Genomic DNA, 57102 nt, shown 5'->3' with positions numbered 1-57102 from the left:
GAGATAGGCGTCCCGGATCGCGAAGGTCTGCTGGAGCGCCGGGTTGGAGTCGAGGAGCTTCTCGCCGCCGGTGATCCGCAGCACCTCCGCCACGGTGAGCGCGTGCTCGGTCTCGATGCCGGCGAAGACATGCTTCAGCTCGTCCGGCACGAGTGTGTCCACGTAGTGGCGGGCGATCCGCAGATCGGTCTTGGCGAGCGTCATCTCGACGTTCGCGAGGAAGTTCTGGAAGAAGTGCCAGTGCTCGTACATCTCGTCGAGCACGGTGTCGGGTCCGGCCTCGCGCAGTGCCTTCAGTCCGGAGCCGACGCCGTACCAGCCGGGCACGATCTGGCGTGACTGGGTCCAGCCGAAGACCCAGGGGATGGCCCGCAGTCCGTCGAGCCCGGCGCCCGAGTCGGGCCGCCGGGAGGGGCGGGAGCCGAGATGGAGGTCGGCGAGCTGGTCGACGGGGGTGGAGGCGAAGAAGTACGCGGGCAGGTCGGGGTCCTCGACGAGGCCGCGGTACGCGGCGTGCGCGGCGTCGGAGACGGTGTCCATCGCCGCGTCCCAGCGCGCCAGTGCCTCGCCGGACTGACGCGGCGCGGTGTGCAGGGCGGAGGCCTGGAGGGTGGCGGCGACGGTCAGTTCCAGATTCTCCCTGGCCAGGGAGGGGATCAGATACTTGTCGGAGATGACCTCGCCCTGTTCGGTCACCTTGATCTCGCCCTCCAGCGTGCCCCAGGGCTGGGCGAGGATCGCGTCGTGGGAGGGGCCGCCGCCGCGGCCGACGGTGCCGCCGCGGCCGTGGAAGAGCCGCAGCCGTACGCCGTGGCGGTGGGCGACGTCGCGCAGCCGGCGCTGGGCCCGGTGGATCTCCCACTGGGAGGTGGTGATGCCGCCGAACTTGGAGGAGTCGGAGTAGCCGAGCATGACCTCCTGGACGTCGCCGCGCAGCGAGACGAGCCTGCGGTAGGAGGGGTCGGCGAGCATCTCGTCGAGGATGACGTCGGCGGCGCGCAGTTCGTCGGTGGTCTCCAGCAGCGGCACGATGCCGATCTTGGCCCAGCCGCCGTGCAGATCGATCAGCCCGGCCTCGCGGGCCAATACGGCGGCGGCGAAGACGTCGTCGGCGCCCTGGCACATGGAGATGATGTACGACTCGATGACTTCGGGGCCGAAGCGCTCGAAGGCTTCCTTGACGGTGTGGAAGACGCCGAGGGTCTTGTGTCCGGCGGCGTCGAGGGGGGCGGGGCTGGGCGCGAGGGGGCGGCGCGAGCGCAGTTCCTTGGCCAGCAGTTTCTGCCGGTAGTCGCGCGGCATGTCGCTGTAGCGCCAGGACTCCTCGCCGAGCCGGTCGAAGAGCTGTCCGAGCGCGTGGTGGTGGGCGTCGGCGTGTTCCCGTACGTCCATGGTGGCGAGCTGGAGGCCGAAGGCGGCGAGCGTACGGATCGTACGGTCCATGCGGCCGTCGGCGAAGAGGCCGCCGCGGTGTTCGCGCAGGGAGGTCTGGATGAGGGTGAGGTCGTCGAGCAGTTCGGCGGTGCCGAGATAGTCGCGGCCGTCGTCGTGCGGGGTGCCCTTGGCGAGGCGCTCGCGGGTGTTGACGAGCTTCTGGCGGATGCAGGTCGCCTTGAGGCGGTAGGGCTCCTCGGCGTTGAGCCGCTTGTAGCGGGGGCTGATCTCGGGGAGCCGCTCCAGATCGGTCCGCAGGGAGGTGAGCAGTTCCTCGGTGGCGCCGGTGTAGCGGATGGAGTTGGAGAGCTGGCCGCGGAGCTGGTCGATGAGTTCCAGCGCGTCGGTGATGCCGTGCTCGTGCTGGAGGATCAGCACCTCGCGGGTGACCTGGGGGGTGACGTTCGGGTTTCCGTCGCGGTCGCCGCCGATCCAGGTGCCGAAGGTGAGCGGGCGGGTGCCGGGCGGCAGTTCGACGCCGACGCGCTCCAGCTCGCCGACGAGGTCCTCCAGGACGTCGCCGACGGCGCCGGCGTGCAGTTCGTCCAGGTAGTAGATGGCGTTGCGCGCCTCGTCGACGGGCTCGGGCCGTACGACGCGGAGTTCGTCGGTCTGCCAGATGAGGTCGATGGACTCGGCGAGCCTCAGATCGTGGCGGCGCCGGTCGGAGGCGATGACCGGTGCCTCCAGCAGTTCGGCGACGCGGCGGAGCTTGTTCAGTACGGAGCGGCGCGCGGCCTCGGTGGGGTGCGCGGTGAACACGGGCCGTACGTTGAGGTTCTTGACGGTCTCGCGCAGATGCTCCGGGTCGGCGTCCTTGAGCCGGTCGGCGGTACGGGCCAGGAGCCCGCCCTCGGCCGCGCGCCGTTCGCGCATTTCCCGGCCGCGGTGGACCTGTTCGGTGACGTTGGCGAGATGGAAGTAGGTGGAGAAGGCGCGGACCAGTTTGGCCGCGGTCTCCAGGTCGGTGTCGCCGAGGAGTTCGGCCGCTGCCTCGCCGTTCTCGCGTGTCAACGCGCGTACACGCTCGACCAGGTCGAGAAGTTCGGGGCCTTCCTGGCGTACGAGGGTCTCGCCCAGCAGGTCACCTAGACGGCGGATGTCTGAGCGCAGCTCCGCGCTGGCGGATGGGGTCTGGTCGGCACTGCTCACAGGTGCGGCTCCTTGCAGTGTTTGAGCACGTCTGGAGGGTTCTGGAGACTTCGCGGACCGCGCTGTCCGACGTCCACAAGGATAGGTGTCCTTCGCCTGGTGTTATCCACAGGCCTCTTGTCGCGGCGTTCGGCGCTGCCATACTTACGATGCCGTAGGTTACGCACCCGTATCCAGGTTTCTGCCCCATTCCTCACCCCAGGGGACCCCAATGACCACACCCCCCGATGTGATCGAAGATTCCTCCCTTCCTCCCCAGTCCGCAGACGGCGCCCCGCTTCCCTCCGCCACGCTCGGCGGGGACAGCAAGGGGTCCATCGAGCAGATCGCTCTGCTGCTCTTCATCGTCATCCCTTTCCTCGCCCTGCTCGCGGCGGTGCCGCTGGCCTGGACGTGGGGAGGGGTGAGCTGGCTCGATCTGGGCCTGATGGTGGTCATGTACTACATCGGCTGCCATGGCGTCACGATCGGCTATCACCGTTACTTCACCCATGGTTCCTTCAAGGCGAGGCGCCCGCTGCGGATCGCGCTCGCCGTGGCCGGTTCGCTGGCCGTGGAGGGTCCGCTGGTCCGCTGGGTGGCGGACCACCGCAAGCATCACAAGTTCTCGGACGCCGAGGGTGATCCCCACTCGCCCTGGCGGTTCGGCGAGACGCTGCCGGCCCTGATGAAGGGGCTGTGGTGGGCGCATATCGGCTGGCTGTTCGACGAGGAGCAGACTCCGCAGCACAAGTACGCGCCGGATCTGATCAAGGACCCGGCGATCCGCTCGATCTCCCGACAGTTCGCGCTGTGGACGGTCGTCTCGCTGGCGCTTCCGCCGCTGGTCGGCGGTCTGGTGACGATGTCCTGGTGGGGTGCCTTCACGGCGTTCTTCTGGGGTTCGCTGGTCCGGGTGGCGCTGCTGCACCATGTCACGTGGTCGATCAATTCGATCTGTCACGCGGTCGGCAAGCGTCCTTTCAAGTCGCGTGACCGTTCGGGCAATGTGTGGTGGCTCGCGGTGCTCTCCTGCGGTGAGTCGTGGCACAACCTCCATCACGCGGACCCGACCAGCGCGCGGCACGGTGTGCTCAGGGGCCAGGTCGATTCCAGTGCCAGGTTCATCCGCTGGTTCGAGCTGCTGGGCTGGGCGTCGGACGTGCGCTGGCCCAGCGCTTCCCGGGTGGACTCACGGCGCAAGAGCGCACCTGCCAAGGCATGATGGGCACCGTGGCGATCGACGGCAGTACCAGCAAGCAGGGCAGCACCGAGAAGGGCCGGACCACGGGGAGCCGACGCGCCCGCCGGGTCCGGATGACCGGTGCGGAACGCCGTGAGCAGCTGCTGGACATCGGCCGTACCGTCTTCGCGGAGAAGGGCTTCGAGGCCACGTCGGTGGAGGAGATCGCGGCGAAGGCCGGGGTGTCCAAGCCTGTCGTCTACGAGCACTTCGGCGGCAAGGAGGGGCTGTACGCGGTGGTCGTGGACCGCGAGATGCGTCAGCTCCTGGACATGGTGACCGGTGCGCTGACCGCCGGGCACCCCCGTGAGCTGCTGGAACAGGCCGCGTTCGCGCTGCTCGACTATATCGAGACGTATACGGACGGCTTCCGCATCCTGGTCCGTGACTCCCCGGTCGCGCAGTCCACGGGCACCTTCGCGTCGCTGATCAGCGATATCGCCACCCAGGTCGAGGACATTCTCGGTATGGAGTTCAAGGCCCGTGGCTTCGATCCGAAGCTGGCGCCGCTGTACGCGCAGGCGCTGGTGGGCATGGTGGCGCTGACGGGTCAGTGGTGGGTGGACACCCGCCGGCCGAAGAAGGCCGAGGTCGCCGCGCATCTGGTGAATCTGGCGTGGCACGGTCTGGAGGGGCTGGAGCCGAAGCCCCGGCTGATAGGCCACCGCAAGATCTGAGGTGCGGGGACCCTGGCGGCTCCGCCGGGTCCCCGCACCACCGCGAACGCCGTACGGGGATGCCGCCCGTACGGCGTTCGCGGCTTCCGGGATCCCCACCCGTCCCAATCCCCACCCGTCCCACGGCGCGACGTGCCGGTCAGGTGGTCACGCCTCCTTGCGGGCGACGGCGAAGATCCGGCGGAACGGGAAGACCGTGCCGTGCGGTCCCGGCGGGTAGGCCGCGCGGAGCAGTTCGCGGTACTCCCCCACGAACTCCTCCGTCGCCTTCGCGTCCCCGTCGAGCGCGGTGAGGACGGGCCGTAGCGCCGTCCCCTTCACCCAGTCGAGCACCGGATCCTCGCCGGTGAGCCGCTGGAGGTAGGTGGTCTCCCAGACGTCCGCCGCACAGCCGAGGTCCGTCAGCCGTGCGAGATAGGCGGCTGGTTCGAGAACGGCGTTCACGCGCCGGTCGGGACGGGCCAGCCGCTCGCGCCAGCGAGGTGACTCGCACAGCTCGGCGAGCAGGGCGTGGCTCGGGGCGTTGAAGTTGCCGGGGACCTGGAAGGCGAGGAAACCGCCGGGGGTGAGGCCGTCGAGCCATCCGGCGAAGGAGTCGGCGTGGCCGGGGACCCACTGGAGGGCGGCGTTGGAGACGATCAGTCCGTACGCCTGTTCCTCGGGGGTCCAGCGTGTGAGGTCGGCGGCCCGGAATTCCATCGCCCCGCCGCCCTGGGTGCGGCCGGCGTACTCCTTCCTGGCCCGGTCGAGCATCTCCGGCGAGTTGTCGAAGCCGGTGATACGGGCGGCCGGCCAGCGGTCGGCGAGCAGCGCGGTGACATTGCCGGGGCCGCAGCCGAGGTCGGCGATCCTGAGCGTCCGGGGGGAGGCGGCGGACGCGGGCCCGGTGCCTGCGGGAGTCGCGGACCCGGCGGAGGCGGCGGACGCGGGCCCGGCGGAGGCGGCGGAGGTGCCTGGCGGCTCGGGGACGCGGGCGAGCAGGTCCAGGAACGGGCGGCTGCGGAAGCCCGCGTGCCGGAGGTACTGGGCGGGATCCCAGGTCGGTGCGGACGGTGCGGAGTGCATGGTCGAGCCCCCATCGCGGTCACGGGTCGGCCTGCCGGAGCGGCCTGCGGCGGTTCGGTCCCAGCCTGCACCCGGATATATCTTGACGTCAAGAGACTTCATGTCGAGGGACCCTCTACACTGATCGTCATGGAGGACGAGGTCGACCGACTGGTAGCGGCATGGCGCCGAGAGCGCCCCGACCTCGACGTGGAACCACTCGAGGTCCTCAGCCGTGTCAGCAGGCTGGCCCGCCATCTCGACCGCGCGCGCCGGATCGCGTTCTCGGAGCACGCGCTGGAGCCGTGGGAGTTCGACGTACTGACCTCGCTGCGCCGCGCGGGGGATCCGTATCAGCTCTCCCCCGGCCAGCTGCTGACCCAGACCCTGGTCACCTCCGGCACGATGACGAACCGTATCGACCGGCTGGCGCAGAAGGGCCTGGTCGAGCGGCTGCCCGACCCCAGCGACCGGCGCGGGGTGCTGGTCCGGCTGACCGCCGAGGGCCGCGACCGCGCGGACCAGTCGCTCGCCGGACTGCTGGCCCAGGAACGCGCGATCCTCGCGGAGCTGTCCCGCGCCCAGCGAGTCGAACTGGCCGCGCTGCTCCGCCAGTTGACGGCGCCGTTCGACAACGTCCCGAGCTAGTCACTCTCCCGGCAGGCTTTGCCCGTCGGGCGGACATCGCCGGTCGCGGCACCGGGCACACACCGGCCGGCCCTGTTCCGTGCGCGCCGTGTTCCGTGCGCGCCCTGTTCCGTGCGCGCCGTGTCGCGTGGCCGGGTCGGTCACCTGCGTAGCCGGGTCGGCCGCGTACGTGGAACGGCGCACCGGCCACGGCGACGGCGCCGGACGGGTACGGGGACCCCGCCCGTCCGGCGACCGCCGCCGGTCAGCCCGTGGATGTGGCGGGCTGGGCCGCCAGACTCACCGGACCCACACCGGCCCTGCGCGCCAGTGCCACGGCGGCCAGCGTCGAGTGCACGCCCAGCTTCCCCAGCACGTTCTGCATATGCGTGCGGACGGTGTGCGGAGAGAGGAAGAGCCGCTCGGCGACGGCCTTGCGGCCGAGGCCCGCGACCATGCAGCGCAGCACCTCGCGCTCGCGCGGGGTGAGCGACTCGACCAGCCGTTCGCTCTCCGTACGGTGCTTGCGCGCGGCCGTCAGCTCCCGCAGCACGCCCGTGAGCAGGGCGGGCGGCAGATGCGTCTCGTCCCGCAGGACGCCCCGCATCACGGCGAGCAGCCGTTGGAGCGAGCAGTCCTTCGCGACCCAGCCGGACGCGCCCGCCTGGAGCGCGAGCGCGGCGCGGCGCGGGTCGTCCTTCTCGGCGAGCACGACCGTACGGACGGACGGCTGGCCGGAGCGGACCCCGGCGACCAGCGAGATGCCGTCGACCGGCACCGTCTCACCGTCGTCCGGCACGGCGCGCGCGACCGGCACCTGAACCGGTCCCGCCGCCGTGCTTCCGGCCGCTCCCGCGACCGTGCCGAGGTCGGCGTCGACGAGCATCACATCGAATCTGCGCCCCTCGGCCGCTCCCCGGTCCAGACAGCGCAGCGCGGCGGGACCACTGCCCGCCGCCGCGACATCCACATCGGGCTCGGCCGCGAGCGCGGCTGCGAGCGATTCGGCGAAAATACGGTGGTCGTCCACCACCAGAACCCGGATACGTACCAATGGACACCCCCTGAAAGGCGGGGAGCGGACAGCGCGGGCACGGCGCCCGGTGTGCGGTGGTACGTCAGTGGCACGGCCGCCGCCGTGTGATGACCCCTACCCCACCCCGGGCGTCGTACCCGACTTGACTCCACCCCTGATCAGCACCGGCCCCCACCGGTGCTGTGCATCAGCGTACGGCCGTCGGCCCGGAGCGGAAGGTAATTCGCAGAACTCGTCGGCCGGGCTGTGTGGGACGGGCCTCGGGCGCACTCCCGGGACGCCGGACACCCGGTGCGCCTCGGGCGCACTCCTGGGAGACCCCGGTCACGGGAGTACTCCTAGGACACGCGGTGCGCGCCGGGGGACGGGATGGCCGGGAAGACGCGCGGGGGTGTGAAGCCCGCTGCCGCGAAGGCTTCGGTGACCGCCTTGGTGACCGCTTCCGTGTCGGACTCCTCGACCAGGACGATCGCGGATCCGCCGAAGCCGCCGCCCGTCATACGGGCGCCCAGGGCGCCGGACGCAACGGCCGTGGTGACCACCAGGTCGAGTTCCGGGCAGGAGACCCGCAGATCGTCGCGGAGCGAGGCATGCCCCTCGACCAGGACGGGGCCGACGGCGCGGAGATCGCCCGCGTCCAGCAGCGCGATGGTCCGCTCGACGCGGTGGTCGTCGCTCACCACATGGCGGACGCAGCGGCGGACCTCCTCGCTCTGTCCGGCCAGCCGGGCGAGCGCCTCGGGCAGTTCGCCGTACGGGATGTCGCGCAGCGCGCGGACCCCGAGCGCCCGCGCGCCCGTCTCGCACGCCGCGCGCCGTCGCGCGTACGCGCCGTCGCCGAGCGCGTGCTTGACGCGGGTGTCGACGACCAGCAGCCGGAGCCCCTGGGCCGCGAGGTCGAACGGCACCTGGCGCTGGGAGAGATCGCGGGTGTCCAGATACAGCGCGTGCCCCTCCGTGCAGCACGCCGAGGCCATCTGGTCCATGATTCCGCACGGCACGCCCACGAACGCGTTCTCGGCGCGCTGCGCGAGCACCGCCAGTTCGGGCGGGGTCAGGCCGAGTCCGTACAGCTCGTTCAGGGCGAGTGCCGTGACGACCTCCAGCGCGGCGGAGGACGACAGCCCCGCGCCGGTCGGCACGGTCGAGGCGAGATGCACGTCGGCGCCGGTCACCGGGAGGCCCGCCGCGCGCAGCGCCCAGACGACACCGGCCGGGTAGGCGGCCCAGCCGGTGTCGGAGAGCGGTTCGAGAGCGGCGGTGTCGAGCTGGACCACGCCCCCGGCGACATCCGCGGAGTGCAGCCGCAGGACCTGGTCCGTACGGCGGGAGACCGCCGCGACCGCCCGGTGCGGCAGTGCCAGCGGCATCACGAAACCGTCGTTGAAGTCGGTGTACTCACCGATCAGATTCACCCGGCCGGGGGCCGCCCACACGCCCTCGGGCTCGGCTCCGTAGAGCCGCCGGAACTCCTCGGCGACGGTGTCGGCGACGGCGCCGGCGGCGGTACCGCTCTCACTCACTCCTGGGTCTCCCTCACTCGTGGATCTCCTGGGTCTCCTGGGCCGCTTGAGCCTCTTGGACCACCTGGGCCTCTTGGGCCTCCTCGCGGCGCGCGAACGCCCACGCGTCCGCGACGATGCCCGCCAGATCGGCGCGGCTCGGGGTCCAGCCGAGACGCTCGTGCGCCGTCCCGGCCGACGCGACCAGTACGGCCGGGTCGCCGCCCCGCCGCGCCGCCACGACCTCGGGAATCGGGTGCCCGGTGACCTTGCGTACGGTCTCGATGACCTCGCGTACGGAGAACCCGTTGCCGTTGCCGAGGTTGCAGATCAGATGCTCGCCCTCGACGGCCGCGTCCAGCGCGCGCAGATGCGCCTCGGCGAGATCCGCGACATGGATGTAGTCACGCACGCAGGTGCCGTCCGGGGTCGGATAGTCCTCGCCGAAGACGGAGACCGAGTCGCGCCGGCCGAGCGCGACCTGGAGGACGAGCGGGATGAGATGGGACTCGGGATCGTGGCGCTCGCCGTAACTCCCGTACGCGCCCGCGACATTGAAGTAGCGCAGCGAGACGGCCGCGAGGCCGTGCGCCACGCACGCGCCGCCGATCATATGGTCGACGGCGAGCTTCGTCGCGCCGTACGGACTGGTCGGGGCGGTCGGGTCGGACTCCGTGATCGGGGTGGAGACCGGCTCGCCGTAGGTCGCGGCGGTGGACGAGAAGACCAGCTTGCGCACCCCGGCCGAGCGCATCGCGGCGAGCAGCGCCATGGAGCCGCCGACATTGTTGTCCCAGTACTTCTCGGGCCTGGCGACGGACTCGCCGACCTGTGAGGACGCGGCGAAGTGCAGCACCGCGTCGTACGAGGAGTCCAGCCACTCGGCGGAGTCCTGGATCCGGCCCTCGATGAACACGGCGCCCGCCGGTACCGCTTCCCGGAACCCGGTGGAGAGATCGTCCAGCACGGTCACCTCGTGCCCGGCCTTCAGCAGATGGGCCGCGACCACGCTGCCAACATATCCCGCACCGCCCGTGACCAGGTACTTCTTGCTCACTCGCTCGCTACCTCTCGCAGTCGCTCGGCTGCGGCCTCCGGTGGCACGTCATTGATGAACACACTCATGCCGGATTCGGAGCCCGCGAGGAACTTCAGCTTGCCGGAAGTACGGCGCACGGTGAAAAGCTCCAGGTGAAGCGCGAAGTCGTCACGCCCGGCGGCCCGGAACGGCGCCTGGTGCCAGGCGGCGACATAGGGCGTGGGCGGTTCACCTTCGCCGAAGATCCGGTCGAAGCGCCTCAAGAGTTCCAGATAAACCTGTGGGAACTCCGCGCGGGCCGCGTCGTCGAGCGCCCGCAGATCGGGGACCCGGCGGGTGGGGTAGAGATGCACCTCGTACGGCCAGTGCGCGGCGTACGGCACGAACGCCACCCAGTGCTCGCCCGTCAGCACCACCCGGGCGCCCTCGGTCCGCTCGCGGACGACGAGATCGTCGAAGAGATTGCGGCCGGTCGCGGCCCGGTGTTCGCTGGCGGAGCGGAGCATCAGCGTGGAGCGGGGGGTGACGAACGGGTACGCGTAGATCTGCCCGTGCGGATGGCCGAGCGTCACCCCGATCTCCACGCCCCGGTTCTCGAACGCGAAGACCTGCTCGACCTGCGGCAGCGCGGCCAGCTCGGCGGTACGGTCGGTCCAGGCGTCCAGCACCAGAGCGGTCCGCTCCTCGGTGAGGTCCGCGAACGAGGCGTCGTGGTCGGCGGTGAAACAGACGACCTCGCAGCGCCCGGAGTCCCCCGCGAGGGAGGGGAAACGGTTCTCGAAGACGGCGACGTCGTAGTCGGAGTCCGGAATCTCGCTGAGCCGGCCGTCGCGGGAGGGGCAGAGCGGGCACTCGTCGGCGGGCGGGTGGTACGTACGGGCCTGGCGGTGCGAGGCGATGGCGACCGAGTCGCCGAGCAGCGGGTCATGGCGGATCTCGGAGGCGGTGGCGACGGGGCCGAGGGGCCTGCGGTCGACGGCGTCCCGTACGGCGTCGTCGCGGGAGTCGTAGTAGATCAGCTCGCGGCCGTCGGCGAGCCGCGTCACCGTCCTCTTCATCGGTCGCCTCTCACCCACATCGCCTACACCGCTCAACAGAAGCGAACATAACAAATCACAAACCAACAGCAGCGTCAATGCGGGAAGGACGCGTGCGCGCGGGTGCGCGGGTGCGCGGGTGCGCGGGTGCGCGGGTGGGCGGGTGGGCGGGACTCGTCAGCAGGGTGAGTGAGCGCCCGGCACGCGGGGGAGCCGAGTGCGCCGGGTGCGCCGGGTGCGCCAGGTGCGCCGCGTGCGCGGAGGCAGCGCGGAGTGCGCGGAGTGAGCGCGGACGGGGTGCGCAGGTGGGCGAGGTGCGAGCTGGGTGGGGCCGACGGCCCTGCTACGCGCGTGCGCCGCACCGCGTCCCGTGCGCGTCAGTGATCGCGGGGGTCGCCCCGGCGCGGGTCGGCCGGGGCCGCCCGGTCCAGCAGGCCCGTACGCGCCGCCAGCGCCGCCGCCTCCAGCCGGGAGCCCACGCCCAGCTTCATCAGCACCCGCTGGACATGCGTCCTGGCCGTGCTCGGCGCGATCCCCATCCCGGCGGCGATCAGCCGGGTGTCCTCGCCCTCCGCGACCCGCACCAGCACCTCGATCTCGCGCGGGGTGAGCATCCGCAGCAGCCGCTGCCCCTCGTCGTCCGGCTGGGCCGCCGGGTTGAGCAGCTCGGTGAAGGCGCCCTGGAGCAGCTGCGGCGCCACCGCCGCCTCGCCCGCCCGCGCCTTGATCATGGCTCGTTCCACACCCTCGATGCGCTCGTCGTGGCGCACATAACCGGAGGCACCGGCCGCGAAGGCCGCGGCGATCCCGCGCGGGCTCGGCACCGGACCCAGCACCACCACGGCCACCTGCGGCCGGTCCCGCTTGATCCGTACGATCGGGTCGAAGGCACCCGGCTCGGCCGGCGCCGCCGTGCCCAGCAGGCACACCTCCGGCGCCCTGCTCACCACCAGATCGGCGACGCCCGCCGTGGGCGCCGCCGCCGCGAGCACCCGGTGCCCGCGCAGTTTCAGTGCCGAGGCGAGCGCCTCGGCGAGCAGTCGGTGGTCGTCGACCACCATGAGCCGAACGCCCATAGAGAAAGCCCCCATCCCCACAGAAAACTGGCCCCCCGGCCTCCTGACCCGGCAAGCTACACGCTTGTTCGAGATCGCGCGCCCCCTACCGTTCAGAAGCCCCTCGGATTGCCGAATTCCCGGCCATTCAGGACTAGTCGACGACCAGGGCCGCTATGGAACGTCCACAACGGCGCGGAAGGGCCGCGGGGGACGGACCGTGGGAAGACGGCCGTAGGAGCCGGGCCGTACGGAGCCGGGCCCCACGGACCGGGGCCGTACGGAGCGGGCCCCGGTCCATGGCGAGTACTTCCCACGGGCCGGGGCCCACCGCGCGCCGCGACGCCCACCGCGCGGACGCCCGCCGCGCTACTTCGTGCTGAACGAGACCGCGAGATACGACTTGTCGTCCAGCGACGAGTTCGACGGCTCGCTCAGCATGGTCTCGGAGAGGAACATCCGGCCGTCCCCGTAGAGGATCTCGGCGTGGTCCGCGGAGAAGCTGGTCTCCGCGTCCCGGACGGCCTCGTCGGCCGGATTCTCCATCAGCACCGTCTCCTTGAAGGTGGCGCCGTCGATGGAGATGATCTGGCCGCCCTTGTCGTACGGGGGCACCTTGTAGGCGATGACGTTGCCGCCGTCCATGCGCAGCGGGAACATCGTGTAGCGGTCGCCCGCGTCCGCGCGGTCCGATGTGCCCTTGCCGGTGGTGAGGTCGAAGGACACGATCTCGTTCGTGTCGCCGTACTCCCCGCCGCCCTCGTGCCCCTCGGTCGGCAGATAGAGCCTGCCGTTGCCCACCACCAGCTTCTGGCAGGACTCGACCTCGGTGGAGCCGCACCGCGCCGCGTATCTGTCGGCGTCGGCCGGGATCTTCGCCAGCAGCTTGCCGGTCTTCTCGTCGATCGAGAAGAAGTCCGAGATACCGCTGCCGTCGCCCGCCGTGTCACCGACATCGGCGGCCACCACCAGGGGCTTGGTGGAGACGATGCTCGCGTAGGCGACCCCGGCCGGCATCTTGAACGAGGAGAGCGGGGCGCCGGTGACCGGGTTCAGGGTGTCGATGGAGATCTGCGGGTCGTCGTACGAACCGCACTTGCGGGCGGCGACCAGACCGGCCCCGCCGCCGTACCCCATGTCGTAGCAGCCGTCCGCGTCGACCTCGGGCTTCCAGCGGATCGCGCCGTCGGCCAGGTCGAAGGCCGCGCCGCCGTCCGTGCCGCCGGCCGCGACCGTCGTACCGCTGAGCGTGATCTCGTCGAACCGGACCTTCTCGTCACCGGCGCTGGCGCCCGTGACCGACTTGCTCCAGAGCAGTTCACCGCCCATCAGGTCGATCGCGCCGACCTCCGTGCACTTCTGGTACTTCTCGGTGGCGGTGCGCTTGGCCGGCTCGAAGGCGATCGCGGTCTTGTCGTCCTCGGTGACATGCTTCGTCGCCGCGCACACCTGGCCGGGCAGCGGGATCGTCCAGAGCTGGGTGCCGGTGTCGAGGTCGTATCCGACGATCTGGTTGACGCCCGTCTTCACATAGGCGGTCTCGGTGACCCAGGAGCCGTTGACGCCCGTGACATCGGTGACCTTGGGCGGCGGAAGCTGGAATCCGGCCTTGGACCTGGTGTTGTCGGGGGCCTTCTCCTTGCCACCGCCGCCGATGGCCTGGTCGCCGTCCTTGCCGCCCTTGGCGCCGTCGGTGGCACCGGACGACGTGCCCTTGGACTCGTTCTTCCCGCCGTCGCCGCCGGACGAGGCGAACCAGATGCCACCGCCGATGATCAGCACCACGGCGACGGCCGCGGCGACGATGATCTGCGTCTGGGCGGACAGCTTCCTGCCGCCACCGCCGTTGCCTTCGCCGTTGCCGCCGTTGCCTCCGTTGCCGAAAGCGGCGCCGTTGCCGAACCCGCCGCCCTGAGGGGGCAGCTGGTACGGACCCTGCGGCCCCATGGGCCGCGTCGGATAGCCGTACGACGGCTGACCGGAATAGCCGGCCCCGCCCGGCTGGGCGGGATAGCCGTATCCCGGCTGCGCGGGGTAGCCGTACCCGGGCGGCGTGCCGGGACCGGCCGGTGCTCCCGCGGCCCCCTGTGGCGGCTGCGGTTGCTGCTGCGGCGGGTAACCGTACGGAACGTTCTGCGGGGGAACGCTCTGCGCGGGAACGTTCTGCGGGGGAACGTTCTGCGGGGGCTGCGTCGGAGCACCGTACCCGTACCCGCCGGGCGGCGGGTCCTGCGGAGCGCCGAAGCCACCGGCCGGAGGCTCCTGCGGTGCTCCGAACTCTCCCCGCGGGGGCTCGCTGGACGGCTGCGGGGGTTCGCTGGACGACTGCTGAGGCGGCTGGGGCGGCTGCGTCATGGCGTACGTACCTCGTCGGAAGGAAGCTCGGGGGTCGGGAAGTCGGGGGCGTACGGAGGAGCGGGCCGAGCGAGTGCCAGGTCCCGGCGGGAAGGTCTCAGGTCCCGGCGGATCGGTCCCAAGTCCCGGCGGATCGGTCCCAAGTCCCGGCGGGGCCGGCCCCGTTCACTCACCGAACGCCATCATGGTCGACTTCTTCATTTCCTCTTCGTCGTTGCTCGCGCTGACCCGGCCGCTGGTCACGAAGAACCGGCCGTCCACATAGGCCAGCTTCGCCGAGTAGAAGGAGTTCTCGATCTGGGCCGTCGACGCCGGGTGCCGCTGGAGCATCGTGGGGGCGCCGCCGGTGGCCGCGACGGTCGCGACCGCACCGCCCTTGTCGTACGTGGGGTCCAGATACACCAGGACCTTGCCGCCCTCCATCCGCAGCGGTGTCATCTGCCGCCCGGCGGGCGCCTTGGCACGCCACTTGGCCTTGCCCGTGTCGAGACTGAAGGCGATGACCTCGTTGGTGCGCGCGGCGGTGCCGCTCGTGTCGGGCTCGGTCGACATGTAGAAGGTGCCCGCGTCGGCGGCGACTCCGACACAGCCCTCCAGATTGCTGCCGAAGACGACGAATCCGCCGCCGCAGCGCGGTGCGAACTTGTCCTTGCCGCCCGCGATTTCGGAGCGCAGGGTGCCGTTCGCGTTGAGCGCGAAGACGCTCCAGGACTTCTTGTCGTCGTTCTTCGCGGAGATGACCAGGGGGTCGACCGAGTAGACCTTGTCGACCTCCCAGTCCTTGGCGAGCTTGTAGGTCCACCTGGCCGCGCCGCTGGCCGGATCGAGCTCCTGGATCTGGTTCTGCGTGGTCTCGTAGTCACCGGTCGGGCAGCTCTCGGCGGCGATCAGCCTGGCGCCGCCGGCGAACGCGTACGGCTGGCACTCGCCCGGCAGCCTGGCGAACAGGTCCTTGCCGTCGCTCACCCGGTAGGCGTTGGAGTTTCCGGTGCGCGCGGCGGTGACGGTGTCCCCGCTGATCGTCAGCGTGATGTCGGTCAGGATGTCGAACACCCCCGACTCCACGACCTCCTTCTTCCAGCCGCCCTTGCCGGTCGTCAGATCGACCATCTGGAGCTGGTTGCAGAGGCTCTTGTCGGTCGTGCCGTCCTTGACACCGATCACGATCTTGCCGTCGGCCGTGGGCGCGGCGGGCGCGGAGCACACCTCGGCGGGCAGCGGAAGCGTCCACTTCTTCCTGCCGTCGACGGCGGAGTAGCCCACGACCTGCCGGTACATGGCCTTGACGACCGTGTCACCGACGAACCAGGGGCCGTACACGTCCGAGCCGTTACGGGGCAGATCCACATCGTTGGTCTGGAGCCAGAGCACCTTGGACTCGCCGTCCTTGCGCCCGGCGTTGAGATCGTCCTGCTCCTCGCGGCCCCCGCCGGTGCCGTCCCCCTGGTCGACGCTTTCCGACGCGTTCGGATCGGCGCCCTCGCTCCTGCCCGCGGTCGGCTTGGCGTCGCCGTCGCCGTCACCGCTGCCGAGGGCGAACCACGCGCCGCCGCCTATCAGCAGCAGCGCGACGGCGGCCGCGGTGACGATGCCGGGCGTGGACCTGAGGAAGTTCTTGCCGCCGACTCCGCCGCCAGCGCCGCCGCCACCGGGTGGCGGGACGGGCGCTCCGGGGAACTGCTGGGGCGGATAGCCGCCGTAGGGCCCAGGCTGCTGACCGTAGGGGCCGGGCGGGGAGTTGTACGGGCCGGGCTGCTGACCGTAGGGCCCCGGCGGGGAGTTGTACGGTCCCGGCTGCTGACCGTACGGCCCCGGACCGGGGTTGTACGGCCCCGGCCCCTGCGGATAGCCGTAACCGGGCTGCGGGGACGGTGGCGCCTGGGGCGGCTGAGCGGGCGGTCCCTGAACTCCCTGCTCCGGGTCCTGCGGAGCGCCGAAGCCTCCCTGCGGCGGCTGCTGGCCGGGTGGCTGGCTCATCAGCGCTGTTCCCCCTTTTTCACATCCATACGGTCCGCTACCCGGTCGGTCTCCCCCGCCGGTCTCCCCCGCGATTCCGGTGGCCGGCTCCGTCGGGAGGGAGCGGTTCGGGTATGGATTCCGCATCGTCACATCGGTCGAGCGGGGCTTCTTTCTATCACTCGGACACCCGTACGGGACGGGCCGGTCCGTCCCCTGTTCCCAAGGGAGAACCGGCCCGTGATGCGCCTGTTACGCGTTCCGCGCACCGTCTCTACGCGTCCTCCGCCAGCTCCAGCCAGCGCATTTCCAACTCATCACGTTCGCCGCCGAGTTCACGCAACTCGGCGTCCAGTTTCGCCACCTTCTCGAAGTCGGTGGCATTGTCGGCGATCTGCTGATGGAGCGTGGTCTCACGGCCGGCGATCTTGTCGAGCTGACGCTCGATCTTCTGGAGTTCCTTCTTCGCCGCGCGGTTGTCCTTCGCCGACACGGCCACCGCGGGACGCTCCTCGGCGGCCGTGGCGCCCGCAGTGGCGGCGGTCGTGAGGGGCTTCGGCGCCGCGGACTTCGACGGCGCGGACTCGACCAGCCTGCGCCGCCGCTCCAGATACTCGTCGATCCCGCGCGGCAGCATCCGCAGCGCCGCGTCACCGAGCAGCGCCATCACCTTGTCCGTGGTGCGCTCGATGAAGAACCGGTCGTGCGAGATGACGACCATCGACCCCGGCCAGCCGTCGAGCAGGTCCTCCAACTGGTTGAGCGTCTCGATGTCGAGATCGTTGGTGGGCTCGTCGAGGAAGAGGACGTTCGGCTCGTCCATCAGCAGCCGCAGAAGCTGGAGCCGGCGCCGCTCACCGCCGGAGAGATCGCCGACCGGGGTCCACTGCTTCTCCTTGGTGAAGCCGAACTGCTCGCAGAGCTGGCCCGCCGTCATCTCCCGGCCCTTGCCGAGATCGACCCGGTCCCGGATCTGCTGGACCGCTTCGAGGACCCGCAGCGACGGGTTCAGTTCGGTGACCTCCTGGGAGAGATACGCGAGCCTGACGGTCCTGCCGACGACGATCTTCCCGCCGGCGGGCTGGACATCGCCCTGACTGCGGGCGGCCTCGGCGAGCGCGCGCAGCAGCGAGGTCTTGCCCGCGCCGTTCACCCCGACCAGTCCGATCCGGTCGCCGGGGCCGAGCTGCCAGGTGAGACGGTCGAGCAGCACCTTCGGTCCCGCCTGGACCTTCACGTCCTCCAGGTCGAAGACCGTCCTGCCGAGCCGGGCGTTGGCGAACTTCATCAGCTCGGAGGTGTCCCGGGGCGGCGGTACGTCCGCGATCAGCTCGTTGGCCGCCTCGACGCGGAAGCGGGGCTTGGACGTACGGGCGGGGGCGCCGCGGCGCAGCCAGGCCAGCTCCTTGCGGACAAGGTTCTGCCGCTTGGCCTCCTCCGTCGCCGCGATGCGCTCGCGCTCGGCGCGGGCGAAGACATAGTCGGAGTAGCCGCCCTCGTACTCGTGCACCGCGCCGCGCTGCACGTCCCACATCCGCGTACAGACCTGGTCCAGGAACCACCGGTCGTGGGTGACACAGACGAGCGCGGAGCGCCGGGTCCGCAGATGCTGGGCCAGCCAGGCGATGCCCTCGACGTCGAGATGGTTGGTGGGCTCGTCGAGCACGATCAGATCGGGCTCGCCGATGAGCAGCTTGGCGAGCGCGATCCGGCGCCGCTCACCGCCGGAGAGCGGCGCGATGACGGTGTCGAGGCCCTGCGGGAACCCGGGCAGGTCGAGCCCGCCGAAGAGCCCGGTGAGCACGTCCCGGATCTTCGCGTTGCCCGCCCACTCGTGGTCGGCGAGATCACCGATCACCTCGTGCCGGACGGTGGCCTCGGGATCGAGCGAATCATGCTGGGTGAGCACCCCGAGCCGTAGCCCGCCGCTGTGCGTGACCCGGCCGGTGTCCGTCTCCTCCAGCCGGCTCAGCACCCTGATGAGGGTCGTCTTGCCGTCGCCGTTGCGCCCCACGACGCCGATCCGGTCTCCCTCGGAGACGCCGAGAGAGACACCGTCGAGCAGCGCACGGGTGCCGTACACCTTGGTGACTGCCTCGACATTGACCAGATTGACGGCCATTTTTCTCCTGTACAGCGGGGATCGGTCGACGTCCCAGCGTAGTCGCCGCCACGGACACCCCGACGGCCCGTCCGCCGACCGGGCAGGAACGACCCTGCGGCCGAGCCGGGCCGGCCCGACGGACGACCGTCAGCCGAGCACGCCAACGGCCTTGACGATCAGCGCGCGGGCGTCGCCCCCGTACACGGCCAGGCCCCGCAGCTCCTCGAAGGCCTTCAGATAGAGGGCGACCTCGCTGGGCTGGGTGATACGTAGCCGCGCAGACGTCAACTCGACCGACACGAGCATGTCGTCGTACACATGGAACGTCTCGCGCGGCCACGTCCCACGCTCACGCCGTGCCATCGGGATGATTCCCAGCGAAACGGCCGGCAAGGCACCCGCGGTCAGCAGATGACCGAGCTGAGCGGCCATGGCCTGCGCGTCCCCGAGCTGGTAATACAGCACCGCCTCTTCGACGAGGAAGACGAACCGGTGCCCGGGTTCATGGATGACACGGGAGCGCTCGACCCGGGCCGCCGCCGCTTCCGGTCCGTCGTTCACCGGGATCTCCCGGAAATCCGCGATGGCACTCAGCAGTGCCGCCGCGTACCCCTCGGTCTGGAGCAGACCCGGCACCATGGTGGAGGAGTACACCCGGAACAGCTCGGTCTCCTGGAAGAACTGCACCCCCCTCTCCTGCAACCGCTTGAGCCCGCCGCGCACCTGAAGACGCCACTCCCGGTACATCGACTCGGCACTGAGCGACTGCGCGATGAGATCGCCCGCCTGGTCGTCGGCCCCGCACGCCCGACACCACAGACGTATGTCCGTGGCGGAGGGCGCGGTGCGGGCGTTCTCGATACGAGATGTCTTCGCGTGATGCCACCCGCATCGGCCCGCCAGCTCCGTGACGGTCAGGCCCGCCCCCTTCCGCAGGTCACCGAGCCGCCGCGCGACGGTTTCGCGCGCCGCTTGGGCGGACGACGACGGAGAGACGGGCATGTGCGGGTCTACCGGTGCTTCCTGTCAGTGGATCTCGTACTGATCGTGCGGGACACCGCGCGCCCAGACCGCCTCGAACGCCTCGGCGCACAGCTTCGCGGCAGCCGGATCGCCGGTGACCTCCCCGCCCATGGACGAGCCGTCACCGGCGAAGTGATTCCAGCGGACCCATCGATCGTCGAAGAGCCAGAAATCATTGCCGGGCAGCGCGATGTCCGAGGCTTGACGACGAGGCAGCCACCGGACCTGTTCACCGGCGGCCACGTTGGTGAACGTACCGGAGTGCTCGTAGCGAATGTATTCGCTGACAGGCTCCGACACGATCCGGGCCCGACGGACGACAACCCCGCGCGCCACCGTCCCGGAGATGAGATCGAGCCAGGGCCGCCACCAGGACGCCTTGTCGGCCGGGTCGAGGCGGACGCCTGCGCGCCAGTCCGCGAACGGCCCCTCCTCGTACTCCACCGCGTAGGAGTCGCGCATCTCCAGATGCACGGCGGAGTGCGTGCAGCCGGAGATCAACTCATCGAACGTGACGCTCGACCGCATCGCACGCCTCCCTGATCATGTCCACCATCCTGGCGGGAATTCGAATCACTGCCTCCCCGTCCGGGATCCCTTTCCCATGCCCGGGGACCTCGGTCGCCGCACACTCGGCTTCCAGCTCCGCGCTGGGCTTCCATCCCTGTAGGACGAGCTCTTGGGCGTCGCGGTCGACCCACACGGTAGGACTCTCATCGTCGCCGGTCTGGGGATCGATTCCGATGAACTGTAACGACATGGCCACCTCCGGTCATGATCTGTGCATCTGTGTGCACCACGGTCGCTCATCACCGTTCGGAGCGTCAAGGGCACGAGCCAGCCACTACCTGGCAGTAATGCAGGTGTGCACACATCTGCACATCGATGGAGATGCGCGCTCGAAGCGCCCTAGCGTCGTGAAGCCGGAGCACCTCACCCGGCAGGGGAGATCCCGTGATGACGATCAAGGTGTACCGCGCGACCGCGACGGGACAGAGGCAAACAGTGCGGCCCTTGGTCACCGTGCCCACAGGCGACCCCGAGCGTCTTCCGGAGTCGCTCGAATTCCCGCCCTGCGCCTGCCGCCGCTGCCTGCCCACAGCCCGCGCGCGGCCTCACTGATCCCCGCTCCGACCGCCCATTCCCTGGCAGGACAGCGGCCGAAGCGGGTCATGCACCGCCCCGTCGAGAAGAAGGGCATGGCACATGACCAGCATCCACCCACAGCACCTGGCGGTTGTCCAGGGAGACGAGGACAACACCGATATCGAGGACGGCGACGGCGGCGGCTCCAATCCGCCGACCGGCTGCGGCGACAACGGCGGCCGCGCCGTCTGAACAGAAACGCGGGCCGCCCCGTTCGAAATCGATCCGAGCGGGGCGTACCCCGTCCGACAGGAAAAGAGGAACGTGGCAAGGACCTTGAGCGGCAGCAGCAGGGTGACCGTGCTGCCGCTGCTGCACACATGGCCGGACCAGTACGACGTCATCGCGTACGCGACCACCGGGGACTTCGGGCAGACCGCGGTCATCGGCCGCCTCTCAGTGCCACAACTGCCGGACGTGGCACTCATGGACATCGCGGCCCGGCATCAGCCCACGCGCGTGTACGGCTCTTCCGGCGGCAGCGCCTTCGCCGAAGCCTGCTGGCTGATCTGTGTCGGCTGGAGCGGACGCAGTGTGCCCAAACCCCGCACCCGGGAGTTCCACGCGGCGTCCTGGTCGCTGGAGTTGGACCGGACCACCGAGCTGAAACAGCCGATGTACGGACACGACCGGCTGCATGTCGGCGGCTTCACACTGGACGATCCGCAACTGATGGATCAGGCCCTGGCCGTGCTGCCGACCCGCGCGACTGTGAGCTGACGCAGCGCGCGGGCCGGCCGGGGCGGGGGGCCGGTCAGGTTGTGCTGTCTTGGGGTACGACCGTGGCGCCCGGGGCGGGCGCGGTGGCGACGCGGGCTGTGCGGCAGGTGCCCGAGGCCAGGAGTGTTTCCGCGATGCGGGCCGCCGACGCCGGGTCCTTCGCCAGGAACGCCGTCGTCGGGCCCGAGCCCGAGACCAGCGCGGCCAGGGCGCCGGCCGCCGTGCCCGCCGCCAGGGTGTCCGCCAGGGACGGGCGCAGGGCGAGGGCCGCGGGCTGGAGATCGTTGGCGAGGGCGCCCGCGAGCGCGACGGTGTCGCCCGTACGCAGGGCCTCCAGCAGCGCGGGATCGGCGACCGGGAGCGGTACGTCCGTATCCTCGGCCAGCCGGTCGAACTCCCGGAACACCGTGGGGGTCGACAGTCCGCCGTCGGCGACCGCGAACACCCAGTGGAATTCACCGCCGACGCCGAGAGGTGTGAGCCGCTCGCCCCGGCCAGTGCCGAGCGCCGCGCCACCGATCAGGCTGAACGGCACATCGCTGCCCAGTTCGGCGCAGATGGCCAGGAGCTCGTCCCGCGAGGAGCCGAGCGACCAGAGCGTGTCACAGGCCAGCAGGGCGCCGGCGCCGTCCGCACTGCCGCCCGCCATCCCGCCCGCGACCGGGATGTCCTTGGCGATATGGATATGGACGCGCGGCTCGATCCCGTGCCGTTCCGCCAGCGCGAGCGCGGCCCGCGCCGCGAGATTGGTGGTGTCCAGCGGGACCTCGCCGGCGTCCGGACCCGAGCAGGTGACGCGCAGCTCGTCCGCGTGCGTCACCGTGATCTCGTCGTAGAGGCCCACGGCCAGAAAGACGTTCGCCAGGTCGTGGAAGCCGTCGGGGCGGGCGGCGCCCACCGCGAGCTGCGCGTTGACCTTGGCCGGCACCCGCACGCGTACCTGTGCCGGCGCCATCGGTGGTGCTGGTGCCGTCGCTGGCGCTGCTGCCAGTGCCGGTGTCGCCGTATCTACGTGCGTCCGTGCCCGTGCCTGTCCCTCGACGCTCACGCGCCCGCCCCCTTCGACTCCGCGCTCTTCGACCCCGCGCTCTTCGACTCCGCGATCCGCGCGAACTCTTCCACCGTGAGTGCCTCACCGCGCGCCTGCGGCGAGATCCCCGCCGCGACCAGGGCCGCTTCCGCCGCCGGTGCGGAGCCCGCCCATCCCGCGAGCGCCGCCCGCAGGGTCTTGCGCCGCTGCGCGAAGGCCGCGTCGACGACCGCGAAGACCTCGGCCCTGGAAGCCGTCGTCCTCACCGGCTCCGCCCTGCGCGTCAGCGCGACCAGCCCGGAGTCCACATTGGGCGCGGGCCAGAAGACCGTACGGCCGATCGCCCCGGCCCGTCTGACCTCCGCGTACCAGTTGGCCTTCACCGACGGCACTCCGTACACCTTGTTCCCCGGCGCGGCGGCCAGCCGGTCGGCGACCTCGGACTGGACCATCACCAGCGTCCGCTCGATGGTGGGGAAGCGCTCCAGCATGTGCAGCAGGACCGGTACGGCGACGTTGTACGGGAGGTTCGCGACCAGCGCGGTCGGCGCGGGTCCCGGCAGCTCCCGCACCCGCAGCGCGTCCGAGTGCACCAGCGAGAAGCGCGCGGCACGCGCGGGCATCCTGGCCTCGATCGTCGCGGGCAGCGCGGCGGCCAGGACGTCGTCGATCTCCACGGCGGTCACCCGGTCCGCCGCCTCCAGCAGCGCGAGCGTCAGCGAGCCGAGCCCGGGGCCGACCTCCACGACGATGTCGTCGGGGCGCACCTCGGCGGTACGCACGATCCTGCGGACGGTATTGGCGTCGATGACGAAGTTCTGCCCGCGCTGCTTCGTGGGACGTACGCCCAGGGCCGCGGCCAGTTCGCGGATGTCCGCGGGCCCCAGCAGCCCCAGAAGGGCGTCGGGACCGCCGGAGGCCTCGGCACCGCCGAGAGTGTCGGAACCGCCGGGGGCACCGGGGCTGTCCGGTGTGCCGGGGCTGCCGAGGCCGCTGAAGGCCGAGGTCTCTGCGTCGTCCGGGGTGTCCGGGGCGTCCGGGGTGTCGTCCGGGGCACCCAGGGCCTGTGGGGCGTCCGGGGCGTCGGGCTCAGTGGTACTCACCCGGTCAGCCTACGGCCGCAGTACGGCCACGGACTCGCCCCCCGTTGCATGTAGAGCTTCTTCGCGCGGTACGTCTGCTCCTCGGCCGTGGCGTCCTGTGGACGTCCCTGACCGCCGACGGAGCGCCAGGTCGCGGCGTCGAACTGATAGAGCCCGCCGTACTTGCCCGACGGATCGACCACGTTGGGACGGCCGCCCGACTCACAGGCGGCGAGCCCCTTCCAGTTCAGATGGTCCACGCCGGCCGTGGAGGTCGGCCGCGCCTTCGTACCGACCCTGACCCGCCGGCTGACCGGCGCGCGGATCACCTCTGCGTGGAGTACGCGCGGCTCCTGCTGGACGCCGTCGACCGTACGGAGACCGTAGGTGACCCGGCGGAGTCCCGGCCGCCCCCGCTGGTCGATGACCTCCGTGCCCCGGAAGAGAGTGGGGTCCTCGGTACGCACGGTGTCGTACGGGATGGCCTCGTCACGCACCTGCTCACGGGACGTGATGTGCTGGAAGCCGATGGTCTGGTCGTCGACGACTTGGTGGTCGACGACTTGGTCGTCAACGATCTGGTCCTCAACGATCTGGCCGTCGACGGTCTGGCCGTCGACAGTCCGGCCGTCGGTGACCCGGCCGTCGTGCGGGGAGCTGTCGTGCGAGGAGTTGTCGTGCGGAGCGCTGTCGTCCGGGGCGCTGTCGTCCGGCAGGGACGTCGCGTCGTCCTCGTACGGCGCGAGACCGTCCTCGGTGAGCGCCTCGTCCACGGCCGCCACGGCCGCCACGGCCGCCACGGCCGTCGCGTTCGTCGCGTTCGTCGCGTTCGCACGGATGGTCCGCCCACCGCGGTCGACCCGGGAGGCCAGGGCCCGCTCGGCCCGCATGTCGGCGCGCACCCCGGTCCGGCGTGGCGCGCTGTCGACCGCGCGGGCCGTCGTCGAGATCCGGCGCCGGTGTCCGTCGAGGGTTTCGAGGGTGAGCAGGACGGACCGGCCGTAGCGGACGCCGCTCGCCTCGCCGCTCGCGTCACCGCTGACGAGACCGGCACCGGGCGCGGGAGCGGCGATGCCGTGCGCGCCGACGGCCGCCCGGTCGCCGGTCAGCGGCTCCGCCGCGTCACCGGCCAAGGTGTGCGTGGTGCGCGGTACCCCGCGGGTGCTGAGCTCGACGGCCTTGTCGCCGACGAGGAAGACCGAGGTGCCGCCGGCCAGGAAGGCGACGACGACGGCCCGGGGCAGCAGCCGGCGCAGCTCGGGCCAGTACGACCCCTGGGCGCCGCGCGGACGGGGACCGCCGCGCCGACCGGAATCGCCATGCCCCCGCTCGCTGCCGCCAGCGCTGCCGCCACCGCCGTCACCGCCACCGCCGTCACCGCCGCCGCCGTCACCGCCGCTGCCAGCGCCACCGCCACTGCCACTGCCACCGCCAGCGCTGCCGCTGCTCCAGGACTCCTGGACGGCATGACTGGTCCCGGCGACTCGGCCGGTCTCGGAAGTGCGGCCCGCCTCCGCGGCGCCGCCGGTCTCGGAAGCGCGGCCGGTCTCAGCCGCGCCGCGGGTCTCGGTGCCTCGGCGCGTGCCACGTGCCGCGCGGTGACTGCCCTGCGTATCGCTCACGACGGTATTGCTCATTGCTCACGACGCTCCACTCGCTCACGACGCTCCACAAGATCCGGTCCGGGCCGGTTCGGCCCGGTTCGGTCCGCCACGAAGGCAGGGCGGGGCCCGGACACTAGCCGAGCGACGGTCACTCTCCCAAGCAACCCGACTACGCGGTGTCGCGACGCTCGCGATACGTCAGCACTCGTGGTACGGGAGTGGTACTCGCGACGCGTCAGTAACCGAACGCGCGGGCCGTATTGCCCGCGATCGCCTCGGCCATGGCGTCCTCGCCGATCCCCCGCACTTCGGCCATCGCCCGCAATGTGACCGGAATAAGATACGGCGCATTGGGCCGTCCGCGGTAAGGCGCCGGAGTGAGAAAAGGCGCGTCCGTCTCCACGAGAACAAGCTCCAGCGGCGCTATGGTGAGCGCGTCGCGCAACGGTTGAGCGTTTTTGAAAGTCACATTGCCGGCGAAGGACATGTAGTAACCGGCCGCGGCACACACTTCGGCCATTTCCGCGTCGCCGGAATAGCAATGGAACACCGTACGTTCCGGAGCGCCTTCCTCCGCGAGGATACGCAGCACATCCGCGTGCGCTTCCCGATCATGGATGACCAGTGTCTTCCCATGGCGCTTGGCGATCTCGACATGCGCGCGGAAGGAACGCTCCTGCGCGGCCATGCCGTCGGGCCCTGTCCGGAAATAGTCCAGCCCCGTCTCACCGACCGCCAGCACCCGGGGCAGCGCGGCCAGCCGGTCGATCTCGGCCAGGGCGTCGTCCAGCGCCGCGTCCCCGCCGCTCTCGCGCGCGCCCTGCCGCGACCAGCCGTCGGGGTCGCCGTGCACGATCCGGGGCGCCTCATTGGGGTGCAGGGCGACCGCCGCGTGGACGTTCTCGTGCGCCGCGGCCGTCTCGGCGGCCCAGCGGGAGCCCTTGAGGTCGCACCCCACCTGGATCACCGTCGTCACACCGACCGAGGCGGCCTTGCGCAGGCTCTCCTCGACGCTGCCGTCCTGCATGTCCAGATGGGTGTGCGAATCCGCGACCGGTACCCGGAGGGGTTCGGGCAGCGGCGGCGGAGCTTGCTTCGAACTCATGGGCGCGATCCTACGAGGGTCGCGCCCCCGGCCTCACCCGCGTGCGCTCACGCACGCGGCGAGGGGGTGGGGCAGATCGAGCGGTGGAACAGGTCGAGCGGATGGAACAGATCCAGCAGGTCCGACCGGTGAAACGGGTCGAACAGGTGGAACAGGTGGAACGGGTGGAACGTGGTCGAACAGGTTGCTCACTTGCGATGGTGGAACGGGTGCAGCAGGTCCGAGAGGTGCCAGTGGTGATGTCCCGCCGCCTGCCCCGTCGCCGTGCTGCCCTGCGTGGATCCGACGGGTATCTCCTCGGCGGATCCTGCGGGTATCTGCTCGGGCTCCGCGCCCCCCGCCGCGCCCGTCGCGGCCGTCGTCCCGGCCGCCGCGGCCGTCGCCGCGCCCCGCTTGCTCTTCGCCGGGTGGTACTGCTCCGTCATCAGCGCCCGCACCGACGAGACCTGTCCCGAACGCATGATGCGCACGACATGCCCGCCGCAGTTGGTGCAGGACGGGCTGGACAGCGGGGAAGGGACCCGTATCCCCTCCGCCTTGTAGACAACGTAATTCCGGCCCGAGCCGTCGACGTGATGCTCTATGTCGTACGCCTGCTCCCAGCCGTGCCCGCAGTGCATACAGCAAAAGGCATATGCCTCGTGGGCTACGGCGGTGCCCGTGATCTCACTCATGCCAGCTCCTCTCCACTGACCCAGTGGACGCCTTTGCCGGCGGGAGCGCATCAGCCCCTGTCGATTAATGGATTGGTCTTGGCCTTCTCATGCCCAAAAGACCCGACTCCCGGTCTGCGCTTTACATTTCACGATAGTCCTTTGCCCCGCGAAGGGGCGTGCGCCGGACCCGGGACCCCGCTGCGTGCGTGCGCCTGCCGTGGGGGCGTGCGCGCCTCGTTCTTCGCCGCCTCGTTCGCCTCGTTCTTCGCCGCCACGACCGCGTCGAACACCTCGCGCTTGGGCACCCCGGCCTCGGCGGCGACGGCGGCGATCGCCTCCTTGCGCCGCTCCCCCGCCTCCTCCCGCACCCGTACCCGCCGCACCAGCTCGGCGGGGTCGAGTTCCCCGGGCCCCTGTTCCGGCGCGCCCTCCACGACGACGGTGATCTCGCCCCGTACGCCCTCGGCCGCCCAGGCCGCCAGCTCCCCCAGACCCCCGCGTCTGACCTCCTCGTACGTCTTGGTCAGCTCACGGCAGACGGCCGCCCTGCGCTCGGCGCCGAAGACCTCGGCCATCGCGGCGAGCGTGTCGTCGAGCCGGTGCGGTGCCTCGAAGTAGACGAGCGTGCGCCGCTCGGCCGCGGCCTCCCGCAGCCGGCCGAGCCGCTCGCCCGCCTTGCGCGGCAGGAAGCCCTCGAAGCAGAAGCGGTCCACCGGGAGCCCGGAGAGCGCGAGCGCGGTCAGTACGGCGGAGGGCCCCGGTACGGCCGTGACCCTGATCCCACGCTCGACGGCCGCCGCCACCAGCCGGTACCCGGGATCGGAGACGGACGGCATGCCCGCGTCGGTGACCAGCAGCACCCGCGCCCCTCCGGTCAGTGCCTCGACCAGTTCGGGGGTCCGGGCGGACTCGTTGCCCTCGAAGTACGAGACGACCCGGCCCCGGGTCTGCACACCGAGCGCCTGGGTCAGCCTGCGCAGCCGCCGGGTGTCCTCGGCGGCGATCACATCCGCCGTCTCCAGCTCGGCCGCGAGCCGGGGCGGCGCGTCCGTCACCTCACCGATGGGCGTCCCCGCGAGTACCAGCGTTCCATTCACATCCGCCATCCCGCCATCCTCGCAGGGCGCGGAGCACCCCTCGCACAGCGGCGTTCCCTACGATGGCGCGGTGACCAGTACTGCGCCTGAAGCCCTCCAGGGGCACGACGCCGGCGGAACGCCGCCCTCATGGCCTCAGCGGCTGCGCCGATTCGGCCATGTGCCGCGGCCGGTGACCGGGCTGCGCGAGCGGCTGGTGCCGCCGTACACCCGGCCCTCGGAGCGGCTCTGGGCCGTACTCGCCGTGCCGCCGGCGACGGCGGAGCGGCTCGTCCGCTGGTCCGCGTGGGGCGGTCCGCTGCTGGTGGCGGCCGTGGCGGGAGTTCTGCGCTTCTGGCACCTGGGCAGCCCGAAGGCGGTGATATTCGACGAGACGTACTACGCCAAGGACGCCTGGGCACTGGTCAACCAGGGGTACGAGGGGAGCTGGCCCAAGGACATCGACAAGCAGATCCTGGCCGACCCGTCGAGGGTGCCGCTGCCGACGGACCCCGGGTATGTCGTCCATCCGCCGGTGGGCAAGTGGGTCATCGGCCTCGGTGAGCAGCTCTTCGGGTTCACGCCCTTCGGCTGGCGCTTCATGGTGGCGGTGCTCGGCACGCTCTCGGTGCTGATGCTCTGCCGGATCGGGCGGCGGCTGTTCCGTTCCACGTTCCTGGGGTGTCTGGCGGGCGGACTGCTCGCCGTCGACGGTCTGCACTTCGTGATGAGCCGTACCGCCCTCCTCGATCTGGTGCTGATGTTCTTCGTCCTGGCCTCCTTCGGGTGTCTGGTGATCGACCGCGACTGGGCACGCCGGAGACTCGCCTCGGCGCTCCCGGTGGACGAGGAGGGCCTGCTGCGCCCGGACGTCGATGTCGCCGAGCGGCTGCGGCTGGGGTGGCGGCCCTGGCGGATCGCGGCCGGGCTGATGCTGGGGCTGGCCTTCGCGACGAAGTGGAACGGGCTCTACATCCTGGCGGCCTTCGCGGTCATGGCCGTCCTGTGGGACGTCGGCGCCCGGCGCACGGCGGGCGCGGTACGGCCGTATGCCGCGGTGCTCCGCCGGGACATCGTGCCGGCGTTCTTCTCGACGGTGCCGGTCGCGATCGTCACATATGTCGCGTCCTGGACCGGCTGGATCGTCACCGACAAGGGGTATTTCAGGAACTGGGCCACGACCCAGGGCAAGGGCGGGAGCTACACCTGGCTGCCGGACTGGCTGCGCAGCCTGTGGCACTACGAGAACGAGGTCTTCCAGTTCCACATCAATCTGACCTCGGGCCACACCTACCAGTCGAACCCCTGGAGCTGGATCGTCCTGGGCCGCCCGGTCTCGTACTTCTACGAGGACCCGAAGGCCGGCAGCGAGGGCTGCCCGGCGGGCACCCCGGGCAACTGCGCCCGTGAGGTCCTCGCGATCGGCACCCCGCTGCTCTGGTGGGCGGCCGGTCTGGCGCTCTGTTATGTGCTGTGGCGCTGGTTCTTCCGCCGCGACTGGCGCGCGGGCGCGATCGCCTGCGCCGTCGCGGCGGGCTGGGTGCCCTGGTTCTTCTACCAGGAGCGGACGATCTTCCTCTTCTACGCGGTCGTCTTCGTCCCGTATCTCTGCCTCGCGGTGACCATGCTGGCCGGCGCCCTGATCGGCCCCCCGGGCGCCGACGAACGCCGCAGAACGATCGGCGCGGTCGGCGCGGGCGTACTGGTCCTGCTGATCATCTGGAACTTCATCTACTTCTGGCCGCTCTACACCGGCACCCCGATCCCGATCGACTCCTGGCGCTCCCGGATGTGGTTCGACACCTGGGTCTAGATGGGTGCGGGTGTACCGGGTCTTGGCGGGGTCGTGGTCACCGTCCCAGTCCGATAACGCACTCCTCCCCCGGCGCACCCGTCCCGTAGAGTTCGGTCCGAAACTTCCTTGAACATGTTCAGATGTTCAAGGGGGCTCCTGGGGAGGGGGACTGCACAGATGCGCAGTGGAGCGAAGGTCGCCGTGGTCGGCGGGGTGTTCGCCGTGGTCGCCGGCGGGGTGGGGTACGGCGCGTACAACGTGTACAGCGGGCTCACCGGCGGGAACACGGACAGCACCACCACATCGGCGACACAAGAGATCAAGACCGGGCCGCTGAGCGCCGACGAGATCGACAAGGCCGCGAAGGACTTCCTCGCCGGCTGGGCCGGCGGGGACGACGGCACGACCGTCGCCCAGCTCACCAACGACCCCACCGCGGCGGCGCCCGTCATCGACGGCTACCGCGACCAGGCCCATGTCACCCGCGCGGTGATCACCCCGGGCCCGGCGGTGGGCGCGAAGGTGCCGTTCACCGTCAAGGCCACGGTGACCTTCGGCGGCGAGAGCAAGCCATGGGCGTACAGCTCCGAGCTGACCGTGGTGCGCGGACTGACCACCGGGCGCCCGCTGGTCGAATGGGCGCCGTCCGTGATCCATCCCAAGCTGACGGACACGACGCATCTGGAGACCTCCGAGGCGAAGGTCCCGCCCATCAAGGCGGTGGACCGCAACGGCGTCGCGCTGACGAAGGAGAAGTACCCGTCGCTCGCGTCCGTCCTGGACCAGCTCCGGGAACGGTACGGCGCCGACGCGGGCGGCTCGCCGGGCGTCGAGCTGTCGCTGAAGAGCGACGGCGACAGCGTGCCGGGGCAGACCCTGCTCACCCTCGCCAAGGGCAAGGAGGGCACGCTGCGCACCACGCTGGACGCGAATGTGCAGGCCGCCGCCGAGCAGGCGGTGAAGAAGTTCAGCGAGGCGTCGGTCGCGGCGGTCAAGCCCAGTACGGGCGAGATCCTCGCGGTCGCCAACAACCGCGAGGACGGCTTCAACGCGGCCATGCTCGGCAAGCAGGCGCCCGGCTCCACGATGAAGATCGTGACCGCGGCGATGCTGATGGAGAAGGGCCTGGCCGACGCGAACCGGCCGGCCGAGTGCCCGCCGACCGCCATGTACCAGGGCCGTACGTTCCAGAACCTGGACGGTTTCTCGATCCAGGGCGGCACCTTCGCGCAGAGCTTCGCCCGTTCCTGCAACACCGCCTTCATCAAGCTGATCGACGACACCCATGACGACTCGGCGCTGAAGAACGAGGCCGAGCAGGTCTTCGGCATCGGCCTCGACAACTGGAAGACGGGAATCGCCTCCTTCGACGGAAGCGTGCCGTCGGCGGTGGGCGGCGAGGCGGCGGCGCAGTACATCGGGCAGGGCACGGTCCAGATGAACGTGCTCAACATGGCGTCCATCACCGCCACCGCGAAGAACGGCACGTTCAAGCAGCCGATCATCGTGCCGCGCTCGCTGGACGACCGCGCGCTGGCCACCGCCGCGCGCTCGCTCCCGTACTCGGTGGCGCAGCAGCTCCGGGACATGATGCGGCTCACGGCGACGAGCGGTACGGCGGCGAACGCGATGTCAGGACTCGGCGGGGACAAGGGCGCGAAGACCGGCTCGGCGGAGGTCGACGGCCAGGCCACGTCGAACAGTTGGTTCACCGGCTTCCAGAACGACGTGGCCGCGGCGGCCGTCGTCCAGTCGGGCGGCCACGGCGGAGACGCGGCGGGCCCGGTGGTGGCGGCGGTACTCGCGGCGGGCTGACCACGCGATTCGGCCACGGGGCGGCGGGTACGGGGAAACGAACCCCGCCCGCCGCCCCGTCGACGTCACCCCGCCACCCCGCCAGGCCCGCCACCGTGAAGTGGCGCGTCTCCACGCCGAGTTGCACCGCCAGGAGATGGGGGTGGTATACCGTGGATACCGGAGGGACGAGGCCACCACGGAGGCGACCATGACCACCATCCCGGCCGACGCCGATACGGCGCTGCCGCGCGCCGTCCTGCTGCGTGAGGTGCTGGCCCGGCTGGGGGACAAGTGGACGGTGATCGTGATCTGCCGTCTCAACGCGGGTCCCCGCCGCTTCAACGAACTGAAGCGGTCGGTCGAGGGCATCACCCAGCGGATGCTGAGCGCCACCGTGCGCCGGCTGGAGCGGGACGGGCTGGTCAGCAGAACCGTGACACCGACCGTGCCGCCGCAGGTGGAGTACGCGCTCACCGACGCCGGACGCAGCCTCCACTCGGTCCTCTACCCCCTGGCCCACTGGACCGACGAGCACCTCGGCTATATCGAGACCTCCCGGGCGGCCTACGACGCCGCCTCGCCCCCGTCGGACTGAAACCCGGGTCGGCCCGGACGGAAACCCGGGCCGGCGGAGGGCCCTCCGGGCCGGCCCGGTGGTGTCAGCGAGGGAACCAGGGCACCTTTTTGTGCCCTCTTGAAGCAATTGCCGGGGTTGAACAGAGTGGAGGGGCACCCAACGGCCGCCATTCGGCCGCTCCCTTCCCCTCACCCCCCAAAGGACACCTCGTGGGCAAGCTCGTATCCCGTACCGCCGTGGTCACCGGTGGCACCAAAGGCATCGGCCGTGGCATCGCCCTGGCACTGGCCGCCGAGGGAGCCTCGGTGGCCGTCGCCTACAGCCGGGACGACCGGGCCGCCAAGGACGCGGTCGCCGAGATAGAACGGCACGGCGGCAGGGCGCTGGCGGTGCGCGCGGACGTCTCCCGCGCCGATCAGGTCGCCGATCTCTTCGCCCGTACGGTCCGGGAGTTCGGCCCGGCGCACATCCTCGTCAACAACGCGGCCGTCTTCTCCTTCCAGGCGATGACGGAGATCACAGAGGAGGAGTTCCACCGGCAGTACGGGACGAATGTCCTCGGCCCGGTCCTGACCACGCGGGCGTTCGCCGAACAGGCCCCCGCGGAGAACGCGGCGATCATCAATGTGACGACCTCCGGCGTGGCGCACAACCGCCCGGGATCCGCTCTCTACACCTCGACCAAGGCCGCGTTGACGACCATGACCAGGATCTCCGCGAAGGAACTGGCCGGACGGGGGATCCGGGTCAACGCGCTCGCCCCCGGGGCCACCGACACCGAAGGTGCCCGTTCCCTCGGCGTGATCGACAGCGACATGGCGGACGAACTGATCGCCGCCACTCCCCTGGGCAGAATCGGCCGGCCCGAGGACGTCGCCGCTGTGGCCCTCTTCCTCGCCTCCGACGACTCCGCCTGGATCACCGGAGAGGTCATCCACGCCGACGGCGGAGGCCACTAGTGCTGTGACCGGAAAGGTTCACCGGGGGCCGTTGTCAGACCCCTCCGTTAGGTTGCCGCTATGACGGAATTCGTACTTGTCGCAGGCGCGTGGCTCGGATCCTGGGCGTGGGACGAGGTGGTGCCGCCGCTGCGTGCGGCCGGCCACGGCGTCCACCCGTTGACGCTGTCCGGCCTTGCGGAGAAGCGGGGCGTGCCCGCCGGGCAGCGGACCCATGTCCAGGACATCGTCGACGAGGTCGAACGCCACGATCTGCGCGATGTCGTCCTGGTCGGGCACAGCTATTCGGGCATCCCGGTCGGCCAGGCCGCCGAGCGGATCGGCGACCGGCTGGCCCGCGTGGTCTTCGTCGATTCCGATGTTCCGGCCGAAGGCCAGTCGTTCGTCTCCGGCTGGTGGGAGGGCCCGGCGAAACTGGAGGCCGCGATCGCGGGGAACGGCGGCTTCTGGGCACCGCTGACGGCGGGCGACTACGCCGGCCAGGGCCTCACCGATGAGCAGATCACACGGATCGTCAGCGGCTCGACGCCCCACCCGGGCGCCTCCCTGTCCGAGCCGGCCGTGCTGACACGGCCGCTCGGCGAGCTCCCGGCGACCTACATCAAGTGCCTGCTCGACGGACCGGAACCGAGCGAGGAGGTGGCCCAGTTGCTGACCAGTGAGCACTGGCGGCTGGTCGAGATGGACACCGGCCACTGGCCGATGTTCTCCCGTCCGGGCGAACTGGCGCGGATTCTCCTCGACGCGGCCGACACCGGCGGCACCGCTGGCGCGGCCGACACCACCGGGGAGTGACCACGGGCCCACACGCTCCACGGGCCCATACGCTCCGTGGGTCTCGCCGCCAGGGTCTCCCACCGGAGGAAAGCCGGTGGTACGGGCCGTGCCGTGACCGCTAGCGTGCGGCGCATGAGCACTTCCGACACCACCGCCTCCGCCGCCCACCCCCGTTTCGCCAAGGCCCTGCGCGAGCTGGGCCTCGACGAGATCAAGGGCCGGATCCGCCGCTTCCCCGACGCCACCCGCACCGCCGCGGAGGCCGCCGCCGCGATCGGCTGCGGTCTGGGCGAGATCGTCAAGTCGCTGGTATTCGAGGCGGACGGGGTGCCCGTGCTGGTCCTGATGGACGGTGCCTCACGGGTCGATGTGGAGCGCGTACGGCGGGAGTTGGGCGCGGCGGCCGTGAAGCGGGCCGACGCCGAGGTCGTACGGGAGACCACCGGATACGCCATCGGCGGCGTCCCGCCCTTCGGGCACCGTACGAAGACCCGCGTTCTCGCCGACCGGGGGCTGCTCGCCCACGCCGTGGTGTGGGCGGCGGCGGGCACACCGCACACGGTGTTCCCCATGGAACCGGCATCCCTGGTCGCGCACGCGGGCGGCACCCTGGTGGATGTACGCGAGCGCAAGGCGTGACACCGCTCGTCGCGGTCGCGGTCCTGGTCGCCGCTTTCACCCACGCGGCCTGGAACGCCATCGCGCACACCATAAAAGACCAGCTTGTCGCGTTCACCCTGATCGGCGGCGGCGCCGCGGCGATCGGCGCGGTGATCGCCTGCTTCGCGCCGCTGCCGCACCGGGCGGCCTGGCGGTACATGATCGTCTCGGCGCTGCTGCACATCGGCTACCAGGCGCTGCTGATGCGCTCGTTCAGCCTCGGCGACTTCGGCCAGATGTACCCGATCGCACGCGGTACGGCGCCCCTGGTGGTCACCGTGCTGGCGGCGGTCTTCGTGGGCGAGTCCCTGGACGCCTGGCAGGCGACGGGCGTGGCGGTCGCCTCGGCGGGACTGCTGGGCGTCGCGCTCTGGGGGATACGTGGCTCGGGGACGCGAGGGATGCGAGGGACGCGAGGGACGGCTGACACGACGGACACGACGGGGACAACGGGGACAGCGGGGACAGCGGGGACAGCGGGGACAGCCGGGAAGACCGGCGCGGCAGGCACGGCGGGGCACGGGCCCCACTGGGCCGCGCTGCTCGCCGCGGTCGCGACCGGTCTCTCGATCGCCGCGTACACCGTCGTGGACGGCCTGGGCGTACGGAACTCGGGCTCACCGATCGGCTACATCGCCTGGCTGATGATCCTGGAGGGCGCCCTGATCCCGGCGTACGCCCTGCACACCCGCCGCGCCCGGCTGCTCACCCAGCTCCGCCCCCACGCCGTCCTGGGCCTGCTCGGCGCGGCCCTCTCCATGCTGGCCTACGGTCTGGTCCTGTGGGCCCAGACCCGCGCCCCTCTCGCACCGATCGCGGCACTGCGCGAGTCCTCCATCATCGTGGGCGCGGCGATCGGCGCGCTCTTCTTCAAGGAGCGCTTCGGCACCCCGAGGATCGCGGCGGCAGGTCTGATGGTGGTGGGAATCGGTCTCATGCTCCACACCGCCGGCTGAGCCCAGCGCCCGTCGCAGACCCACATTGCTCGTCAGCAGCCCGCCGTCCACCGGCAGCGTCACCCCCGTGATCCACGCCGCGTCCTGGGAGGCCAGGAACGCCACCGCCGACGCCACATCTCCCGGCGTGCCCACCCGGCCCATCGGGTAGTGCGGCGCCGCGCGGCCCAACTCCGCCTGCCGGCCCGCCCAGGCGTCCGTGGCGATCGTGCCCGGGGCGACGAGGTTCACGCGGACACCTCGCGGCGCCGCGTGGCCGGCGAGGGTACGAGTGAGGCTCGCCAGGCCCGCCTTGGCCGCGCTGTAGGCGTGATTGCCGAAGTCCTGCTCGCCGTTGACGGACCCGATCGTGACGATCGCGCCCCGGCCCGACGCCACGAGATGCGGAAGCGCCGCGCGGGCGCAGCGGAACGCGCCCGTGAGCGTGATGTCGAGATCCCGCGCCCAGACCTCGTCCGGTTCGTCCTCGAAGAGCGGGGCGTCCGGCGCGCACGCGTAGGCGTTGTTGACCAGCACGTCCAGTGAGCCGAAGCGCTCCACCGCGTACGCGACCGCCGCCTCCACCGACGAGCGGTCGGCCACATCGCACCCGTAGGCCACCGCGCCCGGGATGGTCTCGGCCGCCCGTGCCGCCCGTTTCTCGTCCAGGTCCGTCACCAGGACGCGCGCGCCCTCCTCGGCCAGCCGGCGCGCGGTCGCCTCGCCGATGCCGCGCCCCGCTCCGGTGATCAGTACGCCGTATCCCTCGAAACGTGTCATGGGGCGATGATGTCGCCGGCCGGGCGCCCCGCACCAGAGTTCCCCGGGCGTCCTCTCATGGATCGCGCGCTCCGTCGGATCATGTTTTGATCGCGTCACGGAGGTACAAAGGTGATGAGCGGAGACGTGGAGCACGAAAACAGGACGGACGACACCAGGACGGATGAAACCGGCGCGGACAGACCCGCCGCGAACGGACCCGGCACGGACGGAGCCGGCGCACCGGACACGGCGGCGGCAGCGGCGCCCCGCCGCCGACTGCTCGTCGCGGCCGCGCTGGCGCCGGTGTTCGCCGGTATGGGGACGATGGTCGCCCTGGCCGAGCCGGCGAAGGCCGACGTGACCGGAGTCCCCGGGGCGAAGGAGGAGAAGGAAGGGGGAGGCGGCCCCGCGCATCTCACCCCGGTGCCCACGACGGCAGGGCACTGGAAAGAGGTCGCGGACGTGCTGGGCCGTCCGGGCAGCCTCGTACGCGGCCTCTTCTACCACACCCGCTTCGCACGCGACGACCTCAAGGTGATCTCCTACGGCGTCGAGGTGGCGCCCGAACTCGCCCTGGGTTCCCACATGGCCTTCGTCCGGTACAGCGACGACAGCGTCCTGGTCATGGGCGATCTGAATGTCACCGAGGACGAACTCCAGAAGGTGATCGACGCGTTGGCCGATCACGGAATCGCGGTGACCGCCCTCCACAAGCATCTGCTCGCCCACTCCCCCGACGTCTGGTGGACCCATATCCACGGTCACGGGGACGACCCGGTGCCGCTGGCCCGCGGGCTGCGCGCGGCCATGGACCGGACGTCGAGCCCGCCCGCCCGGCCGACGGGACGTCCGCCGCGGCTCGATCTGGACATCGAGGCGATCGAGGCCGTGATGGGGGTCAAGGGCGAGAACGACCGCGGGATCTACAAGTCCGTCTTCGCCCGCCGCGAGCCCATCATCGACGGGCACATGGTGCTGCCCCCAGGCCTGGGGGCCACCTCGGCCTTCAACTTCCAGCCCCTGGGCGGCGGCCGGGCCGCGCTCAACGGCGACTTCGCCATGGTCGCCGACGAGGTGCAGGACGTCCTCACGACACTACGGCGCGGCGGCATCAGTCTCGTCGAGGTCCACAACCACGGGCTGACGGAGGAACCGCGCCTGTTCTTCACCCACTTGTGGGCCGTGGACGACGCCGTCAAGATCGCCGAGGCGCTGCGCCCGGCCGTGGACCTCACCAACGTCGTACCGGTCGGCCCCGAGCGCGATTACGTGTGACCCGGCCGTCACGCCTCCGGCCGTACCGACGGTACCGAGCGCACCGCCCGCACCAGAGCCTGTGCGCGGGGGTCGGCCGTGACTCCCTTGCGCATACCGTTCGTCACATACCCGAACGCGATCCCCGACTCGGGGTCCGCGAAGCCCAGCGAGCCGCCGCGCCCCGGATGCCCGAAGGAGCCGGGGCCGAGCAGCGGCGCCGCCGGTCCGTGCAGCATGTAGCCCAGACCGAAGCGGGTGGCGACGACCAGGACCCGGTCCGGGCCCGCCGACTCCTCCGTACGCGCCAGGGTCAGCGTGGCGGGCGCGAAGAGCCGGTGGCCGTCGACGGGGCCGATCATCGCGGCGTAGCACCGCGCCAGCGCACGCGCCGTCGAGATACCGCCGGAGCCGGGGAGCATGGCGGCCCGGTACGCCGGGTCGTTCTCGTCGGGCCGCGGATCGATCACCCCGAACGCGCGGCGGGTGAGCGAGTCCGTGTCCCGGTACGCGTCGGAGACCGACCGCTTGGGCCGCAGCCGCAGCGCGCCGCCGGACGCGGCCGGCTCCGTCAGCGGTCCGATCCGCCCCACCCGGTGGGCCTCCTCGGCCGGCAGCCCGACCCAGAAGTCCAGCCCCAGCGGACGGGCGATCTCCTCGGCGATCCACCGGCCGACAGTGCGCCCGGTGACGCGTCTGACCAGTTCGGCGATCAGCCAGCTGTAGGTGTGCGCGTGGTAGCCGTGGTCCGTGCCCGGTTCCCAGACGGGCCGCTGGGCGGCCAGCGCCCGCGCCCCCGACTCGCCGTCGAGCGCCTCGGCCGGGGTCAGCGGCCGGTCGAGTACGGGTACGCCCGCGCGGTGCGAGAGGAGATGCCGTACGAGCACCCGCTCCTTGCCCGCGGCCTTGAACTCCGGCCAGTACGTACCGACCGGGGCGTCGAGATCGATCTGTCCACGCTGGTGCAGCAGGAGCGGTACGGCGGCGGCGACCCCCTTCGTCGCCGAGCGGACGATCTGTGCGGTGTCCACCGCCCAGGGCGCCGGATCCGGGACATGGCCCTCCGGCACCTGCCCGGGAGCACCCCCGTCCGTCCCGGCACCGATGCCGGAAGCCGTACCGGTGCCGAAAGCCGTCCCCGTACCGATGGCCGTCCCCGTACCGGAGTCCGTCCCCGTACCGGAGTCCGTACCGGTGCCCGCGACCGCTCCCGCGCCCGGTCCCGGCCCCCGCACCGCTCCGTCCACATCGCGCGTTCCCGCCCACAGGTCCACGACCTTGTGCCCGTCCTGGAAGACGGCGACCGCCGCGCCCCGTTCACCGAGCCGCTCGAAATTCCGTACGAAAGCGTCCCTGACCGGCTCGAAGCCCGCCGCCACCGTGCCCTGGACGTCCACGCCCGCGCCACCCACCCCGTCATCGCGCGCCACACCCCTGCGGCGTGACCCCCTCTATGGTGCAACGTGTCCCGGCGACACGGAACGCGGGTCGAATCCGAACGGCAGCTCCAGCCGGTGCGCGGCCATCAGCTTCTCGTCGCCGAGCAGCCCGTGCGTGGGTCCGTCCGCCACGATGACACCGTCGCTGAGGATCACCGCACGGGGGCAGAGTTCGAGCGCGTACGGCAGATCGTGCGTGACCATCAGCACGGTGATGTCCAGCGACCGCAGGATGTCGGCGAGTTCACGCCGGGACGCGGGATCGAGATTGGACGAGGGCTCGTCGAGGACGAGGATCTCCGGTTCCATCGCCAGTACGGTCGCCACGGCGACCCGGCGCCGCTGCCCGAAGGAGAGATGGTGCGGCGGGCGCTCCGCGTACTCCGCCATCCCGACCCGGCCCAGCGCGGTGACGACCCGTGCCTCCAGCTCGGGCCCGCGCAGTCCGGCGGCGGCCGGGCCGAACGCCACGTCCTCCCGTACCGTCGGCATGAACAACTGGTCGTCAGGGTCCTGGAAGACGATGCCCACCCGGCGCCGGATCTCGGCCAGATTCCGCTTGGCCACCGGCAGCCCGGCGACCGCGACCGAACCGGCGCCCGCCGTGAGGATCCCGTTGAGATGCAGGACGAGCGTGGTCTTGCCCGCGCCGTTGGGGCCGAGCAGCGCGACCCGCTCACCGCGCCCCACGGTCAGATCGACGCCGAAGAGGGCCTGATGGCCGTCCGGATAGGCGTAGGCGAGCCCGCTGACCTCAAGGGACGGCGGGGCCGGCGCCGGGGGTCCGGCGGCGGAAACGGAAGAGACGGTCATAGGGTCCAGCCAAGCAGACAGACGGCGAGCGCCGTCAGCGGGAGGGCGGCGGCATAGGTCCACTGCGCCCGGGACGCGGTCACCTCGTCGATGACCGGCATGGTGCCCGTGTACCCCCGGCTCACCATCGCCAGATGGACGCGCTCACCCCGCTCGTAGGAGCGGATGAAGAGCGCGCCGGCGGATTTGGCCAGCACTCCCCAGTGCCGCACGCCCCGCGCCTCGAAGCCGCGCGAGCGCCGGGCGATCGACATCCGGCGCATCTCGTCGGTGATGACATCGCCGTACCGGATCATGAAGGAGGCGATCTGTACGAGCAGTGACGGCAGCCTCAGCCGCTGGAGACCGAGCAGCAGGGAACGCAGCTCGGTCGTGGACGCGAGGATCACGGACGCGGCGACGCCCAGTGTGCCCTTGGCGAGTACGTTCCAGGCCCCCCAGAGACCGGGCACGCTCAACGACAGTCCCAGGAACCGGACCTGGTCGCCCGGGACCACGAACGGCATGAGCACCGCGAACGCCACGAACGGGATCTCGATCAGCAGCCGGCGCAGCAGAAAGCCGGCGGGGATACGGGCCACCGCGGCGACCACCCCGAGCAGCACCCCGTAGAGCGCGAACGCCCAGACCGCCTCGCGCGGGGTGGAGACCACCACGATCACGAAGCAGAGGACGGCGGCGAGCTTGCAGTGCGGGGGCAGCCGGTGGACCGGCGAGTGCCCGTGCCGGTAGAGCTTGTGGGCGTGACCCGCGCCCATCTCAGACGTTCCCGCCGACGGCGGACCCGGCGGACGGGGACGCGGCGGTCCCGTTGCGGCGGCGGCGCACCGCCCAGAAGACCCCGCTGCCCACGGCGACCGTGGCGCCCACCCCGATCACCCCGGCGAGACCGCCGGAGAGCCGGGCGTCGGAGATGTCCTCGACCCCGTAGTCGGCGAGCGGGGAGTCGGCGGAGGCGTGCTCCTCGGTCTTTCTGTCGATGCCGTGGTCCGCGGCGACCTTCTCCAGACCGTCGGGGTCGGCGGAGGCGTAGAAGGAGACGAATCCGGCCAGGACGAGGGCGGTGACCAGGCCCGTGGCCCAGAGCCGCCGGGGCGAGCGGGCGGCGGCGGGTGTCCCGGTCGCGGCCCCGGTCCCGGTCCCGGTCCCAGTCCCGGTCCCGGCGGCCACGGCGGCCGCCACGGGCACGGCCGCCGGCGCGGCATCCACCAGTTCCCCGCCCACCCGCAGCTTCAGCGGCGCGGTGAGCCCCCGGGCGCCATGGACCAGATCGGGCCGTACGGCGATGACGGCGCCGACCGTCAGCGCGGTGATCACGGCCTCGCCGATCCCGATGAGCAGATGGACACCGACCATCGCGGTCAGCACCTTGCCGATCGGTACGTCCGTCGTCCCCCCGACGGCGTAGATACCGGTGAACGCGAGGGCCGCGGCCGGTACGGAGACCAGCGCGGCGACGAAGGTGGAGACGGTCACGGAGCGGCGGGTGCGCGGCAGTACCTTCACCAGGCCGCGGAAGAGCGTGTACGAGACGACGGTCGTCACCACGGCCATGACGGTGATGTTCACACCGAGCGCGGTGAGCCCGCCGTCCGCGAAGAGGATGCCCTGCATCAGCAGGACGACGGAGACACAGAGGACGCCGGTATACGGGCCGACGAGTATCGCCGCCAGCGCCCCGCCCAGCAGATGGCCGCTCGTACCGGCCGCCACGGGGAAGTTGAGCATCTGCACGGCGAAGATGAAGGCGGCGACCAGTCCGGCGAGCGGCGCGGTGCGCTCGTCCAGCTCACGGCGCGCTCCGCGCAGACTGACCGCCACGGCACCCGCCGCGACGACGCCGGCGGCGACCGAGACGGGGACATCGATGAATCCGTCGGGGACATGCATGAACGGGCTCCGCTTCCTGCTGGTGGTGCGCGCGAGGGGTACGCCGGGGGTGCCGTGGGGGTGGCAGGCCGTTCCAAAGTAGAGCCCTGTTGCGAACAGTTCGCAAGAGCAGGTTGTACGCGAGTTGCCGTATCGGTGATCGGCCGATATCAGTTCCGGGAAAATTAGGGATAAATGCATATTCTTTGTAGGATTAAGTACTAAACCTCTCTCAAATGGAGGAGGTTTGCTCCAGTTCCCGAGGCGAGCCCAGCCGCAGTAGCAGCCGCACCCGCGCCCCCAGCCGCGTTCGCAGCCACAGCAGCAGTGCAGAGGAGCCAGCCGATGTCACCCGTCGTCGAGCAGCCCGCCAAATGCCGTCTCATCACGGACGCCCCCCACCACAAGGCCGTCTCCGTCACCCTTCGCTACGACGGTGACGACCCGCTCGCCATGCGCATCGTGTTCCCGGCCGAGGTCTCCCTCGACGACAGAGAGGTGATCTGGGCCTTCGCCCGGGATCTTCTCGACGAGGGCCTGCGACTCCCCTCCGGCGACGGCGACGTCCAGGTCTGGCCGTGCGGCCGGGCCCAGACGGTGCTGGAGTTCCACTCGCCGGAAGGCGTGGCGATGGTGCAGTTCGACTCCGCGCCGCTGCGCAGGTTCCTGCGGAGTTCGTACGCGATGATCCCCGCGGGCGAGGAGCGCCACGACATACAGGTCGACAACGAACTGGGCAGGCTGCTCCACCGCACATGAGCGGTCCGCGGGCGCGCCGGGGGAGACCCCGGGGAGCCGCGGGCGCCCCGGGGACAGCACGACGGCCCGGTCGTACACCTCGCCCAGGAGGTGTACGACCGGGCCGTGCGCGTCGCTCCGGCTCCCGTCCCCACGGCTGCCGGCGCGTACCGGGACCATGCGCCGCTCACGCCGCGGTCCCGGCGTTCAGGGTGAGACCGTCGTCCCCCGGTGTTCCCGGGACGTCCTCGGTGATCCCGGAACGTCCCCCGATCCCGGGAGGACTCGGTCTCGGCGCCTCAGACGCCGACCAGCTCACGCTCCGGCCCCGGACCGCCGTCCGCACCGGCCGTGTCCCCGAGCCGCTTGCGCAGCGCCTCGCCCTCGACGTCCACATTGGGCAGCGCCCGGTCCAGCCAGCGCGGCAGCCACCAGGCCTTCCCACCGAGCAGCGCGAGCACCGCGGGCACGATCGCCATCCGGACCACGAACGCGTCGAAGAAGACGGCGATCGCGAGACCGAAGCCGATCATCTTGATCATCGACTCGCTGGAACCGATGAAGCCCGCGAAGACGGCGATCATGATCACCGCCGCGGCCGAGACCACCCGGGCGCCGTGCCGGAAGCCGGTGACGATCGCCTCGCCGGGCCGCTCGCCATGGACATACGCCTCGCGCATCCGGGTGACCAGGAAGACCTCGTAGTCCATGGCCAGACCGAACACCACGCCCACCATGAAGATCGGCATCATCGACATCACAGGACCGGTCTGCTCGACCCCCAGCAGCCCGCCGAGCCAGCCCCACTGGAAGACCGCGACCACCGCGCCGAGCGCGGCGACGACGGAGAGCAGGAAGCCGAGCGCCGCCTTGAGCGGTACGAGCACCGACCGGAAGACCAGCATCAGCAGCAGGAAGGCCAGTCCGACGACGAGCGCCAGATACGGGATCAGCGCGTCGTTCATCTTCTCCGAGAAGTCGATGTTCATCGCGGTGGCGCCGGTGACCAGGACCTCGGCCCCGCTGTCCGCCGCGATCCGTCCGCCCGTGTCACGGATGGAGTGGACCAGGTTCTCGGTCTCGACCGACGACGGACGGTCCTCGGGGATCACCGTGATGGTCGCGGTGTCGCCCGCCTTGTTGAGGGTGGACGGGGTGACGACGGCGACGCCGTCCATCTTCTTCACGGTGTCGGCGACCTCGGTGGCCGCCGCCTTGGCGTTGTCGTCGGCCTTGCCGTCGACCACGACCATCAGCGGCCCGTTGAAGCCGGGGCCGAAACCGTCGGAGAGCAGGTCGTACGCCTTGCGCTGGGTGGTGCTCACGGGCTGCGAACCGTCGTCCGGCAGACCCAGTTCCAGCGAGGTCGCAGGAAGGGCGATCGCCCCGAGCCCGAGGACGGCCGTGATCAGTACGGTGACGGGCCGGCGCAGTACGAACCGCGCCCAGCGGGTGCCCAGATTGGGCTTGTGCCCGGCGTGGTGGTGGTGTCCCGCGGCCTGGCTCTCCAGCGCCTGGCGGGCCTTGCGCCCGTGCACCCGCTTGCCCGCGAAGCCGAGCAGCGCCGGGATGAGGGTGAGCGCGATGAGGACGGCGATCACGACCGTACCGGCGGCGGCGAAGCCCATCTTGCTGAGCATCGGGATATTGACCACGGCGAGACCGACCAGCGCGATGACGACCGTCAGCCCGGCGAAGACCACGGCGGACCCGGCGGTGCCTACGGCCCGCCCCGCGGCCTCCTCGCGTTCTCTGCCCTCGGCCAGTTCGGCCCGGTAGCGGGAGACGATGAACAGCGCGTAGTCGATACCGACCGCGAGGCCGATCATCATCGCGAGGGTCGAGGTGGTGGAGCCCAGGTCCAGGACATTGGCGAGCGCGGTGATCGTGGAGATACCGACGCCGACCCCGATGAGCGCGGTGAGCAGCGGAAGCCCGGCGGCGATCAGCGATCCGAACGTGATGACGAGTACGACCGCCGCGATGGCCACACCGATGATCTCGGTGGCCCCGGTCTCCGGGGCGGCCTGGAGCGCGTCACCGCCGATCTCCACCGCCATCCCCTGCGCCCGTGCCTCGGCGCCGGTCTCCTCCAGTGCCGTACGGGTCTCGTCGGTCAGCTCCATCGAGGCGACCTTGTACGAGACCGAGACATACGCCGTCGACCCGTCCTTCGAGACCGCGTTCGCGGTGTACGGATCGGTCACCGAGGAGACCTGGCCGGAACCGCCCGACAGCTCGTCCACGATCGCGCGGACCTCGGCCTTGTGGCCGGCGTCGGTCATCTTCTCGTTCGCGGGCGCCTTGAAGACGACCCGGGCGGTGGCGCCGTCGGCGCTGCCTCCGGGGAAGCGCTGTTCCAGCAGGTCGAAGGCCTTCTGGGCCTCCGTTCCCGGGATGGAGAAGGAACTGGACGTGGGCGTGGACGCGGATGCGGCACCGACTCCGGCGAGCGCCAGCAGTGCCACCCACAACAGGGCGACATAGTGGCGGCGCCGGAAGGCCAGCCGTCCGAGCTTGTAGAGAAACGTGGCCACGAGGGCGTACTCCCGGTCTATCGATGGATCAGGGCATGGGGAGCCGGCCCGACGGCGAGAGCGGCACTCGTCAGGTGAGGGGTCCTGCGGGGGACGGTCAGACGCCGAGGGAGGGGAGGACCACGGCGTCGAGATACGACCTGAGGAAAGTCCGGTCCGGCGACCGGTCCTCGATCAGCTGCCGGGCGACCAAGGCGCCGACCAGCATGTGTGTGACGTACTTGAGCGCGGGATTGTCCGCGGCGATCTCGCCACGGTCCACGGCACGTCGCAGCAGCGCCTGGAGTCCGTTGATCTCGGGCTCGATCAGCAGCTCGCGCAGCGCCTGGTGGAGATCGGGGTTGTTGTGGACGGCATGGAACAGGCCCCGCATCAGCGCGGAGTCCCGTTCCATCTGGCAGTCGTCGCCGGCCGCCAGCAGCGCGTGGAAATCGCCGCGGAGCGAACCGGTGTCGAGCTGTTCGAGACTGACGGGCTTGTTGTGCCGCATGGCACGGACGACCAGCTCGGGCTTGCTCCCCCACTGGCGGTAGAGGGTGGCCTTGCTGGACCGGGTACGGGCGGCGACGGCGTCCATGGTGAGGGCGTCGTAGCCGACCTCGCGCAGCAGATCGAGCACGGCACCGTACAGCTCGGCTTCGCGCTCCGGCGTAAGCCTGCTGCGTGCCATGACCCGACCTCCCGAACGAAACCGTTTCGTACAGTACGAAGATAACCCGGCGGAAAGCGAAACGGGCCCGTTTCGCTTGTGGCCTGCACCACAGCCGCGGCACACCACCCGCACCACGCGTCGCAGGCGCGCCACGGCCCCCGTCGGAAGTCGAGGCGCAGAGGCGGATCGGGCTCGGAAAGGGCAGCATTGGGGGGTGAGTGACGACGTCGCGTATCTTCGCTTCCCGCACCTGCACGACGACTTGCTGTGCTTCGCCGCCGAGGACGACCTCTGGGTCGCCCCCCTCGCACCGGCCGGGCATCGGCCCGAACGCGCCTGGCGGGTGACCGTCGACCGCACCAGAGTCGGTCACCCCCGCTTCTCGCCCGACGGCCGCCACATCGCCTATACGACCTGGCGCAGCCTCGACCCCGAGATACATCTGGCCCCGGTGGACGGCGGACCGGCCCGCCGGCTCACCTACTGGGGCGCCACCGACACCCGCGTCTGCGGCTGGACGCCTCCCGACAGCGACGGCGACTCCCAGATACTCGCCGTCTCCTCGCACGGCCGGCCGTTCTCCTACTTCGCCTGGGCCTACGGCCTCCCCACCGACGGCTCCCCCGGCGGCGCGCTGCCCTGGGGCCCGGTCAACGACATCGCCGTCGCGGACATCGACGGCGAGCACCGTACGCTCCTGCTCACCGGCAAGCCGCCGCACGAACCCGCCGCCTGGAAGCGGTACCGCGGCGGGGCGATGGGACGGCTCTGGCTGCACGGCAAGCGGCTGCTCGCGGACCTCGGGGGCCATCTCGACTGCCCGATGTTCGTCGGCGGACGTATCGCGTTCCTCTCCGACCACGAGGGCGTCGGCAATCTCTACTCCTGCCGTCCCGACGGCACCGGGCTGCTCCGCCACACCGATCACGACGCCTTCTACGCACGCCACGCGTCGTCCGACGGCCGCCGGGTCGTCTACCAGTGCGCGGGCGATCTCTGGCTGGTCGACTCGCTGGCCGCCGGCTCGGTGCCCCGCAAGCTGGACGTACGGCTCGGCGGGCAGCGCGCGGGGCGCCGGGGCTATCAGGTCCCCGCGTCCAGCCACGTCAACGGGATATCCGTGGACACGACGGGCCGGGCGAGCGCCGTCTCCGTGCGCGGCAGCCTGTACTGGCTCACCCACCGCGACGGCCCGGCCCGGACGATCGCCGACACCCATGGCGTACGGGTCAGGCTCCCGAGGATGCTCGGCAGCGGCGGCCAGGTCGCCTACATCACCGACGCGGACGGTGAGGACGCCATAGAGATCGCGTATCTGCCCCGCGCGAGCGGGGACCGGCCGCCGCGCCGGCTGGCGTCCGGACAGCTCGGCCGCGTACTGGAGATGGTCGCCGACCCGGACGGCGAGCGGATAGCGATCGCCTCCCACGACGGGAGGCTGCTGCTCGTGGATGTCACGGAGGAAGAGGAGGGAGAGGGCGAAGAGGAAACGGAGGCGGAGGAGCCGGGGCCCGAGGAGAAGGAGCCCGAGGAAACGCGGGAAACACAGGAAACGGACGAGCGGCCCGAGGCACCGGACACGCCCCCCGCGCCCCCCGAGGGAACACCCGCACCCGAACCGGCGTCGACACCGGCACCGGAACCGGCAGCACCGCCGCCCGGTCCCGCACCCGCCCCAGCCCCGGCCCCGGCCCCCGTCCCCGACCGCGTCACCGAGCTCATCCACTCCATCAACGGCCCCGTCGCCGATCTCGCCTTCTCGCCCGACGGCGACTGGCTCACCTGGTCCCACCCCGGTATCGGCCGCTCCCTGCGCCAGATCAAGCTGGCCAAGATCGCCGGGAGTTTCGCCCGCACGGTCGTCGATGTCACCAACGGCCGCTTCGAGGACGAGAATCCGGTCTTCACCAGCGACGGCCGCTATCTCGCGTTCCTGTCCTGGCGCGGCTTCGACCCGGTGTACGACGTGCACACCGGCGACCTCTCCTTCCCGCTCGGCTGCCGCCCCTATCTCGTACCGCTCTCCTCCGCCACCCCGTCGCCGTTCGCGCTGTCCCCGGACGGCCGCCCCGCCGCGGGCGGACTCGACCCGTCGGACAGCGAGTCCGGCGACGGTACGGTCACGGTCGAGGTCGAGGGTCTGGCGGAACGGGTCACCCCGTTCCCCGTCACCGCGTCCAAGTACTCGGCACTGCGCCCGGTCAGCGGCGGCGGTCTGGTCTGGCTGCGCTGGCCGATCTCGGGCGCGCTCGGCGAGACCTTCGCCAACCCCGCGGACATGTCGGGACGCCCCACCCTCGAACACTTCGACATCGTCAAGGCCCGTAAGAGCGAACTCGTGGACCATCTGGACTGGTTCGCGACCAGCGGTGACGGCACCAGGCTGGTGGTCGTGGACGACGGCGACCTACGCGCCGTACCCGCCACCGAACCGGGCGACGGCGACTCGACCGTCTTTCTCGATCTGCGCCGGATCCTGCACGACGTCGACCCCGGCGCGGAGTGGCGCCAGGCGTTCGACGAGGCGGGCCGCATCATCCGCGCGTACTTCTGGGAGCCGGGGATGTGCGGTATCGACTGGGACGGTGTCCTCGCCCAGTACCGTCCGCTGGTCGAACGGGTCGCCTCCCCCGACGAGTTCGCGGATCTGCTCCGTGAGGTCCTCGGCGAGCTGGGCACCTCCCACGCGTATGTCACCCCCGCCCGCCGCAACGAGGGCCCGCCGCACTACCAGCGCCCGATCGGACTGCTCGGCGCCAATCTGGTCTGCCGGGACGGCGCCTGGGTGATCAAGCGGATCCTGCCCGGCGACTCCTCCGACTCCAAGGCCCGCTCACCGCTCGCCGGTACGGGTATCCGCGAGGGAGCGGTCCTCACCCATGTCGACGGCCGGCCCGTCGATCCGGTGGCGGGCCCCTATCCGCTGCTCGCCGCCGCCGGAGGCACCACGGTCGAGCTGACCTTCCGGCCCGCCGAGGGCAAAGCCCCCTCCCGCCGGGTCGCGGTCGTCCCGCTCATCGACGAGCGCCCGCTGCGCTACCAGGACTGGGTGGCCAAACGCCGTGCCGTGGTACGGGAGATCAGCGGCGGCAGATGCGGCTATCTGCATATCCCCGACATGGGCGGCTCGGGCTGGGCGCAGTTCAACCGCGATCTGCGCCTTGAGGTCTCGCGGCCCGCGCTGATCGTGGACGTACGGGGCAACGCGGGCGGCCATATCAGCGAGCTGGTGGTGGAGAAGCTCAGCCGCAGGATCATCGGCTGGGATCTGACGCGTGACGCCCAGCCCGTCTCGTACGCCTCCAACGCGCCGCGCGGCCCGGTCGTGGCGCTCGCCGACGAGGCGACCTCCTCCGACGGCGACATGATCACCGCCGCCTTCCGGCTGCTGAATCTGGGCCCGGTGGTGGGCCAGCGGACCTGGGGCGGGGTCGTCGGCATCACGGGACGCCACCGTCTCACCGACGGCACGGTGATCACGGTGCCGATGAACGCGGCCTGGTTCGACGCGTACGGCTGGTCCGTGGAGAACCACGGTGTGGAGCCCGACATCGAGGCGCTGCGCACCCCGCTCGACTGGGCGGAGGGCCGGCACGCCCAGCTCGACGACGCGGTGTGGGTGGCGCTGGATCTGCTGGCGGGGCAGCCGGCCTCGACACCGCCGGGGTACGGAGCCGTGCCCGATCTGCGCCGTCCCCCGCTGCCGCCGCGCGAGACGGACTGAGAGCCGGACGGCACAGAAAGAAGGCGCACCCGGCGAACCGGGTGCGCCTCTTGTCAGGCCCTCAAGCCCTCAGGCACTCAGGCACTCAAACCCTCGGACACTCAAGCCCTCGGGCCATTCGCTCAGGCGTCGAAGTGGTCGTCGAACTCGTCGCGCGCGTCCTGCGCCCTGCGAGGCGACTGGTTGTCGCGGTCCTGGGCACGGTCGTTGCCCTGCGGGTTGCGGCCCGCCTGTCCGTGCTGACCCGGCTGGGCCGGCTGAGCCGGCTGCTGCCCGTGCCGGTTCGGCTGGCCCTGGCCCTGGCCCTGGCCCTGCTGGCCCTGGCCCTGACCCTGCTGGCCCTGGCCCTGGCGGCTCTGCTGTGAACGCGGGGACTGCTCGTCCCTCTGGTTGTCGCCCATCTGCGCCTTCGCCCGGTCTCCGAGCTCTTGCGCCTTGTCCTTGAACTGGTCGGAAATACCCATGGAATTTCAACTCCTGGAAGAGGTGGGGGGTGGGGGGTGGGGCCTCGACCAGACTTACACGCCCCGACATTCCGCGCATTTCGATCAGTCACGCTGTGTGCGCTCGCGCTCGTCGGCGGCCCCGCCCGCACCCACAAGTCCCTTGCGCACCACGGCCGGACGGGGTCCGAAGCGCCTCATCTCCCGCGCGCCGACGACCGCGACGAGCCCCGGCAGACAGCCCCGTACCGACTGCGTCCCGCACAGCCACCACTGCGCGTAGACATGCGCCGAGCGCCGCTCTATCCCCGCGACGATCCGGTCGACGGCCGGCCCGAGCGGATACGTACGGTTCGCCGGCCAGGGCAGCCGCCGGCGCATCTCCCGCATCACCTCGTCCTGGTCGGCGCCGCGCACCATGTCGGTGTCCGTCCAGGACAGATAGCCGACGCCGACCCGCACGCCCTGGTGGGCGACCTCGGAGCGCAGACTGTGCGCGAAGGCCTCGGCACCGGACTTGGACGCGCAGTACGCGGTCATCATCGGCGCGGGGATGATCGCGGCCAGCGAGGCGATCTGGAGGAAGTAGCCGCGGCTCTCCCTGAGCAGCGGCAGGAACGCCCGCGCCGTGACGGCGCCGCCTATCAGATTGACCTCGACGACCCGTCGCCACGCCTGCGGATCGGAGTCCGCGAACGGTCCGCCGGCGGCCACACCCGCGTTGGCGACGACGATGTCCACCGCGCCGAAACGCTCCTTGACCTCCCGCGCGACCCGCTCCATCGCCACGTGGTCGGTGACATCCGCGTGCCAGTGCTCGCGGTCCGCGTGCAGCCGGGCTGCGACACTCCTCAGTTCGTCCGGCTCCAGACCGACGAGCGCCACCTTCGCGCCGCGCGCGGAGAGCTTGCGGGCGAGCAGTTCACCGACACCGCGCGCCGCGCCGGTGACCACCGCGACCCGGCCTTCGAGATCCCCGCGCCGGCTCATGCCGCGTCCTCCCTCGGTCCGGCATGGGCGGCGGCCAGCTCACGGATCCTGGCCGTGACGGCCTCCGGCGCCTCCACCGGCGTCATATGTCCGGTCCCGGCCAGTACGGTCAGACCGGCGCAGTCGGGCAGCGCGGCGGCCAGCGCCCGTGCCTGGACCGGCGGGGTCAGCCGGTCCGCGGTCCCCACCAGTACGGCGGTGGGCACCCTCAACTCCCGTACGTCCGCGTCGAGATCGAGCGCGCCGAGCACCCGTGACCAGGCGACCCGGGAGACCCGCGGACAGGCGTGCACGATCCTCGCGCACCGGGCGATCCGCTCCGGCGCGGCTCCCGGGCCCATCGTCCCGTAGCGCAGGATCCGCCTGGACAGCGGTGTGACGGGGCCCAGCGGGGCGCGGGCGCCGAGGACGAGCCGGGTGAGCCGCGTCCGTACGCGCCCGGCGCGCATCGGCACCACCAGCGCCTCGGCGACCAGCCGCGAACTGCCCGTGCTGCACAGCAGCACGGCGGCGGCGTGCTCCCGGAAGGCGGGCCTGCGCGCGGCGGCCAGCAAGGCCATACCGCCCATCGAGTGCCCCACGAACACGGCCTGTTCGCCCGGTGCCAGGGTGGCGGCGAGCACCGCCTCCAGATCGTCGGCGAGCGCGTCGGTGGAGTATCCGCTCCGGCCGGGCAGCGGCGTACGGCCGTGTCCGCGCTGGTCGTAGGCGATCACCCGGTGGTCGGCGGCGAGGTTCTCGATCTGCGCGGACCAGAAGCGGATGGAGCAGGTCCAGCCATGGGCCAGTACGACGGCGGGCCGGCCCTCGGGGCCGAACACCTCGATATGGACACGGGATCCGTCGGCGGAGACGGCGGTCGTCCCACGCCCCCGGGGCGGCCGGCCGGGCGTACCCGCCGTCTGCGGCGCGCTCATCGGACGGCCTCCCTCGCGCCGCTCCCGCCGGCGCACCCCGCGACATCCGTGTGCGGTCCCGCGGCGCGGATCACCTCGTACTCCGAGAGATCGACGCGGCGCGTGGCCCTGCGGAACTCCGTTGTCGTGCCGGGCCAGATGGTGGTGTTGCGTCCGTTGGCGTCCAGATACCAGCTCGTGCAGCCGCCCGTGTTCCACACGGTCCGCCTCATCCGCTCCTGCACCCGGTGGTTCCAGGCGCGTACGGCCGCGGGCCGGGCCGCCAGCGCCGCGCGTCCGCCGACAGCGCCGAGGCCGTCGAGCTGCCGCAGATAGTCGGCCATATAGGCGAGCTGGGCCTCGATCATCAGAATCATCGAGGAGTTCCCCAGACCGGTGTTGGGGCCGATGATCGTCATCCAGTTGGGGAAGCCGGCCGCGGTCGCGCCGCGCAGCGACTCCATACCGTTCCGCCAGGTCTCGGCGAGTGTGCGCCCGTCGGCGCCGACGACCCGTTCCGCGATCGGCATGTCGGTCACATGGAAGCCGGTCCCGAAGATCACGGCGTCCGCCTCGCACTCCGTACCGTCCGCGGCGACCAGCGTCGAGCCGCGCACCTCGGCGAGGCCCGAGGCGATCACATCGACGTTCGGCTGCGCGAGCGCCGGATAGTACGAGCTGGAGAGCAGGATGCGCTTGCATCCGATGCGGTACGAGGGGGTCAGCACGGCCCGCAGCTCGGGGTCCTTGATCGCCTTCGCGATATTGGCCTTGGCGAGGGCCTCGACGAGCCCGAGTTCGTTCGGCCGCTTGGTGAACGCCTGGACCTGCAACTCCCTGATGCCCCAGAGCAGTTTGCGCCGTACGGTCCCGGTGAAGGGCAGCGCCCGGTGCAGCCGGCGCTCGGCCGTGGATATCGCGCGGTCCGCACGCGGCATCACCCAGGGCGGGGTCCGCTGAAAGAGCGTCAGCCTGGCGGCTTCCCGCTGGATCGCGGGGACGATCTGGATCGCGGAGGCGCCGGTGCCGATCACGGCGACGCGCTTGCCGCGCAGCTCGTAGTCGTGGTCCCAGCGCGCCGAGTGGAAGACCTTGCCCGGGAATCCGGCGAGCCCGGGGACCTCCGGGATCCGGGGATCCGACAGCGGCCCGGTCGCGGAGACCACCACCTCCGCGGTGAAGTTCCCCCGCGAGGTCTCTATCTCCCAGTGCAGGGCGTCGCTGTCCCAGCGCATCAGCCGGACCTCGTGGTGCAGCCGCAGATGCGGCCGGAGTCCGAAGGCGTCCGCGATCCGCTCCAGATAGGCCCTTATGTGCCGCTGCCCGGAGAAGACGCGCGGCCAGTCGGGGTTGGGCGCGAACGAGAACGAGTAGAGGTGCGACGGCACATCGCAGGCACACCCCGGATAGCTGTTGTCCCGCCAGGTCCCGCCGACCGAGCCCGCCCGTTCCAGGACGACGAAGTCGGTTATCCCCTCTCTGCGCAGCCGGACCGCCGCCCCGAGGCCACCGAATCCGGATCCGACCACCGCCACGCGTACGTGCTGGCCCATACCGCCTCCTGCCGCCGGACATCATGAACCGCGCCAGCGATCACTGGCGCAATCCGGAGCGTAGAGCAGCTCCGTACTCATGGGTAGGGGGCGGGTGGAAACACGTTACCGGCGGTACGACATAAGCTTCCCCGCATGGAGTACCGGATGGAGGAGCTGGCACGGGAGGCGGGCATCACCGTCCGCACCGTGCGCTTCTACCGTGAGCGCGGGCTGATACAGCCACCGCGCCGCGAGGGCAGGATCGCCTGGTACGACACCCATCACCTGGCCCGGCTCCGTACGATCGCGGCCCTGCTGGAGCGCGGCCACACCCTGAACGGCATCGCCGAGCTCGCCACCGCCTTCGAGAGCGGGCGCGATGTCGGCGAAGTCCTGGGCCTCGGCGAAGCCACCGGGGAGACCCCCGTCCGGCTCTCCCCCGAGGAGCTCGCGGACTACTTCGAGGGCGAGGTCACCGCGGAGAATCTCGCCACCTCCCTCGCCCTCGGCTATCTGGCCACGGACGGCGACGAGATCGTCCACATCAGCCGCCGGCTGCTGGACGCCTCCGCGGCCCTGGTCCGCGAGGGGGTCCCGCTCGCCTCGATCCTGGAGACCGCCCGCGAGGTCCGCGCCCACACGGACGCCATGGCGGAGCTCTTCAGCGCGTTCCTCGCCGCCCACACCACCGCCGAGGACTCCGCCAGACTCCGCCCGCTGGCGAAGAGCATCGTCGAGGCGGAGTTCTCCATGGCCCTGGACCGCCGTCTGCGCACCGGGTACGCCACCGGCTCCGCCGGCGCCTGAGCCGCCGCGGGACGTCCGGACTCCGGAGCCTGTGGATCTCCGGACTCTCAGCTCTCGTAGGCCACCGCCACCGGCGCGTGGTCGCTCCACCGCTCCTCGTGCGCCGCCGCGCGCTCCACCCAGCCCTTGACCGCACGCCCGGCCAGACCGGCCGTGGCGACATGCAGGTCGATACGCCAGCCGCTGTCGTTGTCGAAGGCACGCCCCCGGTAGGACCACCAGGAGTACGGCCCCTCCTGGCCGGGATGGAGGGCGCGCATCACATCCGTGTACCCGGTCTCCTCGTAGAGCCGGGTCAGCCAGGCGCGCTCCTCGGGGAGGAATCCGGAGGACTTCCTGTTGCCCCGCCAGTTCTTGAGGTCGGCCTCCTGGTGGGCGATGTTCCAGTCGCCGCAGACCAGCACCTCACGCCCGTCGGCGGCGGCGCGCTCCCTCAGCTCCGCCAGATACGGGAGGAACTCGTCCATGAACCGGACCTTCTCGTCCTGCCGCTCCGTGCCCGCCTCGCCCGACGGCAGATAGAGGCTGGCCACCGTGACACCCGGCAGATCGATCTCGGCGTACCGCCCGCTCGTGTCGAACTCCGCGCTGCCGAATCCGGTCCGCGTACGCTCCGGCTCCCGGCGCGAGAGGAGCGAGACACCCGCGCGGCCCTTGGCCGCCGCCGGGGCGTGCAGGACGTACCAGCCCTCCGGCTCCCGTACGGCCCCGGGCAACTGCCCCGGCTCGGCCCGTACCTCCTGGAGGCAGACCACATCGGCGGAGGTCTCCGCCAGCCACTCCACGAAGCCCTTCCTGGCGGCGGCTCGCAGGCCATTCACATTCACGGATGTCACGGTGAGCATCCCGGCACACTACCCACCCGCGGGACCGGCGCCGGCCGCCCCCGGGGTGACCCTCGCCGCACATGACGGAGGCCCGGTCCGGCGCACCGCCGAACCGGGCCTCCGTGGGCGTCAGTTGTTGCCGACACCGTTCCCGGACAGGACCGGGATGTCGTCCAGGATGTGCGACAGCGGCTCGTCGCCCTTGGCCTGGGTGGAGTTCTCGACACACTGCTGGTTCTGCGGCGACGACAGGACATTGATGTCCTGAAGAGCGATCGGCGTAGCACCCACGAGGGAGGCGACGTTCGCCTTCAGCGGCAGACCGATGCACGGCTTGTTCAGCGAGCCCTGGACCAGCCCGAGCTGCGGGCTCATGTCGCCCTTGGTCACGGAGTTGCCGAAGGCCTGCTTGGCACCGTTGCCGCTGAACGAGGTGGTGCCCTGGTCGTCACCGATGGCGAGGGCCGGCGACACGGCGGCGGCCGAAGCCCCGACGATCGTGGCCGCTACGGCAGCGGTTGCCCACAGCTTCTTCATTTGGATGCCTTTCCGGAAAGTCGGACCCCACCGGTGGAGTCCGTGCTGCTCAACCGCCGGTGGACGGAATGGTTGCGGCCGTTCCCCCGAACGGCGTACCGCATTAACTGAGAAACAGAGAAAAAGACCGGACCACCGCGGAAGACAGCGGTGGTCCGGTCGGTTCAGTCGATTTCTCAGTTGTTGCCCGTGCCATTGCCGGACAGGATGGGGATGTTGTTCAGAAGGTGCGAGAGGGGCTCGTCGCCCTTGGCCTGGGTGGAGTTCTCGACACACTGCTGGTTCTGCGGCGACGACAGGATATTGATGTCCTGAAGAGCGATCGGCGTAGCACCCGCGAGGGAGGCGAGGTTCAGCTTCGCCGGCAGACCGATGCACGGCTTGTTCAGCGAACCCTGGATAAGTGCCATCTGCGGGCTCATGTTGCCGTACGTCGCCGAGTTGCCGTAGGCCTGCCAGGCCCCGTTGCCGCTGGCGGAGGTGGTGCCACTGTCATTACCGATGGCGAGAGCCTGCGGAGCGGCGGCGGCCGAGACGCCGACGACGGAAGCGGCGACAGCCGCAGCGGCCATGACCTTCTTGATCATCACGATGAGTCCCCTTCTGAAGGATGCCCCAAGTCCCCGGGGCCCCCTGAGCAACTTCCCACCGGGGGTTTGGTTCTGGACCTTCACTCCAACGGCCTATTACCGACAGCCGACAAGCCGATCGAGTGAAGCAGCGGAACCAAACTGCCCACATCGGGTTGTCCAGGTCGCTCCACCTGCATTCCTGAGAAAAGGAACACACCGTGATCAAGAAGATTATGGCCGGCGCGGCCGTCGCCGCCTCCGTGGTCGGCATTTCGGCTGCGGCGGCGCCCACCGCGTTCGCCATCGGCGATGACAGTGGCACCACCTCCGCCAGTGGCAACGGCGCCGAGCAGGCCTTCGGCAACTCCACGACCAAGGGCAAGATGAGCCCCCAGCTGGAGCTGGTCCAGGGCTCGCTGAACAAGCTGTGTGTCGGTGTGCCGGTCAAGGCCAACATCAGCACACTCGCCGGTGTCCCCACGCCGATCTCCGTCCAGGACCTCAATATCCTGGCCTCCCCGCAGAACCAGCAGTGCGCGGAGAACTCCACCCAGGCCAAGGGTGACGAGCCGCTGTCGCACATCCTGGACGACATCCCGGTCCTGTCCGGCAACGGTGCCGGCAACAACTGATCCGTACACGTTCGCCCGGACCGCGTTCCGGGCCGACGGGCCGGCCGGGGCAATGACGCCCCGGCCGGCCCGTCGTCGTATTCCACGAACGGCCCCTTCTTACGCAGAAACGAAAATCCCGAATACCTTCACGCGGCAATCGAGTGAACCAGAGAAAGCCATAAAACAGCACAGTTTCCTTGCCAAGGGCCAACTCGTTGGTGTTCCAGCAGCGGACGCAGGAGCTGAGAATTCGATGCTCGCGTGCCACGACAGTCGTGCGGACGGGAACGCCGCTGCGGAAAGGGCTCACGATGAAGTGCAAGAAGGCCGCAACAGTCGTCGCAGGTCTGCTCATGACGATGGGCGCCGCGGCTCCGGCCATGGCCGACGCCGAAGCCGAGGGCGTCGCGATCGGTTCTCCCGGCGTGCTCTCGGGCAATGTCCTTCAGCTTCCCATCCACGTACCCATCAACCTGTGCGGCAACACCGTCGACGTCATCGGTGTACTGAACCCCGCCTTCGGCAACGCCTGCGCCAACGCCTGACGTTGCCCGTCCGGTCCCGAAGCGCGGGGTTCCCCTGCTTCGGGACCGGTCTCGGCCGGCCCCGATGTCACAGCAGGAGGAGAAGAGATCAGATGCGAGACCTCATCAGCAAAGGGCTGCTCACCGCCGCGGCGGCGTCGAGCGTGCTGTCCCTGAGCGGTGGCTATGCCATCGCGGTGGAGAGCGACGGGGTGGCCGCCAGATCACCGGGTGTGCTCTCGGGCAACAGTGTCCAGGCACCCATTGAGGTCCCGGTCAATGTCTGCGGGAACACCGTGGACGTCGTCGGCGTGGGCAATCCCGCTTTCGGCAACGGCTGTGGCAACGCGTCGGGCCGGCCGGGACACTCGGCGGCGCGTGAGCGGA

General features: G+C 70.9%; 51 protein-coding genes and 1 pseudogene (2 of these 52 cut by a window edge). 19 read left to right on the top strand and 33 right to left on the bottom strand.

Annotation, left to right across the window (positions count from 1 at the left end):
• A protein-coding gene (ppc, locus tag OG214_RS24030; protein ID WP_363085472.1) for a phosphoenolpyruvate carboxylase crosses the window boundary here: on the bottom strand, positions 1-2586 show its 5' portion. 144 nt of this gene lie to the left of the window's left edge; the window shows 2586 of its 2730 coding nt (coding positions 1-2586); it begins with the start codon at positions 2584-2586; its stop codon lies off the left edge, out of view.
• Positions 2587-2797: 211 nt separating this feature from the next.
• Between ppc and OG214_RS24025 the strand changes: the two genes are divergently transcribed.
• Both OG214_RS24025 and OG214_RS24020 read left to right on the top strand, forming a co-directional pair.
• Positions 2798-3790: an acyl-CoA desaturase gene (locus OG214_RS24025; RefSeq protein ID WP_405985925.1), complete on the top strand. Its 993-nt coding sequence runs from the start codon at positions 2798-2800 to the stop codon at positions 3788-3790.
• Complete coding sequence (locus OG214_RS24020; protein WP_365901573.1) at positions 3790-4485, top strand: TetR/AcrR family transcriptional regulator; 696 nt, start codon at positions 3790-3792, stop codon at positions 4483-4485. Before OG214_RS24025 ends, OG214_RS24020 begins: the two co-directional genes overlap by 1 nt.
• Before the next feature lie 147 nt (positions 4486-4632).
• Here the strand turns inward: OG214_RS24020 and OG214_RS24015 are convergent, their stop codons facing one another.
• Complete coding sequence (locus tag OG214_RS24015) at positions 4633-5550, bottom strand: methyltransferase domain-containing protein (RefSeq protein ID WP_405985924.1); 918 nt, start codon at positions 5548-5550, stop codon at positions 4633-4635.
• Between the two features lie 129 nt (positions 5551-5679).
• Here OG214_RS24015 and tamR point away from each other — a divergent pair, with 129 nt between their 5' ends.
• Complete coding sequence (gene tamR / locus OG214_RS24010; protein ID WP_363086324.1) at positions 5680-6177, top strand: MarR family transcriptional regulator TamR; 498 nt, start codon at positions 5680-5682, stop codon at positions 6175-6177.
• Between the two features lie 244 nt (positions 6178-6421).
• On the opposite strand, the gene OG214_RS24005 is transcribed toward tamR, so the two are convergent.
• The 11 genes from OG214_RS24005 to OG214_RS23955 form a co-directional block, all read right to left on the bottom strand.
• Positions 6422-7210: a LuxR C-terminal-related transcriptional regulator gene (locus tag OG214_RS24005; RefSeq protein WP_382856075.1), complete on the bottom strand. Its 789-nt coding sequence runs from the start codon at positions 7208-7210 to the stop codon at positions 6422-6424.
• 320 nt (positions 7211-7530) lie between these two features.
• Positions 7531-8715 carry a galactokinase gene (gene galK / locus OG214_RS24000; protein ID WP_405985923.1) on the bottom strand — a complete coding sequence of 395 codons (1185 nt, stop codon included), beginning with the start codon at positions 8713-8715 and terminating at the stop codon, positions 7531-7533.
• Positions 8716-8728: 13 nt separating this feature from the next.
• Positions 8729-9751, bottom strand: coding sequence for a UDP-glucose 4-epimerase GalE (galE, locus tag OG214_RS23995; protein WP_405985922.1), 1023 nt, complete (start codon positions 9749-9751; stop codon positions 8729-8731).
• Positions 9748-10791 carry a galactose-1-phosphate uridylyltransferase gene (gene galT / locus OG214_RS23990; RefSeq protein ID WP_405985921.1) on the bottom strand — a complete coding sequence of 348 codons (1044 nt, stop codon included), beginning with the start codon at positions 10789-10791 and terminating at the stop codon, positions 9748-9750. Before galT ends, galE begins: the two co-directional genes overlap by 4 nt.
• A 356-nt stretch (positions 10792-11147) precedes the next feature.
• Positions 11148-11846 (bottom strand): LuxR C-terminal-related transcriptional regulator, encoded by a 699-nt coding sequence (locus OG214_RS23985; RefSeq protein ID WP_363083359.1) that lies wholly within the window; start codon positions 11844-11846, stop codon positions 11148-11150.
• Between the two features lie 348 nt (positions 11847-12194).
• Positions 12195-14180: a PQQ-binding-like beta-propeller repeat protein gene (locus OG214_RS23980; protein ID WP_405985920.1), complete on the bottom strand. Its 1986-nt coding sequence runs from the start codon at positions 14178-14180 to the stop codon at positions 12195-12197.
• Positions 14181-14345: 165 nt separating this feature from the next.
• Positions 14346-16157 (bottom strand): PQQ-binding-like beta-propeller repeat protein, encoded by a 1812-nt coding sequence (locus OG214_RS23975; RefSeq protein WP_405985919.1) that lies wholly within the window; start codon positions 16155-16157, stop codon positions 14346-14348.
• A gap of 253 nt (positions 16158-16410) precedes the next feature.
• Complete coding sequence (locus tag OG214_RS23970; RefSeq protein WP_405985918.1) at positions 16411-18258, bottom strand: ABC-F family ATP-binding cassette domain-containing protein; 1848 nt, start codon at positions 18256-18258, stop codon at positions 16411-16413.
• Between the two features lie 129 nt (positions 18259-18387).
• Positions 18388-19242, bottom strand: coding sequence for a helix-turn-helix domain-containing protein (locus tag OG214_RS23965; RefSeq protein WP_405985917.1), 855 nt, complete (start codon positions 19240-19242; stop codon positions 18388-18390).
• Between the two features lie 24 nt (positions 19243-19266).
• A complete protein-coding gene (locus OG214_RS23960) occupies positions 19267-19791 on the bottom strand; it encodes a DUF6879 family protein (protein WP_405985916.1) in 525 nt (174 codons plus the stop codon).
• Entirely contained in the window at positions 19766-20023 is a 258-nt protein-coding gene (locus tag OG214_RS23955; protein ID WP_405985915.1) for a hypothetical protein, read from the bottom strand. The genes OG214_RS23960 and OG214_RS23955 overlap by 26 nt, the downstream gene beginning before the upstream one ends.
• Before the next feature lie 446 nt (positions 20024-20469).
• Between OG214_RS23955 and OG214_RS23950 the strand changes: the two genes are divergently transcribed.
• A complete protein-coding gene (locus tag OG214_RS23950) occupies positions 20470-20601 on the top strand; it encodes a hypothetical protein (protein ID WP_363083365.1) in 132 nt (43 codons plus the stop codon).
• A gap of 72 nt (positions 20602-20673) precedes the next feature.
• The gene (locus OG214_RS23945; protein ID WP_405985914.1) at positions 20674-21129 is read left to right on the top strand and encodes a hypothetical protein; all 456 of its coding nucleotides are present in this window, start codon (positions 20674-20676) and stop codon (positions 21127-21129) included.
• A gap of 34 nt (positions 21130-21163) precedes the next feature.
• On the opposite strand, the gene OG214_RS23940 is transcribed toward OG214_RS23945, so the two are convergent.
• The 6 genes from OG214_RS23940 to rsmI all read right to left on the bottom strand — a co-directional run bounded on the left by OG214_RS23940 (position 21164) and on the right by rsmI (position 27703).
• Positions 21164-22084 carry a 4-(cytidine 5'-diphospho)-2-C-methyl-D-erythritol kinase gene (locus OG214_RS23940; RefSeq protein ID WP_405985913.1) on the bottom strand — a complete coding sequence of 307 codons (921 nt, stop codon included), beginning with the start codon at positions 22082-22084 and terminating at the stop codon, positions 21164-21166.
• Between the two features lie 89 nt (positions 22085-22173).
• Positions 22174-23055, bottom strand: coding sequence for a 16S rRNA (adenine(1518)-N(6)/adenine(1519)-N(6))-dimethyltransferase RsmA (rsmA, locus tag OG214_RS23935; RefSeq protein ID WP_405987593.1), 882 nt, complete (start codon positions 23053-23055; stop codon positions 22174-22176).
• Positions 23056-23258: 203 nt separating this feature from the next.
• On the bottom strand, positions 23259-24878 hold the full coding sequence (locus OG214_RS23930; RefSeq protein WP_405985912.1) for a G5 domain-containing protein: 1620 nt from the start codon (positions 24876-24878) through the stop codon (positions 23259-23261).
• A gap of 202 nt (positions 24879-25080) precedes the next feature.
• Positions 25081-25950, bottom strand: a complete 870-nt coding sequence (locus tag OG214_RS23925; RefSeq protein ID WP_405985911.1) for a TatD family hydrolase — start codon at positions 25948-25950, stop codon at positions 25081-25083.
• Between the two features lie 188 nt (positions 25951-26138).
• Positions 26139-26624, bottom strand: coding sequence for a hypothetical protein (locus OG214_RS23920; RefSeq protein WP_405985910.1), 486 nt, complete (start codon positions 26622-26624; stop codon positions 26139-26141).
• A 128-nt stretch (positions 26625-26752) separates the two neighbouring features.
• Positions 26753-27703 (bottom strand): 16S rRNA (cytidine(1402)-2'-O)-methyltransferase, encoded by a 951-nt coding sequence (gene rsmI, locus OG214_RS23915; protein ID WP_405987592.1) that lies wholly within the window; start codon positions 27701-27703, stop codon positions 26753-26755.
• A 70-nt stretch (positions 27704-27773) separates the two neighbouring features.
• Between rsmI and OG214_RS23910 the strand changes: the two genes are divergently transcribed.
• The 7 genes from OG214_RS23910 to OG214_RS23880 all read left to right on the top strand — a co-directional run bounded on the left by OG214_RS23910 (position 27774) and on the right by OG214_RS23880 (position 35203).
• On the top strand, positions 27774-29495 hold the full coding sequence (locus OG214_RS23910; protein ID WP_405985909.1) for a dolichyl-phosphate-mannose--protein mannosyltransferase: 1722 nt from the start codon (positions 27774-27776) through the stop codon (positions 29493-29495).
• Between the two features lie 159 nt (positions 29496-29654).
• Positions 29655-31292, top strand: coding sequence for a penicillin-binding transpeptidase domain-containing protein (locus OG214_RS23905; protein ID WP_363080534.1), 1638 nt, complete (start codon positions 29655-29657; stop codon positions 31290-31292).
• 190 nt (positions 31293-31482) lie between these two features.
• On the top strand, positions 31483-31869 hold the full coding sequence (locus OG214_RS23900; protein WP_405985908.1) for a winged helix-turn-helix transcriptional regulator: 387 nt from the start codon (positions 31483-31485) through the stop codon (positions 31867-31869).
• A gap of 191 nt (positions 31870-32060) precedes the next feature.
• A complete protein-coding gene (locus OG214_RS23895) occupies positions 32061-32810 on the top strand; it encodes an SDR family oxidoreductase (RefSeq protein ID WP_363080536.1) in 750 nt (249 codons plus the stop codon).
• A gap of 60 nt (positions 32811-32870) precedes the next feature.
• Complete coding sequence (locus OG214_RS23890; RefSeq protein WP_405985907.1) at positions 32871-33605, top strand: alpha/beta fold hydrolase; 735 nt, start codon at positions 32871-32873, stop codon at positions 33603-33605.
• A gap of 114 nt (positions 33606-33719) precedes the next feature.
• Positions 33720-34226: a YbaK/EbsC family protein gene (locus OG214_RS23885; protein WP_405985906.1), complete on the top strand. Its 507-nt coding sequence runs from the start codon at positions 33720-33722 to the stop codon at positions 34224-34226.
• Positions 34223-35203: an EamA family transporter gene (locus OG214_RS23880; protein WP_405985905.1), complete on the top strand. Its 981-nt coding sequence runs from the start codon at positions 34223-34225 to the stop codon at positions 35201-35203. Before OG214_RS23885 ends, OG214_RS23880 begins: the two co-directional genes overlap by 4 nt.
• Before the next feature lie 3 nt (positions 35204-35206).
• On the opposite strand, the pseudogene OG214_RS23875 reads toward OG214_RS23880, so the two are convergent.
• Positions 35207-35962 (bottom strand): annotated as a pseudogene (locus OG214_RS23875) (SDR family NAD(P)-dependent oxidoreductase); the annotation flags it as partial.
• 114 nt (positions 35963-36076) lie between these two features.
• Between OG214_RS23875 and OG214_RS23870 the strand changes: the two are divergent.
• Positions 36077-37219: a DUF1259 domain-containing protein gene (locus tag OG214_RS23870; RefSeq protein WP_405985904.1), complete on the top strand. Its 1143-nt coding sequence runs from the start codon at positions 36077-36079 to the stop codon at positions 37217-37219.
• Between the two features lie 8 nt (positions 37220-37227).
• On the opposite strand, the gene OG214_RS23865 is transcribed toward OG214_RS23870, so the two are convergent.
• Genes OG214_RS23865 through OG214_RS23850 form a run of 4 tightly spaced genes read right to left on the bottom strand, consistent with a single transcriptional unit; the run spans position 37228 to position 41340 of the window.
• Positions 37228-38595, bottom strand: coding sequence for a serine hydrolase domain-containing protein (locus tag OG214_RS23865; protein ID WP_405987591.1), 1368 nt, complete (start codon positions 38593-38595; stop codon positions 37228-37230).
• A gap of 54 nt (positions 38596-38649) precedes the next feature.
• On the bottom strand, positions 38650-39450 hold the full coding sequence (locus OG214_RS23860) for an energy-coupling factor ABC transporter ATP-binding protein (RefSeq protein WP_405985903.1): 801 nt from the start codon (positions 39448-39450) through the stop codon (positions 38650-38652).
• Positions 39447-40208, bottom strand: coding sequence for a cobalt ECF transporter T component CbiQ (cbiQ, locus tag OG214_RS23855; protein WP_405985902.1), 762 nt, complete (start codon positions 40206-40208; stop codon positions 39447-39449). The genes OG214_RS23860 and cbiQ overlap by 4 nt, the downstream gene beginning before the upstream one ends.
• Position 40209: 1 nt before the next feature.
• Positions 40210-41340: an energy-coupling factor ABC transporter permease gene (locus OG214_RS23850; protein ID WP_405985901.1), complete on the bottom strand. Its 1131-nt coding sequence runs from the start codon at positions 41338-41340 to the stop codon at positions 40210-40212.
• Positions 41341-41664: 324 nt separating this feature from the next.
• Here OG214_RS23850 and OG214_RS23845 point away from each other — a divergent pair, with 324 nt between their 5' ends.
• The gene (locus OG214_RS23845) at positions 41665-42078 is read left to right on the top strand and encodes an SsgA family sporulation/cell division regulator (RefSeq protein ID WP_363080546.1); all 414 of its coding nucleotides are present in this window, start codon (positions 41665-41667) and stop codon (positions 42076-42078) included.
• A 278-nt stretch (positions 42079-42356) separates the two neighbouring features.
• Here OG214_RS23845 and OG214_RS23840 read toward each other — a convergent pair whose 3' ends face one another.
• Complete coding sequence (locus OG214_RS23840; RefSeq protein ID WP_405985900.1) at positions 42357-44594, bottom strand: MMPL family transporter; 2238 nt, start codon at positions 44592-44594, stop codon at positions 42357-42359.
• 97 nt (positions 44595-44691) lie between these two features.
• Positions 44692-45264, bottom strand: coding sequence for a TetR/AcrR family transcriptional regulator (locus tag OG214_RS23835; protein ID WP_405985899.1), 573 nt, complete (start codon positions 45262-45264; stop codon positions 44692-44694).
• A 196-nt stretch (positions 45265-45460) separates the two neighbouring features.
• Between OG214_RS23835 and OG214_RS23830 the strand changes: the two genes are divergently transcribed.
• Entirely contained in the window at positions 45461-48970 is a 3510-nt protein-coding gene (locus tag OG214_RS23830; protein ID WP_405985898.1) for a S41 family peptidase, read from the top strand.
• Positions 48971-49092: 122 nt separating this feature from the next.
• Here OG214_RS23830 and OG214_RS23825 read toward each other — a convergent pair whose 3' ends face one another.
• The 4 genes from OG214_RS23825 to OG214_RS23810 form a co-directional block, all read right to left on the bottom strand.
• Positions 49093-49434, bottom strand: coding sequence for a hypothetical protein (locus tag OG214_RS23825; RefSeq protein WP_405985897.1), 342 nt, complete (start codon positions 49432-49434; stop codon positions 49093-49095).
• Between the two features lie 84 nt (positions 49435-49518).
• Positions 49519-50403 (bottom strand): SDR family oxidoreductase, encoded by an 885-nt coding sequence (locus tag OG214_RS23820; RefSeq protein ID WP_405985896.1) that lies wholly within the window; start codon positions 50401-50403, stop codon positions 49519-49521.
• Positions 50400-51320 carry an alpha/beta fold hydrolase gene (locus tag OG214_RS23815; RefSeq protein WP_405985895.1) on the bottom strand — a complete coding sequence of 307 codons (921 nt, stop codon included), beginning with the start codon at positions 51318-51320 and terminating at the stop codon, positions 50400-50402. Before OG214_RS23815 ends, OG214_RS23820 begins: the two co-directional genes overlap by 4 nt.
• Positions 51317-52852 carry a flavin-containing monooxygenase gene (locus OG214_RS23810; protein WP_405985894.1) on the bottom strand — a complete coding sequence of 512 codons (1536 nt, stop codon included), beginning with the start codon at positions 52850-52852 and terminating at the stop codon, positions 51317-51319. The genes OG214_RS23815 and OG214_RS23810 overlap by 4 nt, the downstream gene beginning before the upstream one ends.
• Positions 52853-52999: 147 nt before the next feature.
• Between OG214_RS23810 and OG214_RS23805 the strand changes: the two genes are divergently transcribed.
• Complete coding sequence (locus tag OG214_RS23805) at positions 53000-53641, top strand: MerR family transcriptional regulator (RefSeq protein ID WP_405987590.1); 642 nt, start codon at positions 53000-53002, stop codon at positions 53639-53641.
• A gap of 47 nt (positions 53642-53688) precedes the next feature.
• On the opposite strand, the gene OG214_RS23800 is transcribed toward OG214_RS23805, so the two are convergent.
• The 3 genes from OG214_RS23800 to OG214_RS23790 all read right to left on the bottom strand — a co-directional run bounded on the left by OG214_RS23800 (position 53689) and on the right by OG214_RS23790 (position 55592).
• Positions 53689-54486 carry an exodeoxyribonuclease III gene (locus tag OG214_RS23800; protein WP_363080556.1) on the bottom strand — a complete coding sequence of 266 codons (798 nt, stop codon included), beginning with the start codon at positions 54484-54486 and terminating at the stop codon, positions 53689-53691.
• A 111-nt stretch (positions 54487-54597) separates the two neighbouring features.
• Positions 54598-55005, bottom strand: coding sequence for a rodlin (locus OG214_RS23795; RefSeq protein WP_405985893.1), 408 nt, complete (start codon positions 55003-55005; stop codon positions 54598-54600).
• A gap of 176 nt (positions 55006-55181) precedes the next feature.
• Positions 55182-55592, bottom strand: coding sequence for a rodlin (locus OG214_RS23790; protein ID WP_405987589.1), 411 nt, complete (start codon positions 55590-55592; stop codon positions 55182-55184).
• Positions 55593-55798: 206 nt separating this feature from the next.
• Here OG214_RS23790 and OG214_RS23785 point away from each other — a divergent pair, with 206 nt between their 5' ends.
• The 3 genes from OG214_RS23785 to OG214_RS23775 all read left to right on the top strand — a co-directional run.
• On the top strand, positions 55799-56209 hold the full coding sequence (locus tag OG214_RS23785; protein ID WP_405987588.1) for a rodlin: 411 nt from the start codon (positions 55799-55801) through the stop codon (positions 56207-56209).
• Between the two features lie 293 nt (positions 56210-56502).
• Complete coding sequence (locus OG214_RS23780; RefSeq protein WP_405985892.1) at positions 56503-56736, top strand: chaplin; 234 nt, start codon at positions 56503-56505, stop codon at positions 56734-56736.
• Between the two features lie 92 nt (positions 56737-56828).
• On the top strand, positions 56829-57102 hold the 5' end (the start) of the coding sequence (locus OG214_RS23775) for a chaplin (RefSeq protein WP_405985891.1). It continues 710 nt past the right edge of the window; the window shows 274 of its 984 coding nt (coding positions 1-274); the start codon lies at positions 56829-56831; its stop codon lies off the right edge, out of view.

The sequence above is a fragment of the Streptomyces sp. NBC_00872 genome (assembly GCF_045161915.1).
Taxonomy (GTDB): domain Bacteria; phylum Actinomycetota; class Actinomycetes; order Streptomycetales; family Streptomycetaceae; genus Streptomyces.
Note: the sequence above shows the minus strand (reverse complement) of the source record. Positions and strands in the feature narration are given on the sequence as shown.

Excerpts from the sequence above, each read along its gene's own strand:
- OG214_RS24025 (WP_405985925.1), top strand. The coding sequence starts at position 2,798 with ATGACCACACCCCCCGATGTGATCGAAGATTCCTCCCTTCCTCCCCAG.
- OG214_RS24020 (WP_365901573.1), top strand. The coding sequence starts at position 3,790 with ATGGGCACCGTGGCGATCGACGGCAGTACCAGCAAGCAGGGCAGCACC.
- OG214_RS24015 (WP_405985924.1), bottom strand. The coding sequence starts at position 5,550 with ATGCACTCCGCACCGTCCGCACCGACCTGGGATCCCGCCCAGTACCTC.
- tamR (WP_363086324.1), top strand. The coding sequence starts at position 5,680 with ATGGAGGACGAGGTCGACCGACTGGTAGCGGCATGGCGCCGAGAGCGC.
- galT (WP_405985921.1), bottom strand. The coding sequence starts at position 10,791 with ATGAAGAGGACGGTGACGCGGCTCGCCGACGGCCGCGAGCTGATCTAC.
- OG214_RS23985 (WP_363083359.1), bottom strand. The coding sequence starts at position 11,846 with ATGGGCGTTCGGCTCATGGTGGTCGACGACCACCGACTGCTCGCCGAG.
- OG214_RS23980 (WP_405985920.1), bottom strand. The coding sequence starts at position 14,180 with ATGACGCAGCCGCCCCAGCCGCCTCAGCAGTCGTCCAGCGAACCCCCG.
- OG214_RS23975 (WP_405985919.1), bottom strand. The coding sequence starts at position 16,157 with ATGAGCCAGCCACCCGGCCAGCAGCCGCCGCAGGGAGGCTTCGGCGCT.
- OG214_RS23970 (WP_405985918.1), bottom strand. The coding sequence starts at position 18,258 with ATGGCCGTCAATCTGGTCAATGTCGAGGCAGTCACCAAGGTGTACGGC.
- OG214_RS23965 (WP_405985917.1), bottom strand. The coding sequence starts at position 19,242 with ATGCCCGTCTCTCCGTCGTCGTCCGCCCAAGCGGCGCGCGAAACCGTC.
- OG214_RS23960 (WP_405985916.1), bottom strand. The coding sequence starts at position 19,791 with ATGCGGTCGAGCGTCACGTTCGATGAGTTGATCTCCGGCTGCACGCAC.
- OG214_RS23955 (WP_405985915.1), bottom strand. The coding sequence starts at position 20,023 with ATGTCGTTACAGTTCATCGGAATCGATCCCCAGACCGGCGACGATGAG.
- OG214_RS23950 (WP_363083365.1), top strand. The coding sequence starts at position 20,470 with ATGACCAGCATCCACCCACAGCACCTGGCGGTTGTCCAGGGAGACGAG.
- OG214_RS23940 (WP_405985913.1), bottom strand. The coding sequence starts at position 22,084 with ATGGCGCCGGCACAGGTACGCGTGCGGGTGCCGGCCAAGGTCAACGCG.
- OG214_RS23930 (WP_405985912.1), bottom strand. The coding sequence starts at position 24,878 with ATGAGCAATACCGTCGTGAGCGATACGCAGGGCAGTCACCGCGCGGCA.
- OG214_RS23925 (WP_405985911.1), bottom strand. The coding sequence starts at position 25,950 with ATGAGTTCGAAGCAAGCTCCGCCGCCGCTGCCCGAACCCCTCCGGGTA.
- OG214_RS23920 (WP_405985910.1), bottom strand. The coding sequence starts at position 26,624 with ATGAGTGAGATCACGGGCACCGCCGTAGCCCACGAGGCATATGCCTTT.
- OG214_RS23905 (WP_363080534.1), top strand. The coding sequence starts at position 29,655 with ATGCGCAGTGGAGCGAAGGTCGCCGTGGTCGGCGGGGTGTTCGCCGTG.
- OG214_RS23900 (WP_405985908.1), top strand. The coding sequence starts at position 31,483 with ATGACCACCATCCCGGCCGACGCCGATACGGCGCTGCCGCGCGCCGTC.
- OG214_RS23890 (WP_405985907.1), top strand. The coding sequence starts at position 32,871 with ATGACGGAATTCGTACTTGTCGCAGGCGCGTGGCTCGGATCCTGGGCG.
- OG214_RS23885 (WP_405985906.1), top strand. The coding sequence starts at position 33,720 with ATGAGCACTTCCGACACCACCGCCTCCGCCGCCCACCCCCGTTTCGCC.
- OG214_RS23870 (WP_405985904.1), top strand. The coding sequence starts at position 36,077 with ATGAGCGGAGACGTGGAGCACGAAAACAGGACGGACGACACCAGGACG.
- OG214_RS23860 (WP_405985903.1), bottom strand. The coding sequence starts at position 39,450 with ATGACCGTCTCTTCCGTTTCCGCCGCCGGACCCCCGGCGCCGGCCCCG.
- cbiQ (WP_405985902.1), bottom strand. The coding sequence starts at position 40,208 with ATGGGCGCGGGTCACGCCCACAAGCTCTACCGGCACGGGCACTCGCCG.
- OG214_RS23850 (WP_405985901.1), bottom strand. The coding sequence starts at position 41,340 with ATGCATGTCCCCGACGGATTCATCGATGTCCCCGTCTCGGTCGCCGCC.
- OG214_RS23845 (WP_363080546.1), top strand. The coding sequence starts at position 41,665 with ATGTCACCCGTCGTCGAGCAGCCCGCCAAATGCCGTCTCATCACGGAC.
- OG214_RS23835 (WP_405985899.1), bottom strand. The coding sequence starts at position 45,264 with ATGGCACGCAGCAGGCTTACGCCGGAGCGCGAAGCCGAGCTGTACGGT.
- OG214_RS23825 (WP_405985897.1), bottom strand. The coding sequence starts at position 49,434 with ATGGGTATTTCCGACCAGTTCAAGGACAAGGCGCAAGAGCTCGGAGAC.
- OG214_RS23820 (WP_405985896.1), bottom strand. The coding sequence starts at position 50,403 with ATGAGCCGGCGCGGGGATCTCGAAGGCCGGGTCGCGGTGGTCACCGGC.
- OG214_RS23815 (WP_405985895.1), bottom strand. The coding sequence starts at position 51,320 with ATGAGCGCGCCGCAGACGGCGGGTACGCCCGGCCGGCCGCCCCGGGGG.
- OG214_RS23810 (WP_405985894.1), bottom strand. The coding sequence starts at position 52,852 with ATGGGCCAGCACGTACGCGTGGCGGTGGTCGGATCCGGATTCGGTGGC.
- OG214_RS23805 (WP_405987590.1), top strand. The coding sequence starts at position 53,000 with ATGGAGGAGCTGGCACGGGAGGCGGGCATCACCGTCCGCACCGTGCGC.
- OG214_RS23800 (WP_363080556.1), bottom strand. The coding sequence starts at position 54,486 with ATGCTCACCGTGACATCCGTGAATGTGAATGGCCTGCGAGCCGCCGCC.
- OG214_RS23795 (WP_405985893.1), bottom strand. The coding sequence starts at position 55,005 with ATGAAGAAGCTGTGGGCAACCGCTGCCGTAGCGGCCACGATCGTCGGG.
- OG214_RS23790 (WP_405987589.1), bottom strand. The coding sequence starts at position 55,592 with ATGATCAAGAAGGTCATGGCCGCTGCGGCTGTCGCCGCTTCCGTCGTC.
- OG214_RS23780 (WP_405985892.1), top strand. The coding sequence starts at position 56,503 with ATGAAGTGCAAGAAGGCCGCAACAGTCGTCGCAGGTCTGCTCATGACG.